The sequence below is a fragment of the Embleya sp. NPDC005971 genome (assembly GCF_040629175.1).
Classification (GTDB): Bacteria; Actinomycetota; Actinomycetes; order Streptomycetales; family Streptomycetaceae; genus Embleya.
This window is the reverse complement of the sequence record NZ_JBEXUX010000042.1, coordinates 1-57,671: the sequence shown is the minus strand read 5'-3', so window position 1 is coordinate 57,671 and position 57,671 is coordinate 1. Positions and strand designations below refer to the sequence as shown.

42 protein-coding genes (1 of these 42 running past the window's edge) are annotated in these 57,671 nt (G+C 70.5%); 21 read left to right on the top strand and 21 right to left on the bottom strand.

Features of this window, described 5'->3' with window-relative positions; genetic code table 11:
- A protein-coding gene (glyA, locus tag ABZ374_RS31060) for a serine hydroxymethyltransferase (protein ID WP_360317360.1) crosses the window boundary here: on the top strand, nucleotides 1-173 show its 3' end. The gene continues 1,096 nt to the left of window position 1, outside the view; only the last 173 of its 1,269 coding nucleotides appear in the window; the start codon falls outside the window, past its left edge; its stop codon occupies nucleotides 171-173.
- A 104-nt stretch (nucleotides 174-277) separates the two neighbouring features.
- On the opposite strand, the gene ABZ374_RS31055 is transcribed toward glyA, so the two are convergent.
- From ABZ374_RS31055 to ABZ374_RS31045, 3 genes are all read right to left on the bottom strand, one after another.
- Complete coding sequence (locus ABZ374_RS31055) at nucleotides 278-1,051, bottom strand: enoyl-CoA hydratase-related protein (protein WP_360317283.1); 774 nt, start codon at nucleotides 1,049-1,051, stop codon at nucleotides 278-280.
- Nucleotides 1,052-1,160: 109 nt separating this feature from the next.
- A complete protein-coding gene (locus tag ABZ374_RS31050) occupies nucleotides 1,161-2,438 on the bottom strand; it encodes an Ig-like domain-containing protein (protein ID WP_360317281.1) in 1,278 nt (425 codons plus the stop codon).
- Nucleotides 2,439-2,634: 196 nt separating this feature from the next.
- Nucleotides 2,635-3,099 (bottom strand): NAD(P)H-binding protein, encoded by a 465-nt coding sequence (locus tag ABZ374_RS31045; protein ID WP_360317279.1) that lies wholly within the window; start codon nucleotides 3,097-3,099, stop codon nucleotides 2,635-2,637.
- Nucleotides 3,100-3,533: 434 nt separating this feature from the next.
- On the opposite strand from ABZ374_RS31045, the gene ABZ374_RS31040 reads away from it, so the two are divergent.
- From ABZ374_RS31040 to ABZ374_RS31030, 3 genes are all read left to right on the top strand, one after another.
- Nucleotides 3,534-3,863 carry a hypothetical protein gene (locus ABZ374_RS31040; protein ID WP_360317277.1) on the top strand — a complete coding sequence of 110 codons (330 nt, stop codon included), beginning with the start codon at nucleotides 3,534-3,536 and terminating at the stop codon, nucleotides 3,861-3,863.
- Nucleotides 3,864-4,089: 226 nt separating this feature from the next.
- Nucleotides 4,090-6,273: a glycogen debranching protein GlgX gene (gene glgX / locus ABZ374_RS31035; protein WP_360317358.1), complete on the top strand. Its 2,184-nt coding sequence runs from the start codon at nucleotides 4,090-4,092 to the stop codon at nucleotides 6,271-6,273.
- 218 nt (nucleotides 6,274-6,491) lie between these two features.
- Nucleotides 6,492-7,271: a tyrosine-protein phosphatase gene (locus ABZ374_RS31030; RefSeq protein ID WP_360317275.1), complete on the top strand. Its 780-nt coding sequence runs from the start codon at nucleotides 6,492-6,494 to the stop codon at nucleotides 7,269-7,271.
- A 67-nt stretch (nucleotides 7,272-7,338) separates the two neighbouring features.
- On the opposite strand, the gene ABZ374_RS31025 is transcribed toward ABZ374_RS31030, so the two are convergent.
- The 7 genes from ABZ374_RS31025 to ABZ374_RS30995 form a co-directional block, all read right to left on the bottom strand.
- Entirely contained in the window at nucleotides 7,339-8,346 is a 1,008-nt protein-coding gene (locus tag ABZ374_RS31025; protein ID WP_360317273.1) for a hypothetical protein, read from the bottom strand.
- Between the two features lie 54 nt (nucleotides 8,347-8,400).
- Nucleotides 8,401-8,805 carry a type II toxin-antitoxin system death-on-curing family toxin gene (locus ABZ374_RS31020; RefSeq protein WP_360317271.1) on the bottom strand — a complete coding sequence of 135 codons (405 nt, stop codon included), beginning with the start codon at nucleotides 8,803-8,805 and terminating at the stop codon, nucleotides 8,401-8,403.
- Nucleotides 8,802-8,948 carry a hypothetical protein gene (locus tag ABZ374_RS31015; protein WP_360317269.1) on the bottom strand — a complete coding sequence of 49 codons (147 nt, stop codon included), beginning with the start codon at nucleotides 8,946-8,948 and terminating at the stop codon, nucleotides 8,802-8,804. The genes ABZ374_RS31020 and ABZ374_RS31015 overlap by 4 nt, the downstream gene beginning before the upstream one ends.
- Before the next feature lie 81 nt (nucleotides 8,949-9,029).
- The gene (locus tag ABZ374_RS31010) at nucleotides 9,030-9,632 is read right to left on the bottom strand and encodes a hypothetical protein (protein ID WP_360317267.1); all 603 of its coding nucleotides are present in this window, start codon (nucleotides 9,630-9,632) and stop codon (nucleotides 9,030-9,032) included.
- A gap of 93 nt (nucleotides 9,633-9,725) precedes the next feature.
- A complete protein-coding gene (locus ABZ374_RS31005; protein ID WP_360317264.1) occupies nucleotides 9,726-10,142 on the bottom strand; it encodes a hypothetical protein in 417 nt (138 codons plus the stop codon).
- A gap of 246 nt (nucleotides 10,143-10,388) precedes the next feature.
- Nucleotides 10,389-11,069, bottom strand: a complete 681-nt coding sequence (locus tag ABZ374_RS31000; RefSeq protein WP_360317262.1) for a response regulator transcription factor — start codon at nucleotides 11,067-11,069, stop codon at nucleotides 10,389-10,391.
- The gene (locus ABZ374_RS30995; RefSeq protein ID WP_360317260.1) at nucleotides 11,026-12,240 is read right to left on the bottom strand and encodes a sensor histidine kinase; all 1,215 of its coding nucleotides are present in this window, start codon (nucleotides 12,238-12,240) and stop codon (nucleotides 11,026-11,028) included. The genes ABZ374_RS31000 and ABZ374_RS30995 overlap by 44 nt, the downstream gene beginning before the upstream one ends.
- A gap of 298 nt (nucleotides 12,241-12,538) precedes the next feature.
- On the opposite strand from ABZ374_RS30995, the gene ABZ374_RS30990 reads away from it, so the two are divergent.
- Nucleotides 12,539-14,848 (top strand): MMPL family transporter, encoded by a 2,310-nt coding sequence (locus ABZ374_RS30990; protein WP_360317258.1) that lies wholly within the window; start codon nucleotides 12,539-12,541, stop codon nucleotides 14,846-14,848.
- Nucleotides 14,849-14,972: 124 nt separating this feature from the next.
- Here ABZ374_RS30990 and ABZ374_RS30985 read toward each other — a convergent pair whose 3' ends face one another.
- Nucleotides 14,973-16,172: an Ig-like domain-containing protein gene (locus tag ABZ374_RS30985; protein ID WP_360317256.1), complete on the bottom strand. Its 1,200-nt coding sequence runs from the start codon at nucleotides 16,170-16,172 to the stop codon at nucleotides 14,973-14,975.
- Between the two features lie 368 nt (nucleotides 16,173-16,540).
- Complete coding sequence (glgP, locus tag ABZ374_RS30980; RefSeq protein WP_360317253.1) at nucleotides 16,541-19,153, bottom strand: alpha-glucan family phosphorylase; 2,613 nt, start codon at nucleotides 19,151-19,153, stop codon at nucleotides 16,541-16,543.
- Between the two features lie 419 nt (nucleotides 19,154-19,572).
- On the opposite strand from glgP, the gene ABZ374_RS30975 reads away from it, so the two are divergent.
- From ABZ374_RS30975 to ABZ374_RS30930, 10 genes are all read left to right on the top strand, one after another.
- On the top strand, nucleotides 19,573-21,849 hold the full coding sequence (locus ABZ374_RS30975) for an alpha-1,4-glucan--maltose-1-phosphate maltosyltransferase (protein ID WP_360317250.1): 2,277 nt from the start codon (nucleotides 19,573-19,575) through the stop codon (nucleotides 21,847-21,849).
- Entirely contained in the window at nucleotides 21,846-23,540 is a 1,695-nt protein-coding gene (treS, locus tag ABZ374_RS30970; RefSeq protein ID WP_360317247.1) for a maltose alpha-D-glucosyltransferase, read from the top strand. Before ABZ374_RS30975 ends, treS begins: the two co-directional genes overlap by 4 nt.
- A 38-nt stretch (nucleotides 23,541-23,578) precedes the next feature.
- The gene (locus ABZ374_RS30965) at nucleotides 23,579-24,988 is read left to right on the top strand and encodes a maltokinase (RefSeq protein WP_360317244.1); all 1,410 of its coding nucleotides are present in this window, start codon (nucleotides 23,579-23,581) and stop codon (nucleotides 24,986-24,988) included.
- A 48-nt stretch (nucleotides 24,989-25,036) separates the two neighbouring features.
- Nucleotides 25,037-27,316, top strand: coding sequence for a 1,4-alpha-glucan branching protein GlgB (glgB, locus tag ABZ374_RS30960; RefSeq protein ID WP_360317241.1), 2,280 nt, complete (start codon nucleotides 25,037-25,039; stop codon nucleotides 27,314-27,316).
- 179 nt (nucleotides 27,317-27,495) lie between these two features.
- Complete coding sequence (locus ABZ374_RS30955) at nucleotides 27,496-27,822, top strand: hypothetical protein (RefSeq protein ID WP_360317238.1); 327 nt, start codon at nucleotides 27,496-27,498, stop codon at nucleotides 27,820-27,822.
- Entirely contained in the window at nucleotides 27,822-35,288 is a 7,467-nt protein-coding gene (locus ABZ374_RS30950; RefSeq protein WP_360317236.1) for a toxin glutamine deamidase domain-containing protein, read from the top strand. Before ABZ374_RS30955 ends, ABZ374_RS30950 begins: the two co-directional genes overlap by 1 nt.
- A complete protein-coding gene (locus ABZ374_RS30945) occupies nucleotides 35,285-35,773 on the top strand; it encodes an SMI1/KNR4 family protein (RefSeq protein ID WP_360317234.1) in 489 nt (162 codons plus the stop codon). Before ABZ374_RS30950 ends, ABZ374_RS30945 begins: the two co-directional genes overlap by 4 nt.
- 69 nt (nucleotides 35,774-35,842) lie before the next feature.
- Nucleotides 35,843-36,850, top strand: a complete 1,008-nt coding sequence (locus tag ABZ374_RS30940; RefSeq protein ID WP_360317231.1) for an SMI1/KNR4 family protein — start codon at nucleotides 35,843-35,845, stop codon at nucleotides 36,848-36,850.
- Nucleotides 36,851-36,882: 32 nt separating this feature from the next.
- Nucleotides 36,883-37,305, top strand: a complete 423-nt coding sequence (locus ABZ374_RS30935; RefSeq protein WP_360317228.1) for a YwqJ-related putative deaminase — start codon at nucleotides 36,883-36,885, stop codon at nucleotides 37,303-37,305.
- Nucleotides 37,302-38,045 carry an SUKH-3 domain-containing protein gene (locus tag ABZ374_RS30930; protein WP_360317226.1) on the top strand — a complete coding sequence of 248 codons (744 nt, stop codon included), beginning with the start codon at nucleotides 37,302-37,304 and terminating at the stop codon, nucleotides 38,043-38,045. Before ABZ374_RS30935 ends, ABZ374_RS30930 begins: the two co-directional genes overlap by 4 nt.
- A gap of 79 nt (nucleotides 38,046-38,124) precedes the next feature.
- Here ABZ374_RS30930 and ABZ374_RS30925 read toward each other — a convergent pair whose 3' ends face one another.
- From ABZ374_RS30925 to ABZ374_RS30915, 3 genes are all read right to left on the bottom strand, one after another.
- Entirely contained in the window at nucleotides 38,125-39,867 is a 1,743-nt protein-coding gene (locus ABZ374_RS30925) for a DUF6114 domain-containing protein (protein ID WP_360317223.1), read from the bottom strand.
- Between the two features lie 76 nt (nucleotides 39,868-39,943).
- Nucleotides 39,944-40,570: a DUF6230 family protein gene (locus ABZ374_RS30920; RefSeq protein ID WP_360317220.1), complete on the bottom strand. Its 627-nt coding sequence runs from the start codon at nucleotides 40,568-40,570 to the stop codon at nucleotides 39,944-39,946.
- 456 nt (nucleotides 40,571-41,026) lie between these two features.
- Nucleotides 41,027-41,980, bottom strand: a complete 954-nt coding sequence (locus ABZ374_RS30915) for a tetratricopeptide repeat protein (protein WP_360317218.1) — start codon at nucleotides 41,978-41,980, stop codon at nucleotides 41,027-41,029.
- A gap of 294 nt (nucleotides 41,981-42,274) precedes the next feature.
- Here ABZ374_RS30915 and ABZ374_RS30910 point away from each other — a divergent pair, with 294 nt between their 5' ends.
- Nucleotides 42,275-42,922 carry a TetR/AcrR family transcriptional regulator gene (locus tag ABZ374_RS30910; RefSeq protein WP_360317215.1) on the top strand — a complete coding sequence of 216 codons (648 nt, stop codon included), beginning with the start codon at nucleotides 42,275-42,277 and terminating at the stop codon, nucleotides 42,920-42,922.
- 152 nt (nucleotides 42,923-43,074) lie between these two features.
- On the opposite strand, the gene ABZ374_RS30905 is transcribed toward ABZ374_RS30910, so the two are convergent.
- The 4 genes from ABZ374_RS30905 to ABZ374_RS30890 all read right to left on the bottom strand — a co-directional run bounded on the left by ABZ374_RS30905 (nucleotide 43,075) and on the right by ABZ374_RS30890 (nucleotide 46,319).
- Nucleotides 43,075-44,763: a methylmalonyl-CoA mutase family protein gene (locus tag ABZ374_RS30905; protein WP_360317213.1), complete on the bottom strand. Its 1,689-nt coding sequence runs from the start codon at nucleotides 44,761-44,763 to the stop codon at nucleotides 43,075-43,077.
- Nucleotides 44,764-44,965: 202 nt separating this feature from the next.
- On the bottom strand, nucleotides 44,966-45,283 hold the full coding sequence (locus ABZ374_RS30900) for a DUF3817 domain-containing protein (protein WP_360317211.1): 318 nt from the start codon (nucleotides 45,281-45,283) through the stop codon (nucleotides 44,966-44,968).
- 54 nt (nucleotides 45,284-45,337) lie between these two features.
- Nucleotides 45,338-45,664, bottom strand: coding sequence for a DUF3817 domain-containing protein (locus ABZ374_RS30895; protein ID WP_360317208.1), 327 nt, complete (start codon nucleotides 45,662-45,664; stop codon nucleotides 45,338-45,340).
- A gap of 70 nt (nucleotides 45,665-45,734) precedes the next feature.
- Nucleotides 45,735-46,319 carry a MarR family transcriptional regulator gene (locus tag ABZ374_RS30890; protein WP_360317205.1) on the bottom strand — a complete coding sequence of 195 codons (585 nt, stop codon included), beginning with the start codon at nucleotides 46,317-46,319 and terminating at the stop codon, nucleotides 45,735-45,737.
- Nucleotides 46,320-46,490: 171 nt separating this feature from the next.
- On the opposite strand from ABZ374_RS30890, the gene ABZ374_RS30885 reads away from it, so the two are divergent.
- Complete coding sequence (locus ABZ374_RS30885; RefSeq protein WP_360317203.1) at nucleotides 46,491-47,009, top strand: MarR family transcriptional regulator; 519 nt, start codon at nucleotides 46,491-46,493, stop codon at nucleotides 47,007-47,009.
- Between the two features lie 54 nt (nucleotides 47,010-47,063).
- Here the strand turns inward: ABZ374_RS30885 and meaB are convergent, their stop codons facing one another.
- Both meaB and ABZ374_RS30875 read right to left on the bottom strand, forming a co-directional pair.
- Nucleotides 47,064-48,023: a methylmalonyl Co-A mutase-associated GTPase MeaB gene (meaB, locus tag ABZ374_RS30880; RefSeq protein WP_360317201.1), complete on the bottom strand. Its 960-nt coding sequence runs from the start codon at nucleotides 48,021-48,023 to the stop codon at nucleotides 47,064-47,066.
- Nucleotides 48,024-48,218: 195 nt separating this feature from the next.
- Nucleotides 48,219-49,406 carry an acetyl-CoA C-acetyltransferase gene (locus tag ABZ374_RS30875; protein WP_360317199.1) on the bottom strand — a complete coding sequence of 396 codons (1,188 nt, stop codon included), beginning with the start codon at nucleotides 49,404-49,406 and terminating at the stop codon, nucleotides 48,219-48,221.
- Between the two features lie 262 nt (nucleotides 49,407-49,668).
- Between ABZ374_RS30875 and mce the strand changes: the two genes are divergently transcribed.
- The 4 genes from mce to ABZ374_RS30855 all read left to right on the top strand — a co-directional run bounded on the left by mce (nucleotide 49,669) and on the right by ABZ374_RS30855 (nucleotide 57,514).
- Nucleotides 49,669-50,109, top strand: a complete 441-nt coding sequence (gene mce, locus ABZ374_RS30870) for a methylmalonyl-CoA epimerase (protein WP_360317356.1) — start codon at nucleotides 49,669-49,671, stop codon at nucleotides 50,107-50,109.
- Nucleotides 50,110-50,360: 251 nt separating this feature from the next.
- Nucleotides 50,361-51,698: a crotonyl-CoA carboxylase/reductase gene (ccrA, locus tag ABZ374_RS30865; RefSeq protein WP_360317197.1), complete on the top strand. Its 1,338-nt coding sequence runs from the start codon at nucleotides 50,361-50,363 to the stop codon at nucleotides 51,696-51,698.
- Between the two features lie 157 nt (nucleotides 51,699-51,855).
- On the top strand, nucleotides 51,856-56,463 hold the full coding sequence (locus ABZ374_RS30860) for a hypothetical protein (protein ID WP_360317195.1): 4,608 nt from the start codon (nucleotides 51,856-51,858) through the stop codon (nucleotides 56,461-56,463).
- A 109-nt stretch (nucleotides 56,464-56,572) separates the two neighbouring features.
- Entirely contained in the window at nucleotides 56,573-57,514 is a 942-nt protein-coding gene (locus ABZ374_RS30855; protein ID WP_360317193.1) for a cellulose-binding protein, read from the top strand.
- The last annotated feature ends 157 nt before the right edge of the window (nucleotides 57,515-57,671 follow it).

The following is a 57,671-nucleotide window of genomic DNA, read 5'->3' as shown; positions in this document are numbered from 1 at the left end:
GGATCGGCACGCCGGCGCTGGCCACCCGCGGCTTCGACAAGGCCGACTTCGAGGAGGTCTCCGACATCATCGCCGAGGCCCTCCTCCCCGGCTTCGACGACGCCCGCAAGGCGGCCCTGGCCACGCGCGTCACGGCTCTGGCGCAGAAGCACCCGCTGTACCCGAACATCTGATCCCATCGCGCGGATCCACGTTCACACCGACGGCCGCGGGGCCGCGGGGCACTCGCCCTGCGGCCCCGCGGCCGTTTCGCGCCGGCCGCGCCGGGCGCCCGGGATCAGCGACCGGTGAACTTCGGCTTCTCCTTGGCCACGAAGGCGCGCATGCCGGTGGAGCGGTCCTCGGTCGCGAACAGCGCGGTGAACTGCAGGCGTTCGATCTCCAGGCCGGTGTCCAGGTCGACGTCGAGGCCGCGGTCGATCGCCTCCTTGGCCGCCCGCAGTGCGTAGACCGGGCCGTTGGCGAACTGCGTGGCCCACTTCACCGCCTCGGCGTAGACCTCCTCGGCCGGCACCACCCGGTCCACCAGGCCGATCGCGAGCGCCTCGGCGGCGGCCACGAAGCGGCCGGTGAAGATCAGGTCCTTGGCCTTGGCGGGGCCGATCAGCCGGGGCAGCCGCTGGGTGCCGCCGGCGCCCGGGATGATGCCCAGGGTGATCTCCGGCTGGCCCAGCTTCGCGGTGTCGGCGCACACCCGTACGTCCGCGCACAGCGCGAGTTCGCAACCGCCGCCGAGCGCGAAGCCGGTGATCGCGGCAACGACCGGCTTGGGGATCTCGGCGACCGCGGTGAACGCGGACTGCAGCGCGGCCCCCCGGTCGACCATGTCGACGTAGGTCATGTCGGCCATCTCCTTGATGTCCGCACCCGCCGCGAACACCTTCTCACCGCCGTAGAGCACGACCGCGCGCACGTCGGCCCGCTCGCCCGCCTCGTGCGCCGCCGCCCGCAACTCCTCCTGGAGTTGCCGGTTCAGCGCGTTCATCGGCGGCCGGCTCAGCCGGATGGTGCCGACGCCGTCGGCCACTTCCAGGTTGACGAATTCGCCCATGACGCTCTCCTTTGGTCAGCCCTGATGTACCGGATCCGACCTTAGGCGCCGGCCCCCCGCGCAGCCGAGACGGGGCCGCGGTGCGTCGGCGCGTCAGGACGTCGATGCGTCAGTGCGTGGGTGTCGTGGTCGTCGGCGCGCCGCCGCCCGGCGTACCGCTCGCGATCCACTTGTCCCACGGCACGTTCCAGTCGCCGAAGCCGTTGTCCGGGTCCACGGTGCGCTCGTCGGAGCCGGAGATGTCCACGACGTCGCCCGGAATCACCCGGTCGTACAGCCACTTGGCGTTCTCCTTCGTCATCGAGACGCAGCCGTGGCTGGTGTTCTCGCTGCCGAAGACACTCGGATCGGCCCAGTAGTTGCCGTGCACGAAGGTGCCCGACGTGGTGATCCGCATCGCGAACGGCACGTCGTCGATGTCGTACTCGCTGCCCAGGCCCACGGTCTGCGAGTTCATCCGGGTCTTCTCGAACTTCTCGGTGATCGCCATCTTGCCGTTCCAGGTGCTGTACTTCGGCGACTTGCCGGCCGTGATCGGGATGGTCTTGATCAATTGGTCGTTCTCGTAGACCTTCATCGTGTGCGCCTGCACGTCCACCATGGCGATGCGCTTGGTGGCGGCCACCTTGAAGCTGTAACTCTTGAACTGGTTGGCGATCGCGCCGTCGCCGACATCGACGCCGCGCAGGTTCAGGTTGACCTTCACGTTCGTGCCGGGCGCCCAGTAGTCCCTGGGCCGGTAGTCCACCCGGGTGTTGTCGAACCAGTGCCAGGCACCCTCGACCTTGGGCTCCACCTCGACGGACAGCGCCTTCTCCACCGCGGCCCGATTGCGGACCGGGTAGTCGAAGGTCAGCGACACCGGGAAGCCGACACCGACGGTCGCGCCGTCCTCGGGGCTGAACCTCGCGGTGACCTTCTTGTCGCCGGACACGGTGCCGAACGTCGCGCGGGCGGTGGTGGGCGTGTTGTCGGCGTTGGTCGCGGTCGCGCTGACCGTGTACCTGCCGCCGAGGGTGAAGGCGACCTTGGGCTTCCAGGTCTTGCCGTCCGGGTCGAGTGCGCCGTCGACGGGTTCGTTCTGCGCGTTGACGACCTTGACCTCGCCGAGCTTTCCGCCGTTGACCGCGATGGTGATCGGCGCCTGCGGATCGATCGCGGTCGCGCCGTCCGCCGGGGTCAGCGTGATCGCGGCCGGATCGGCGCCCTTCTTCCGATCACCCTTGGCCGTGGAGGTGTTCCCTCCCTCGGCCTTCCGGCCCGAGTCCTTGCCGTCGTCGGAGCTGCAACCCGACACGAGCAGGAGCGCGCCGAGCATCAGTGCGGGCACCACACGCCATCGGGCCGGCGACCGCTTCGACGAGAGCGACTTCGATCCTGCTGACATGAACGGGTAGTCCCTTCATCCGGAGCCGAGCCGTAACCCGGCCTGGGCCGAGAACCACATCTCACATCCCATGTGACGAATCGAACATCCAACGCGGTTCCGAAGTCCCGGGTACTCGCGGGCAAATGCGGTGATCCGTGCCATCCTCTGGGACAACGGGCGTTCGTTCACCGCGAGCGCGCCGCGCATACGCGCCTCACCGGGCCCGCCGATCGGCCGCCACCAGTTCGTGGACCAGCGCCGGATCCGGGTACACCGGCCGATCGGCCCCGCCGGGGGGCAACTGACGGATGATCAATTCGTACTCCCGTTCGCCCGCTCGGGGCAGGGGAAGGGTCGGGGGCTGTGGCAGGACCGTGATGATCCGCTGGAGATCCGTACCCTCCGCGGCCTCCAGCAACCACTCCCACGTGTCACCCGGCGAACCGTCCCCGCCGGCGCCGCGATCGAGGTGCAACACGGTGTGCGCGCCTTCGAGTACCGCGCCCAGTCGTCCCGGGTCGCACAGGTCGCTCACCGCGACCCGAATGCCGGCCGCGCGCAACGCGCCGACCGCGCCGCGATCGCGGACGGTGGCCCGCACCTCCCCCGCCGAGTCCGCGAGTTCGAGCGCGACGGCACGACCGAGGGGCTGATCGGCTCCGGTGACCACGACGGGCATGACGGCAACCTAACCCAAACCCGGCCTTCGCAAAGCTCGCGTGCGGACGGAAGCAGGCGCCGTCCGACGGGGGCTCGCGAAGCGACTTGAGGCGCTTGCCCGCGCTCCGCCGGCAGGGAACACGGCCACGGTCACTCACCGTTCATCGATAAAGCCATGAAATCCGGCCACAATGGCCGAAACCATTGAGCCGGTAGGCGGAAATCCGACCTCGGCCACAACCCTGCGTATCGGCGCTCGTTGGATGTTCAGGGCTCCCATGTCACTCTCCCGGGGGAAGCCGGGCCGGACGACTGGATTTGTTGTCACTGTTTGCGACAGCTTGTTCACACGAAGTCGCCTCGGGGTCCGGATCGTTCGCCCCCCGCGGTGACCCGTGCACCTGATGGGATGCCCCGGGCCCCGCCCGGATCCGCAACACACGGAGGATCCAGATGAACCGCAAGCTCGGTACCCTCGCCGTCGCCCCCCTGGCCGCCGGCCTGCTCTTCCTGGGCGCCGGCGCCGCCTCCGCCGACGGCGGCAACGGAACCGTGGGCGACAACGGCTCGACCGCCTCGACCACGACCTCCACCACCACCAACAGTGGCAGCGGGAACGTGCTCGGCGGCGTGGACGGCAACTACAACGCCACCCAGCAGAGCGCGACCGGCGCGGGTGCCTCGAATCAGAACAACACCGCGGGCGTCAACGGCAACTCGGGCGTAGTGGTGATCGACCAGGGCAACGCCGGCGGCGCCCACCACTGGCACCCCTGGTTCTGAGCAGACCCGATCGGCCGCACCGACCCGGCCGATCGTCACTCCGCTGCGGCGGCATCCCCCGGGGGATGCCGCCGCAGCGGCGTATCGGGGCGGGGCCGGCGCGGGCGGATCCGGGCGCGGGCGTGTAGGCGTGGGGCCCCGGCGGGAACATCCTGGGGACCGGGACGGGAGGCGGGCCTTGACGCTCGAGTGGGAATCGACGGACCCCGAGGTCGACACGCGTGGCGTGCTCGGCCGATCGGCCGCGGCCAACGGCCATGTGCCGCCGCCCTGGCCGGGCCGCCGACTGCCGCTCGGTGCGCGCTTCGACGGCGCGGGCACCAACTTCGCGCTGTGGGCCGGCGACGCGGAGGCGGTCGACCTGTGCCTGTTCGAGGACGGGCCCGACGGGACGCTGCGGGAGAGCCGGTTGCCGCTGCGCGAGCAGACCTTTCGGGTCTGGCACGGCTACGTGCCGGGCGTACGACCCGGGCAGCGATACGGCTACCGCGTGCACGGGCGCTGGGATCCGGCGCGCGGTGCCCGCTGGAACCCGGCCAAGCTGCTGCTGGACCCCTACGCGCGGGCCGTGGACGGCGATTTCGTGCTGCACGACGCGGTGTTCGGGCACGTGCGCGGCCGGGACGACACGGTGCGCGACGATCGCGACTCGGCGGCGTACGTGCCCAAGTCGGTGGTCGTGGCGGACGACGCCGACTGGTCGCAGGACCGGCGGCCGAAGATCCCGTGGGCCGAGAGCGTCATCTACGAGTTGCACGTCAAGGGCTTCACCGCACGCCACCCGCGCATCCCGGACCACCTGCGCGGCACCTACGCGGGCCTGGCCCATCCGGCGGCGATCGACCATCTGGTCCGGCTCGGGGTGACCGCGGTCGAGTTGCTGCCGGTGCATCAGTTCGTGTCCGAGGAACACCTGTTGCGCGGCGCCCGGACCAACCACTGGGGCTACAACACGGTCGGCTTCTTCGCGCCGCACGCCGGCTACAGTTCGGCGGGCGGGCGCGGCGCCCAGGTGCACGAATTCCGGGACATGGTGCACACGCTGCACGCGGCCGGGCTGGAAGTGATCCTGGACGTGGTCTACAACCACACCGGCGAGGGCGGCCCGGCCGGACCGACGTTGTGCTTTCGCGGCATCGACAACGGCGGCTACTACCGCCTGGCCGACGGGGGTCGGCACTACACCGACTTCACCGGCTGCGGGAACACGCTCAACGTGGTCCAGCCGCACGTGCTCCGGTTGATCACCGACTCGCTGCGCTACTGGGTGATCGAGATGGGCGTGGACGGCTTCCGGTTCGACCTGGCGGCGGCGCTGACCCGGTCGACGCACGACGTGGACAAGCTGTCCTCGTTCCTGACCGTGATCGCGCAGGATCCGGTGTTGTCCCGGGTCAAGCTGATCGCCGAGCCGTGGGACCTGGGCGCCGACGGTTATCAGGTGGGCGCGTTCCCCCCGCTGTGGACCGAGTGGAACGACCAGTATCGGGACGCGGTCCGCGACTTCTGGCGCGGTGCCCGCCCGGACGTGCGCGGGCTGGCCTACCGGCTGTCCGGCTCGTCCGACCTGTACCAGCGCGACGGGCGCAACCCGTACGCCTCGATCAACTTCGTCACCGCGCACGACGGCTTCACCATGCGCGACCTGGTCACCTACGAGCGCAAGCGCAACGAGGCGAACGGCGAGGACAACCGGGACGGCACCGACAACAACCGGTCGTGGAACCACGGGTACGAGGGCGAGACGTCGGATTCCAACGTGGTCTCGCTGCGCAAGCGGCAGATCCGCAATCTGATGACCACCCTGCTGCTGTCCACGGGGGTCCCGATGATCACTTCGGGCGACGAGATGGGCCGCACCCAGGCGGGCAACAACAACGCCTACTGCCAGGACAACGAGCTGTCCTGGCTGGACTGGTCGGCGCTGGACTCGCCGCAGTGGCGACCGCTGCTCGATCTGACCGCCCGGCTGATCCGACTGCGGCGGGCGCATCCGGTGTTGTGCCGACGGGCGTTCTACTCGGGCCGCCCGGTGGCACCGGACGGGTTGCGCGATCTGGCCTGGTTCACACCCGGCGGGCGCGAGATGACCCGCAAGGACTGGTTCGCACCGACCGCGACGCTGGGCATGTACCTGTCCGGCCTGGACATCGACCGCCGGGGCCCGCGCGGCGAGCGCATCGTGGACGACAGCTTTCTGTTCATCCTGCACGCGTCCTCGCAGCCGATGCGCTTCACGCTGCCGGACGAGCCGTGGGCGCACAGCTACGAGGTGGTCCTGGACACGGCGCTGGAGGGCGACCCGATGGCGCGGTACAGCGAGCCGGTCGCGGGTGGCAGCGGACTGCGGCTGGCCGGGCGCTCGGCGATGTTGTTACGGGTCGAGCACGCGGTGTGGGCGCCCACCTAGCTTTTCGGCCCGGTCCCGCGGCGGTGCGCGGTCGGTGTGGGGCGCCGGGATGGCCGGGAACGAACGTCCCGATGACCGGGTGTGAACGCCGGGATCGACGCGCGCGGGCAGCGCCGACCCGGGCCGTACGCTCGCGTAGGGTGGAGGTATTCACCCCGGCAGCCGCCCGTCCGGCATCCGCTCGCCCGGCATCTCCTCGCAGCGAAGGACCGCGCACCATGACGTCCCCGACGCCGATCCTGGTCACCGCCCCGAACTTCCGTGACGCGGGTGGGCACGCCACCGCCGACGGCCGCAAGGTGCGCACCGGCCTCGTGTACCGCTCCGACGGCCTGGGCGAGGTGGATGCCGCGGACGCCGCGACGCTGCTGCGGCTGGGTATCGGCCTGGTGATCGACCTGCGTTCGGACACCGAGCGCGACCGCGAGCCGGACCGGGTGCCGGCGGGCGCCGAGCTGTTGATCGCGGACGTGATGGGGCGGCAGAACGACGAGCTGTTCGGCGAGGTGTTCGCCGACCCCGACCGGGCGGGCGAACTGCTCGGCGGCACCGCCGGGCGCGACCTGATGTGCGAGGTGTACCGGCGCTTCGTGACCACCGAGGGCGCCCGGGCCGCCTACCGCGAGGTGTTCGCGCGGATGGCGGCCGTCGAAGTGCCGACGGTTTTCCACTGTTCGCAGGGCAAGGACCGGACCGGGTGGACCTCGGCGGTGCTGCTGACCCTGCTCGGGGTGCCGCGGGCGACCATCGTCGAGGACTACCTGGCCAGCGCGAAGCACCTGGAGGGCAAGAACGGCGAGATTCTCCGGCACATCGCCGAGCGCGGCTTCGACCCGGCGCACCTCAAGCCGGTCTTCGACGTGCACGAGGACTACCTGAACACGGCGTTCGCGGCGGCGGAGGAACGGTACGGGTCGGTCGAGGGCTATGTGCGCGAGGGCCTGGGGCTGACCGACGCGGAGGTCGCACGGTTGCGGGACCGGTTGTCGACGCACTGACACGCTCGTCGCCGTGCGCCGGGGGTGGGCCGGATCGGGCCGGTGCCCCCGGCGGTGCGCGATTGCATCAGCCGCGCGGCGGGCCCCAGGGCGGCGGGGGCCGGTGGTGGCCGGACGGTGGCCGCTGCCAGGCCGGGTGTTGTTGCGGATCGGGCGCCCGGTACGGCGGAGCCGGCGCGCCGGGCAAGCCGGGCGGGAAGAATCCCTGCGGGGGCTGCGGCTGCCACGGGGCGGCCTGGTTCGGGAACAGCGGCATCGGCGGCGGGACCGGCTCCGGCCGGCGGGTCGGATGCGGTCCGCCGCGGAAGGTGACGCCGTAGCGGCTGCGCACCCGGCGGATCTCCCACAGCGACATCACGGTGATGGTGACCGGGCCGCCGAGCGTGCCGATCAGCCGTACCCCGGTCGGCAACGCGCCCTTGCCGCCGCCGTCGCCGAGGTCGACCAGCGCGCCGCACCAGGAGAGCCAGGGCGCGATCACCGCGGGCAACAACGGGTGTCCGTCCACGGCGCGGAACAGGTGCTGCGGAATCGCCCGGACCGCGAGGAACCAGAAGCGCAACACCCACACGGACACGGCCAGGCCGAGCACCGTCAGGAAGAACGAACCCACGTCGGCACCCGCGTTGATCTGTTGGGAGCCGTACGCCAGCGCGGTCAGGCCGCCGAGCGTGGCCACCGAGACGACCACGAACAGGCCGAGCGAACGCAGCGGCAACATCAGGCTCTTGCGCGTCTGGGCCCGCACGTCCGAGCGGGTCAGCCCGACGATGATCGCCACCGCGATCGGGCACGCGATGATCGCCACGAACACGGACGCGACGAAACTCGCCATCCAGCCCTGGGCGGCGTCCTCGCCGCCACCGTAGGTCACCGCGATCCAGACCAGTACGCCGAGACCCAGCCAGGACCGGATCGCGCGCACCCGCTCCAGGGTCACGTCCCGCCCGATCAGCCGATAGTCCGGCACGAAGTAACGCTCGGCGACTCGCTTCGGCAGCGGAATCCAGCCGAAGGCGAACATCGCCTTGCGTTCGACTCCGGCGGATCCGGGCGGATGGAACGACTGCGTCACAAGCACGCCTTCCTCGACGACGCGCCCCCGTACAGGCGCCGACTCGCCCCGATGCTAGGGGGTGTCGTCGTCGGCTCGGCCGCCGAGCGCGACCCGCAACGCGTCGGCGATCGGCCGGATTTCGCTCAGCGAACCATCCGCCACGGCGATGATCAGGTCGAACACCGCGTCCTCGTCGAGGAGTCCGACCTCGACGCCGTTGTATTCGAGGAACACCGCGGCGGCCACCAACCCGGTGCGCTTGTTGCCGTCCAGGAACGGGTGATTGGCCACGATCGAGTGCAACAACGCGGCGGCCTTGGCCCACGGGTCGGGATAGGCATCGACCCCGAACGCACTCGCCCCGGGCCGGGCCACCCCCGACTCGATCAACCCGACGTCACGAATCCCGGGATTCCCGGTCGTCTCCTCGGCCACGGCGATCGCATCGGCGGCAGTCAGCAAATACACGTCGCTCACGCCTCCTTCAGCCGGCGCAACAACTCCGGATGCCGCTCGGCGAACCGCCGAGCCAAGTCGCGAACCCGCGCGGCCGCCTGCGACTGCTGCTCCCGCTCACCCATGCGCGCGGCCGCCTGCGACTGCTGCTCCTGCTCACCCATGCGCGCACCCTACGACCCCACCACCCGCCGCACGAAGCCGTTTTCCGCACGCCGGGCGTGCCGGGGACGCGCCGAGGGTCCTCACTTCTTCGACCAGTTCCGCTGCGGGAGTTCGGTACGGCCCTGCGGGGTGTCGGGGTTGGCGCGGAGCAGGATCGCGATGGGGAAGACGTCCTTGGGGATGTCGAACCACAGGTCTTCGACCAGGGTGTCGGAGGCACCGAGGGTGAACTCGCGGAGTTGGCGCTTGATCTCCATCGACTCCAGGTCCATGCCCGGGCGGCTGCCGTCCGGCAGGACCAGGCGCTGCTCCAGGTTGGCGATCTGCACGGTGGCCAGCGAGCGGTTGGCGATGGAAACCTTGACCCGGCACAGGCGGCCCTGGGCGAAGTGCTCGGCGTGAGTGCCGGTGATCCACTCGATACCGCAGGTCAGGCCCTGCACGGTGAACGTCGCGGGCCCACTGAGCACGTCCGGGGCCTTGACCGGTATCTCCCACTCGCGCATGGTCATCTTCAGCGGCTTGTCCTTCTCCGGCCAGTACAGCGCCGCAGCGCCCGCGGCCAGCCCCGCGCCGATCAGCAGCCCGAGCACGAACCCGATCGCGATCCACTGCCGAATCCGCCGCCGGCACCGGAGTTGCCCGACCACCTCGCCGCGTAACTCCCCTACCTTGCGCCCCACCACACCCATCCGTCGCCCCCGTCCGCGCGTCCAGGGCCGCATCGTATGGGCGCGCTCCCACCCTTGACGAGAGATATCCGCGCCGAGCCCGATTCACTCCTTCGGGGCGCGGCCGTGCTCGATCAGGGTGGCCGCCGCGCGGATGATGGCGGTGTCGAGCGGGGCGAGCGGGGTGGGAATCGCGTTTTCGGTGGGCGGGACGAACCAGACCAGGGACCCGGTCTCACCGCGCGGCGGCGGGAAGGTGACCCACGCCCCCAGGCCGTGCCGACTGGGGCCGCGGTGGTCGCGCAGACGCGTGCGGGCAGGCGAGGTGACCGGGACCAGGAAGCCCATCTTGGCGCAGCGCCGGTCGTGGATCACCGGCCCGACCCGAACTCCCGCGGCCCGCAGGTGCTTCACCACCTCCCGCCCCAACCGCGCATCGATCTCGATCACGTCGAAGGTCTGCCCGGCTGCGACCAGGCGCGGAGCGTACGGATTGCCGGCCGAGCCGGCGGAGTCGGTCATGGCACTGCACACCTTCATCGGGTCGTGGCGGACCCCCGCGAACTCCATCCCAACCCGTCGGACCCGACCGTGGGTGCCACACTCACGAGTTGATGCACTTGCGTCACCTGTTCGGCCCATCCGAAACCGCAAGGCCCACCGAGACCCGTCGGTTCGGGTACGGCTCGCGGTAGGGATCGACCCGGTTCCGCCGACGAAGCGCACGCGGGCGACCGGGAGTCGTCGGCGGGCCGGCGATGGGCCGGGCTACGGCGTGCGGCCTGCCTGGACCAGGCCCGATTCGTAGGCGAAGACGACCGCCTGGGCCCGGTCGCGGACGCCGAGTTTGGCGAAGAGGCCGGTGGCGTGGTTCTTGACGGTCTGCACGCCGATGCTCATCGCCTGGGCGATCTCGGCGTTGTCCAGGCCCGCCGCGATCGACCGCAGCACCTCCACCTCGCGCGGGGTCAGGTCGCGCAACGCGGTCGTCGAGGGTTGCGGGGCCGAAGGGGCCTTGACGAAGGACTCGATCAGCCGGGTCAACAACCTCGGCGCGACCGCGGCCTCGCCCAGGTGCACGGTGTAGACCGCCGCGATCAGGTCCTCGGGCGAGACGTCCTTGGGCAGGAAGCCGATCGCGCCCGCACGCAGCGCGCCGATCACGTACTCGTCCATGTCGAACGTGCTCAGCGCGAGCACCCGGCACTCGGGCAGTTCCTCGGTCAGCCGCGCGGTGGCCTTGACGCCGTCCAGCACCGGCATCCGGATGTCCATCAGGATCACGTTCGGGCGCAGCCGGTGCGCCTCCTCGATCGCCTGGGCGCCGTCGCCCACCTCGCCGATCACCTCGATGCCGGGGTCGGAGCGCAGGATCAGGGCCAGCCCCCGACGTACGAGCGGTTGATCATCCGCGAGCAGCACGGTGATCGGGGATGCGTCCACGCTCATCTGGGTTCCGGTCCTCTCCTGGTTCCATCGGCAGCAGCGGCACGAGCGCGACCACGCGGTACCCGCCGCCGGGTCGCCTGCCCGCCTCCAGCGTGCCGCCATGTACGGCGACGCGCTCGCGCATACCCAGGAGACCGTACCCGCCGCCGGGCATCGTCGGCGCACCGCCGTCGCCGTCGTCGCAGATCTCCACCACGACCCGGTCCGATCCGTACTCCAGCCGCACGAAGGCGCGCGCGTCGCCCGCGTGTTTGCGCGCGTTGGTCAGCGCCTCCTGCACGATCCGGTACAACGTGAGCGCGGTGGCCGGCGGCAGCGCCCGCGGCTCGCCGAGTTCCTCGTACTCGACGGGCAGACCGGCCGCGCGCGACTCGGTGATCAACCGGTCGATCTGTTCGATGCCGGGCTGCGGCTCCGCGGGCGCCTCCTCGGCGACGTCCGTGCCGCGCAGCACGCACAACAACTGGCGCATCTCGTGCAGCGCCGTGCGGCCGGACGACTCCAGCGTGACCAGCGCACCCCGGGCGGTCTGCGGATCGTGGGCCAGGGTGGCCCGCGCGCCGCCGGAGAGCAGATACATCGTGGTGATGTGGTGCGCCACGATGTCGTGCAGTTCGCGGGCGATCCGCCGGCGCTCCTCGGTCACCGCCCGGTCCGCCAACAGTTGTCGGTTCTGCTCCACCTGGTCCCGCCACCGGCGCACGCCGATACCGGCCGCGCTCGCGACACAGATCGCGAGCAGATAGGTGAGCATCGCCGTCGGCAGCGACCAGCCGATCCGAACGCTGCCCGCCACCTGACTCGCCCACGTCGCCGCACCGGCGACGGCGACCACCCGCGGGGGTCGGTAGCGGGCCACCGAGTACAGCCCGACCGTGATCGACAGGCCGAAGTTGTACGTGGTCGGCGGGACCGTGACGACCAGCGCCAGGTACGACGCGGCCACCGCGAGCAGCACCTGCACCGGATACCGGCGGCGCCCGATCGTCGCCGCGCCGCCCGCCACGAGCAGCAGCAGCGCGAGCACGATCGCCCGCGGCCCGCGGTCGTGATCGGCCGCCAGGAACGAGGCGACGTCGGCCGCGGCGCAGCCGAGCGCGATCAGCAGGTCGTCGCGCCGCCGCGGGAAGACCCGGCGCCCGTCCGCCGCACCGCGATGGTCGACGCCCATCCGCAGACCTCCTTCGTGGTTCCGCATGGTTCGTATCGACCCATTCCATCCTCTGCGCCCCCTTTCCTGAACCTCATCGAAGACGATCCCCGGCCCCGGACCCCAGTCCTGGTTGCGCGGTACTCCCGGACCGAGGTCCCGGTCCACAGCCGTTCCCGCGGTCGATGTCCGCAGGGGGGTGCGCGTGATGACCTTGAGTCAATCCGGAGTTCCCGTATCGAGCTCCCGCGTTTCGACCCGCCGGCGGAGAAGGAAAATGATCCGTAGAACAACCGCGTTCGCCACTCGTCATCGATGGATGACCATTATCGTCTGGGCGGTATTCGGTCTCGCTCTGACCGCCGTCGGGCAACCATTGATGAACAGCGTCACCGATTCTTCGACCGGCGACTTCCTGCCGAAGAAATACGACTCGGCAGCGGCTCTCCAGATCGCCGAGAAGAAGTTCGACGAAAAGCCGGACCCGAATATGGTGACCGTGCTGGTGGCCCGTGCGGACGGCGCCAAGATCGGCCCGGCGGACCAGAAGAAGGTCGCCGACACCGCGGCGGCGCTGGCCGGGAAGAAGATCGAGGCGGAGCCGGAGCAGTTCGCCAAGGACTTCTCGCAGACCCCGCGCTACACCCCCGGGGTGGTGGCTCCGGACGGGACGTTCCAGCTCGTCTCGATGTCCTTGAGCGGCAATATGAACGACGTCGGTCTCCAGGACGTCTATCGGGATGCCCGTGATCTGGCGAAGACCGATTACGAGGCCGCCGGATTCCGGATCGGATTCACCGGTGGTCTCGCGACCACGATCGACAACATGGACGAGACGGAGGACACCGAGGCCCTCGTCGGCATGTTGACGATGGGTCTGATCATCCTGCTGAACGTGGTGGTCTTCCGCAGTGTCCTGGCCGCTCTGTTGCCGCTGCTCGCGGTGACGATGATCGGCGGTGTGGCCACCGGCGCGGTGGCCGGCAGCGCGAAGCTGTTGGACATCAAGCTGGACCCGTCCGTGCCGTCGCTGATCACCGTGGTGCTCCTGGGTATCGGCATCGACTACTTCCTGTTCCTGATGTTCCGCTTCCGCGAGCAACTGCGCGCCAACCCCGATCAGGACAAGCGCGAGGCCGCCAGGATCACCGCCGGCAAGGTGGGCAACGCGATCACCTGCGCGGCGCTGACCATCGTGGCGGCGTTCGCCACCCTGGGCATCGCCAGCTTCGGTCAGTTCAAGGTGCTCGGCCCGGCCATCGCGGTCTCGGTGCTGGTGGCCCTGCTCGGCAGCCTGACCCTGATGCCCGCGCTGCTCGCGGTCACCGGTCGTGGGATGTTCTGGCCGGCCCGGGCCTGGAAGAAGGAGCGCCCGGCGGGCTTCGCCGCCCGACTGGGTGAGCAGGTCAGCGCCCGTCCGGTGCGCTGCCTGGTCGGCAGCCTGGTCCTGCTGGGCGCGCTCGGCGCCGGTGTGGTCGGCGTCAAGATGAGCTACGACCAGGAGGGGCAGCCCACCACCAACGCGACCAGGACCGCCGACGAGATCTCCCGCTCGCTCCCGGCGGGCGTGTCCGACCCGCACACCGTCTACGTGCAGACCAAGGCCGGCGGCAAGCTCGACGCCCGCTCGCTGACCGGGCTGACCGGTGCGCTGGGCAAGGTCGAGGGTGTCGGCCAGGTCGCCAAGCCGATCCTCAACCCGGACGGTTCGGCCGCTCGGATCGATGTGTTCCTGGCCGCGAAGGCCGACTCGCAGAAGGCGCGTGACCTGATCACCGGCCCGGTCCGGGGCACCATCGCGAAGAACACCCCGACCGGCGCCGAGGCGCACATCACCGGAACGGCGGCGATCTTCGCCGACGTGTCGGCCTCGGTGAACAAGGACCTCAAGCTGGTCTTCCCGGTGGCTGCGATCCTGATCGCGCTGATCCTGTTCCTGTTGCTGCGCTCGCTGCTGGCGCCGCTCGTGCTGATGCTCGCGGTCGGATTGGGCTTCGTGGCCACCCTGGGCGCCGGCACGCTGGTCTTCCAGCACATGATCGGCCGGCCCGGTGTCTCCTTCACCCTGCCGCTGGTGTTGTTCCTGTTCGTGGTCGCGCTGGGCACCGACTACAACATCCTGATGAGCGACCGGCTCCGTGAGGAGATGGACAAGCCCATCCCGGCCCGCAAGGCGGTGGCCAAGGCGGTCGAGCACACCGCGCCCGCGATCGCCACGGCCGGACTCGTCCTGGCCGGCTCGTTCGCCAGCCTGGCGGCCAGCCCCGCGACCGCCGAGATCGGCTTCGCCACCGCGGTGGGCATCCTGCTCTCCTCGATGTTGCTCTCCGTCGTCCTGGTGCCCTCGATCGCCGCGATCCTGGGCCGGGGCCTGTGGTGGCCGCGCCGAGGCGGCAAGACCAAAGGGCACGGCGGCGGGACGGGCACGCCCGAGGCGTACGACCACCAGGACCGCACGCTGGTGACCGAGCCGCAGATGGCCGGCGGCTACGGGCCCACGCCGTACCAGGGACAGCAGAACTACCAGGCGCAGCAGCCCTACCCCGGGCAGCAGCCGTACCCGGGACAGCAGCCCTACCCCGGGCAGCCGTACCCGCAGCACTACCGCCCGGACCAGCCGCACGGCTGACCGAGCCGCGGGCTCGCCCCCGCAACGCGACACCCGACCCGAAGGGGGCGGCGCCGGTGACCCGGCACCGCCCCCTTCGGGCGTACACGTCCCGCGATGCGGGGCGAAGGAACGATCGAGCCGATCAGCTCGCCGCCGTCCAGCCCGCCCAGTCCATCGACCAACCGCTCCAGCCGTTGTCGGCGGCGATCACCTTGTCGGGCGAGTTGACCACCTCGACCACGTCGCCGATCAGGGATTCCTTGTAGAACCACGCGGCGGCCATGTTCGGGTCGCCGCCGCCCTTGACGTCCTGCAGGCTCACGCAGCCGTGGCTGGTGTTCTCCTTGCCGAACGGTGGCGGGTCACGCCAGTAGTTGCCGTGCACGTAGGTGCCGCTGACGCTCAGCCGCATGCCGTGCGGCACGTCCTTGATGTCGTACACGCCCTTGCCCAGGCCCACCGTCTGGGAGTCCATGTGCACGGTGGCTTCCTTGGACATGATGGTCATCTTGCCGTTGTACGTGGTGTTCTCCGGGTCGCCCAGGCTGGCCGGCAGCTTCTTGAGCAGCGCGCCGTCCCGGGTGACGGTCAGCGTGTGCGCGCTGTTGTCGGCGACGCTGGTCTGCGCCCGGCCGACGGTGAAGGAGACCTCCTTCTTCTGCTTGCCGTAGACGCCCGGCGAGGTCTGCTTGCCGTCCAGGTCCAGGTGCAGGGTCACCTTCGTGCCGGGCTTCCAGTACTGCTCCGGGCGGAAGTCCAGCCGCTGGTTGCCGAACCAGTGCCCCTTGACCTCGACCGCGGGCTCCGCGGTGACGGTGACGGACCGGTTCACCACCGCCTTGTCCTTGACCGGCTTGGTGAACTCCAGCGAGACGATCATGCCGACGCCGTACGTCTCGTTCGCGTCGATGTTGAACACGCCGTAGTTGGTGTTCTCCGGGGTCAACGTGGTGAACGAGGACTGCAGCGCGGAGACCAGCCCGGCGGCGTCGGTCGCGGTCGCGGACACCGCGTACTTGGTGCCGGTCTGCAGCGCCGCCGAAGGCGCCCAACTGCTCCCGTCCGGCGAGATGACGCCCTCGACCGGCTTGCCGCCCTCGGAGCCGGTCACGGTGACGGCGGTCAGCTTCCCGGCACTGGCACTCACCTTCAGCACGCCGTCGGTGGCCACCGCGGTCGCGCCGTCCTTGGGGACGATGGTCACCACGGCCTGAGAGGTCTTCGGCGCGCCGTCACCGGTGGGCGCCTTGGTCTGGGCGACCGACTCGACCTTGTCGTCCTTCTTGTCCTTCTTCGCGTCCCCGCCGCCGCACGCCCCCGCGCCCAGAAGCGCGACACACACCGCGAGCGCCGGCAGGGCCCTGCGTATCCGTCGTCGCGAGCGAGGTCTCCGTGCACCCGAACCGGATGTCGCCCCTGCTGCCGTGCTGGGCATCGATCTCCCTAAGTCGCCGCTTTACCAGAGGAGATGACGATATTTCCCACCCCCGCCGTTACGAGCCGGCGGTATGAGCTGGATCACCCTCCCCGGTGCGAAACCGTACCCGCGAATCGACCGTCCACGAGTCGACCGTCCGCGAGCCGGATCCCGACGAGCGGACTCGGCGCGCGGATGCCCCGGCCCCCGCCTCACCGCGCCCACGGCCCTGTGACGCGCCTCGGGCCCCGTCGTCCCGAAGGACGGCGGGGCCCGAGGGCGTGGTCACCGCGTCAGCGCAGCGGCATGCCCTCCGGGAAGCCCTCGCTCTCCGGCGGTGCCGCGATCAGGCCGAGTTCGGCCGGGCTCGCGAGCAGCGCGTGGGTCGGCATCACCCGGACGGTGTAGCCGAACGGGCCGGTGCGATCCAGGGCCAGGGAGCCCTCGTAGAACCAGCGGCCGTGCTCGTCCCGCCGACCCGCCTTCAGCGGCGCGACCGTCGCCTCCACGATCCGGTCCGAGTCGTCGACCCGACCGTGCACGACCTGGACCTCGACGTCGACGGGCGCGAGTTCGCCCAGCGAGACGAAGACCCGCAGGTTCAGCGTGTTGCCGACCTCGGGGGCGTCCCCTATCCCGCCCGACTCCACGTGATCGACCCGTACGCCGGCCCAGGACCGCCGCACGTGTGCCTTCCACTCGGCCAACTCCCGCGCGGCCGACCCGATGATCGCCCGGCCGGCGGACGCCGCCGGCGCGTACAGCACGTCGACGTAGTCCTTGACCATCCTGTCCGCGAGCACCTTCGGGCCGAGCGTGGACAGCGTGTGCCGGACCATTTCCAGCCATCGGGTCGGCAGGCCCTCGGGCCCCCGATCGTAGAACCGGGCCGCGACCGAGTTCTCGATCAGGTCGTACAGCGCCGCCGCCTCCAGGTCGTCCCGACGGTCGACGTCGGTGATCCCGTCGGCGGTCGGGATCGCCCACCCGTTCGAGCCGTCGTACCACTCGTCCCACCACCCGTCCAGGATGGACAGGTTCAGGCAGCCGTTCAGCGCGGCCTTCATCCCGGAGGTGCCGCACGCCTCCAGCGGACGCAGCGGGTTGTTCAGCCACACGTCGCACCCGGGGTACAGGTGCTGGGCCATCGCGATGTCGTAGTCCGGCAGGAACACGATCCGGTGCCGCACGTCCTCGCGGTCGGCGAACCGCACCAGCTCCTGGATCAGCCGTTTGCCACCCTCGTCGGCCGGATGCGCCTTGCCCGCGATCACGATCTGCACCGGCCGCTCGGGGTGCAGCAACATCCCGCGCAGTCTGGCCGGATCCCGCAACATCAGGGTGAGTCGTTTGTACGACGGCACCCGCCGGGCGAACCCGATGGTCAGCACGTCCGGATCGAGCACCTGCTCGATCCAGCCCAATTCCGCGTCGCCCGCGCCACGTTGCTTCCAGGACGCGTGCAGCCGCAGGCGGGCCTCGGTGACCAGCTTCGCGCGCAGCGCCCGGCGCAGCTCCCAGAGCGAGCCCGGCGACAACCGGTCGATCGCCGCCCAGGCCGAGGGATCCTCGGTGAGTTCGACGCCGGTTTCGCGGGCCGCCAGGTCGAGCACGTCGGCATCCACCCACGTGGGCGCGTGTACGCCGTTCGTGATCGAGGTAATCGGTACCTCGGTGGTGTCGAAGCCCGGCCACAGGCCGTCGAACATGCCCCGGCTGACCCGTCCGTGCAACTTGCTCACGCCATTGGCCCGTTGGGCGAGCCGCAGCCCCATCACGGCCATGTTGAACACGCCCGGATCGCCGTCCGGGTAGGTCTCCGCGCCCAGCGCAAGGACCCGATCCACCGGAACCCCCGGACAAGCGAGGTCGCCGCCGAAATGTCGCTGGATCTGGTCGCGTCCGAACCGGTCGATGCCGGCCGGAACGGGCGTGTGCGTGGTGAACACCGTGCCCGCCCGGACGGCTTCCAGGGCCGCGTCGAAGTCCGACCCCTCGGCCTGGGTGAACTCGCGGATCCGCTCGATGCCCAGGAAGCCGGCGTGGCCCTCGTTGGTGTGGAAGACCTCGGGTGCCGGATGACCGGTGATCTCGCAAAAAGCCCGCAAAGCCCGCACCCCGCCGATGCCCAGCAGCATCTCCTGATGCAAGCGATGTTCGCTCGTGCCGCCGTACAGCCGGTCGGTCACCTCGCGTTCGGCGGGCTCGTTCTCCTCGATGTCCGAGTCCAACAGGAGCAGTGGCACCCGACCGACCTGGGCCTTCCAGATCCGCGCGTGCAACTCACCCGTCGGGAGTCCGATGACCACCCGTGCGGGTGCACCGTCGGCACCCCGAAGGAGGGTCAGTGGCAACTCGTTGGGGTCCAGCAGGGGATAGCGCTCCTGCTGCCAACCGTCCCGGGAGAGGGACTGCCGGAAGTACCCGTGGCGGTACATCAGGCCGACACCCACGATCGGCACACCCAGGTCGCTGGCGGCCTTGAGGTGGTCTCCCGCGAGGATGCCCAAACCGCCGCTGTACTGCGGAAGTGCCGCGGTGATGCCGTACTCCGGCGAGAAGTACGCGATCGCCGCCGGCGGCGCATCCGCACTTGTACCGGGCTCCGACAGGGTTTGGTACCAACGAGGTCCGGTCAGGTATTCGTGCAGGTCTTCGGCCGCCACCCGCAGTCGGGCGAGGAAGCGGCGGTCGTCGGCGAGGGCGCCGAGTTTGTCGTTCGGCACGGTGCCGAGCAGGCGGACGGGGTCTCGGCCGACCGAGGCCCAGGTGTCCGGATCGATCGACTCGAACAGGTCGCGGGTCTCCGCGTGCCAGGACCAGCGGAGGTTCATCGCCAGTTCACCCAGTGGCTCCAGCGGAGCGGGCAGAACCGTACGCACGGTGAATCTGCGGATTGCTCTCACGCTGCGACCCTAGCCGGAAGGCGGCAGAACTTGCGACAGTGGATGCAGTGCGCTTGCAAAGCCGGCAAGATCTTGCGGATGGGTCTGGGGGCGTTTTTACACCATATGGACCGTGCCCCGAGCGACTCGATGATCGTTGAACAGCCGGGTCCTTCCGTCCCGCCGTACCGCGGACACACCAGACATCCACCGTCCACGGTCGCGGGCCGGGCCCCACCCGGTCCCCGCCTGGTGGTCGCGTCACGAGCAATGGCCGCCGCGCAGCGGTGAGAGGTGGACCCGAGCGATCCCACCGGTCGCCGCCGGGTCGGTTTTCCGCCACTCCCGGGTCCGGCAATCGGGGAATCGAGTGGGTTTCCGTACGGGTGTATCGCGCGCGATGCGCACGGGATGCCCGTCCGTGGGTACAGGAGTTCGGCATGACCAGTTCGGCTGAGAAGGACCCCGGGGGCGCCCGCGCACCCCGGGCGGGACAGGTCGCGGCCGGCAAGGCCGCGGCACGGAAGACGACCGCCGGGAAGCCGCGGGCCGCCGGGCCCGCGACCACGCCGGCCGCCACATCGGCCGCCCGAACACCGGCGGCCGGCCCGGCCACGACCGAGGCGGGCCCGGTGCGGCCGGAGCAGGCGAACCGCACCACCGCGACCACGGCCGGCACCAAGTCGGCGACCCGGGCCGGGAGATCGGCCAAACCGGTGACGCCGCGCATCGGGCGCATCCCGATCCTCGACGTCGAACCGGCCGTCGACGGCGGCACCCGACCGGCCCGGGCGGTCCCGGGCGAGACGTTCCACGTGGGCGCCACGGTCTTTCGCGAGGGGCACGACGCGGTGGCCGCGAACGTCGTCCTGCGCGACCCGCGCGGGCGGCCGGGCCCGCTCACCCCGATGCTCCCGGGCGCGCCCGGGACCGACCGGGTGCACGCGAGCGTCACGCCGACCACCGAGGGCCTGTGGTCCTACGCGGTCGAGGCGTGGGGCGACCCGATCGCCACGTGGCGACACGCGGCCGGCATCAAGATCCCGGCCGGCCTGGAGGTCGAGCTGATGCTGGAGGAGGGCGCGCAGTTGCTGGAGCGGGCCGCCGCCGGCGTGCCCAAGAAGGACGGCCTGCGGGCGATCGTGCTGGCCGCGGTGGACGCGGTCCGAGACGACACGCGCAGCCCCGCCGCGCGGTTGGCCGCGGCCCGTTCCGCCGCGCTGGACGAGGTGTTGGGCAGTCATCCGCTGCGCGAGTTGCTCACCACGTCGGCCCGCTATCCGCTGCGTGTCGAGCGCGAGCGCGCGCTGTACGGCGCGTGGTACGAGTTCTTCCCGCGCTCCGAGGGCGCGGTGGTGGACCCGACCGGCAAGCACCCGCCGCGCAGCGGCACCTTCCGGACCGCGATGGAACGCCTGCCGCAGATCGCCGCAATGGGCTTCGACGTGGTCTACCTGCCACCGATTCACCCGATCGGGGACGCGTTCCGCAAGGGGCCCAACAACACGCTCGAAGCCGGTGAGCACGATCCCGGCTCGCCGTGGGCGATCGGCTCGCCCGCGGGCGGTCACGACGCGATCCACCCCGAACTGGGCACGATCGAGGACTTCGACGCGTTCGTGGCCCGGGCGGGCGAACTGCGGATGGAGGTCGCGCTGGACTTCGCGCTCCAGGTCTCCCCCGACCACCCGTGGGTCGCCAAGCACCCGGAGTGGTTCCGGCACCGCGCCGACGGCACCATCGCCTACGCGGAGAACCCGCCCAAGAAGTACCAGGACATCTACCCGATCGACTTCGACACCGACTTCGAGGGTCTGGTCGCCGAGACGTTGCGGGTGTTGCGGCACTGGATGGCGCACGGCGTGCGGATCTTCCGGGTGGACAACCCGCACACCAAGCCGGTGGCGTTCTGGGAACAGGTGATCGCCACGATCAACGCGAGCGATCCGGACGTGCTCTTCCTGGCCGAGGCGTTCACCCGACCCGCGATGATGCGCACCCTGGCCAAGGTCGGCTTCCAGCAGTCCTACACGTACTTCACCTGGCGCAACGGCAAGGACGAACTTCAGGAGTACCTCACCGAGTTGACCACCGGCGAGGCGTCCGCCTACATGCGGCCGAACTTCTTCGTGAACACGCCCGACATCCTGCACGCCTACCTTCAGTACGGCGGGCCGGCCGCGTTTCGGATCCGGGCCCTGCTGGCCGCCACGCTGTCCCCGTCGTGGGGGGTCTATGCGGGCTTCGAGCTGTACGAGGACCTGGCGGTCAAGGCCGGCAGCGAGGAGTACCACGACTCGGAGAAGTACCAGTTGCGCCCGCGCGACTGGGCCGGCGCCGAACGCGAGGGCCGCTCGCTGGCGCCGTACCTGACCACGCTGAATCGGATGCGCCGACGCCACCCGAGTCTGCAACATCTGCGAAACCTGACTTTCCATCATGTGGACGACGATGCGGTCATGGCCTACTCCAAGCGCACCCGCGTGGGTGACGTCGACGACCTGGTCCTGGTCGTGGTGAACCTGGATCCGCACCACACGCACGAGGCGACCGTCGCGCTGGACCTGCCCGCCCTGGGGCTGGACTGGCAGGACACCTTCGCGGTGCAGGACGAGTTCACCGGAGCCGGTTATCGCTGGGGTCGGCACAACTACGTGCGGCTGGATCCCGCGCACGAGCCCGCGCATCTCTTCTCGGTCCGGAGGAACAGCCCGTGATCGTCAACGAACCCGTCCGCGACACCTTCGACGACACCCCGTCGCGGGATCGCGATCCCCTGTGGTTCAAGCGAGCCGTCTTCTACGAGGTTCTCGTGCGGTCCTTCCAGGACAGCAACGGGGACGGGGTGGGCGACCTGAAGGGCCTGACCCAGAAGCTGGACTACCTCCAGTGGCTGGGCGTCGACTGCCTGTGGTTGCCGCCGTTCTTCGCCTCGCCGCTGCGCGACGGCGGCTACGACGTGGCGGACTACACGGCGGTGCTGCCCGAGTTCGGCGACCTCGCCGACTTCGTCGAGTTCGTCGACTCGGCGCACAAGCGCGGCATGCGGGTGGTGATCGACTTCGTGATGAACCATACGAGCGATCAACACATGTGGTTCCAGGAGTCGCGGAACAACCCGGACGGGCCCTACGGCGACTACTACATGTGGGCCGACGACGACAAGGCGTACGGCGACGCCCGGATCATCTTCGTCGACACCGAGTCGTCCAACTGGACCTACGACCCGGTGCGCAAGCAGTACTTCTTCCACCGCTTCTTCGGCCACCAGCCCGATCTCAACTACGAGAACCCGCGGGTACAGGAGGAGATGCTCGCCGGGCTGCGGTTCTGGCTGGACCTGGGCATCGACGGGTTCCGGCTGGACGCGGTGCCGTACCTGTTCGCGCAGGAGGGCACCAACTGCGAGAACCTGCCCGCCACCCACGAGTTCCTCAAGCGGGTGCGCAAGGAGATCGACGACAAGTATCCGGACACCGTGCTCCTGGCCGAGGCCAACCAGTGGCCCGAGGACGTGGTGGACTACTTCGGCGACGGCGACGAATGCCACATGGCGTTCCACTTCCCGGTGATGCCGCGCATCTTCATGGCGGTGCGCCGCGAATCTCGCTACCCGGTCTCGGAGATCCTGGCCGGCACGCCGTCCATCCCGAACAACTGCCAATGGGGCATCTTCCTCCGCAACCACGACGAGCTCACCCTCGAAATGGTCACGGACGAGGAACGCGACTACATGTACAAGGAGTACGCGAAGGACCCGCGCATGCGGGCCAACGTGGGCATCCGCCGTCGGCTCGCGCCGTTGCTGGACAACGACCGCAACCAGATCGAGCTGTTCACGGCGCTGCTGCTGTCGCTGCCGGGCTCGCCCGTCCTGTACTACGGCGACGAGATCGGCATGGGGGACAACATCTGGCTCGGCGACCGGGACGGTGTGCGCACGCCGATGCAGTGGACCCCGGATCGCAACGCGGGCTTCTCCACGTGCGACCCGGGTCGGCTGTACCTGCCGAACATCATGGACCCGGTCTACGGCTACCAGGTCACCAACGTCGAGGCACAGATGTCCAACGCCTCGTCGCTGCTGCACTGGACCCGCCGGATGATCGAGGTCCGCAAGCAGAACCCGGCCTTCGGGCTCGGTGTGTACAACGAGCTGACCTCGTCCAATCCCAGCGTGCTGGCGTTCCTTCGCGAATACGAGGACGACATCGTGCTGTGTGTTCACAACTTCTCGCGCTTCGCCCAGCCCACCGAGTTGGACCTGCGGCAGTTCGAGACGTACGAACCGGTCGAGCTGCTCGGGGGGGTGACGTTCCCGGCGATCGGTGAGCTGCCGTATCTGCTCACCCTCGCGGGGCACGGTTTCTATTGGTTCCGCCTCACCCGTGGAGAAATGACGCTGTGACGGATTCCACCCGACCCCACGATCCGACTGCCTCCGCCGTGATCGCTCTGCTGCGCGACTGGCTGCCGCAGCAGAGATGGTTCGCCGGCAAGGGCCGGCCTCTTCGTGGGGCCGGCGTGGTCCACAGCCTCGAAGTGGTCTCCGGCGATCCCGCGCTGCACCACATGTTGCTGCGGGTCGACCACGGCGGCACGCCCGAGCACTACCAACTCCTGCTGGGGGTCCGCGAGACCCTGCCGGGCCGACTCACGCACGCGGTGATCGGCCGGCTGCCCAACGGCAACAGCCTCTACGACGCGGTGCACGACGCGGAACTGACCCGGTGGTTGCCGGAACGGTTCGTCGCGGCGGACACCGCAGGCCCACTGGGCTTCCACCGCCCCGGCGCGCAGGCCCCCGACCCCGAGCACGTCGGGCTGGTGATCGGCGCCGAGCAGTCGAACACGTCGATCATCTTCGGCGACGACGTGATCCTCAAGCTGTTCCGCCGCGTGGTGCCCGGGGTCAACCCGGACCTGGAGGTCTCGCTCGCGCTGGCGGGCGCGGGTTCGCGGCGGATCCCCGCGCCGATCGCGTGGTTCGACATGCCGTTCCCGGACGCGGACGCCGAGCCGACCACGCTCGGCCTGCTCCAGGAATACCTGCGCACCGGCACCGACGGATGGGAGCTGGCCAAGACCTCGGTACGCGACCTGTACGCCGGCCAGGAGGTGCGCGGCGCCGGTCCGCACGCACACGAGACCGGTGGCGACTTCGCCGGCGAGTCCTTCCGGCTCGGCGCGGCCACCGCCGAGGTGCACGCCGACCTGGCCCGCTCGCTGCCCACGGCGGTGGCGGGCGAGGCGGAGCTGGCCGCGATCGCCCGGGACATGGAGCGCCGGTTGCACGCGGCGGCCGAGGCGGTGCCGGAGCTGGCGCCGTTCACCGACCGGCTGCGCGAGGCGTACCGGGATCTGGAGACGCTGGGCCGGGACGGGCATCCGGTCCCGTTGCAGCGCATCCACGGCGACTTCCACCTCGGCCAGGTGATGCGCACCGCCACCCGGTGGGTGTTGCTCGACTTCGAGGGCGAACCGGCCCGGCCGTTGAGCGAACGGCGCTCGCTGCACTCGCCGCTGCGCGACATCGCGGCGATGTTGCGCTCGTTCGACTACGCGGCCCGGCATCTGCTGGCCGGTGGCAACGGGTTCTGGGGGCGCGGGGCGCCCGCGCCGCACCTGGTGCACCGTGCGGAGGAATGGGCCACCCGCAACCGGGAAGCCTTCTGTGCGGGGTACGCCGACGCGGGCTCGCTCGACCCCCATTCCGAGCCCGTGCTGTTGCGGGCCTTCGAGACCGACAAGGCCGTGTACGAGGTCATGTACGAGTCGGGCAACCGACCCTCGTGGCTACCGGTTCCGATGTCGGCGATCCGGCGCCTGGCCGAGCGTGCGCCGCAGCCGCACTGACGAACCGTCGATTCCCGTTCAGCACCAACGTCTCAGGAGGTCCCATCCGTGACGGCCCGTCAGGACTTCAGCGCGTCACCCGAGGGCGGCGGGGTCACCGGCCGCCCCACCCGGAGTCGGGACAAGCGCCCCCGAATCCGCCCGACCGGCACCCCCGTCGTACCGCCGACCGCCGGCGAGGAGTTGCGCCGCCTGGTGGACGGCGCTCACCACGATCCGCACGCACTGCTCGGCCCGCACCCGAACGTGCCCGGCGTCGACGGCGTGGTGGTGCGGGTGCTGCGGCCGTGGGCCCGCGAGGTGTTCGTGGTCACCGGCGAGCGCCGGGTCGAGCTGACCCACGAGGCGGAGGGCCTGTTCAGCGGCGTCGTGCCGGGTGATCAGGTGCCCGACTATCGGCTGGAGATCCGTTACGAGGGCACCGAACTGCACACGGACGACCCGTACCGGTTCCTGCCCACCCTGGGCGAGTTCGACATACACCTCATCTCCGAGGGCCGGCACGAGCGGCTGTGGGAGGTGCTCGGCGCGCACGTGCGCTCGTACGAGACCCCGAACGGGCCCGTCGCCGGCACCTCGTTCGCGGTCTGGGCCCCGAACGCGCAGGGCGTGCGGGTGGTGGGCGACTTCAACTACTGGGACGGCATCGGGCACCCGATGCGTTCGCTCGGCTCGTCCGGGGTGTGGGAGTTGTTCGTCCCCGACGTCGGCGACGGCACCAAGTACAAGTACGAGATCCTCGGTCGGGACGGGGTGTCCCGGCAAAAGGCCGACCCGCTGGCCTTCGCGACCGAACTGCCGCCCTCGACCGCGTCGGTCGTGCACACCTCGGCCTACTCGTGGTCGGACAAGGAGTGGTTGGAAAAGCGGGCCGAGGTGACCCACCACACCTCGGCGATGAGTGTGTACGAGATCCATCTCGGCTCGTGGCGGCCGGGCCTGAGTTACCTGCAACTCGCCGAGCAGTTGCCCGCCTACGTCACCGAGATGGGCTTCACGCACGTCGAACTGCTGCCGGTGGCCGAACACCCGTACGGGCCGTCCTGGGGCTACCAGGTGTCCTCGTACTACGCGCCCACGTCGCGGTTCGGCAGTCCCGACGAGTTCCGTCACCTGGTCGACGCGCTGCACCGCGCGGGCATCGGCGTGCTGGTGGACTGGGTGCCGGCGCACTTCCCCAAGGACGACTGGGCGCTGGCCCGGTTCGACGGGACGCCGCTGTACGAGCACCCTGATCCGCGTCGGGGCGAACATCCCGACTGGGGCACGCTGGTCTTCGACTACGGCCGCAACGAGGTGCGCAACTTCCTGGTCGCCAACGCGGTCTACTGGTGCGAGGAGTTCCACATCGACGGGCTGCGGGTGGACGCGGTCGCCTCGATGCTCTACCTGGACTACTCGCGCGAACACGGCCAGTGGGCGCCCAACCAACACGGCGGCCGGGAGAACCTGGACGCGGTGGCCTTCCTCCAGGAGATGAACGCGACGCTGTACCGGCGGGTGCCGGGCGTGCTCACCATCGCCGAGGAGTCCACCGCGTGGGACGGGGTGACCCGCTCCACCGACGGCGGCGGGCTCGGCTTCGGCTTCAAGTGGAACATGGGCTGGATGCACGACTCGCTGGAGTACATCCAGAAGGAGCCGATCCACCGGCAACATCACCACAACGAGATCACCTTCTCGCTGATGTACGCCTGGAGCGAGAACTACATCCTGCCGATCAGCCACGACGAGGTGGTGCACGGCAAACGCTCGCTGGTGGACAAGATGCCGGGCGACCGCTGGCAGCAGATGGCGAACGTGCGCGCCTACCTGGCCTTCATGTGGGCCCATCCGGGCAAGCAGTTGTTGTTCATGGGCTCGGAATTCGGCCACGGCGCCGAGTGGTCGGAGGCACGCGGCCTGGACTGGTGGTTGCTGGACCACGAGGAGCACCGGGGCATCCAGCGGCTGGTCCGCGACCTCAACACCACGTATCGGGGCAGGTCCGCGCTGTGGACGCAGGACACCCGCCCGGAGGGCTTCTCCTGGATCGACGGCGGGGACGCGGCGTCCAATGTGTTGTCCTTCATCCGACTCGGTGCGGCCGGTGAGCAGTTGCTCTGCGTGTGCAATTTCTCCCCGGTGGTCCGGGAGGACTTCCGGGTGGGTCTGCCGCACGCGGGTCGCTGGCGTGAGGTGCTCAACACCGATGCCGACGGCTACGGCGGCGCGAACGTGGGCAATCAAGGCGAGATCCTGGCCGTCGACGGGGAATGGCAGGGTCGACCGGCCTCCGCGACGATGACGCTGCCCCCACTGGCCACCGTCTGGTTTGTCCCCGAATAACATGTGAAGTACCTTCCGGGGGCCGACGTTCGATCCGGAACGTCGACCCCCGGAAACGTGACACTCCGGCGAATCGTGAATTAGTGTCTTGCCTTCATGCCCCCGGAAGACGTCCTGTCCGGAACCTGCCGGGGACCGTGCGACAGCCAGAGAGACACGGAACACGGGGGTGTTCTCACATGACGGCGGACGCGGGTACGGGATACAAGGCCCTTCCCTCGGACTTCAAGACGGCGGGCAAGGCTTTCACGGACGCGGGAAGGCGCGTCGGTGAGATACGGGCGACGCTCAAGACGTCCATCGAGGGTCTCGGCGAATGCTGGGGCGACGACGATCTCGGCAACGGGTTCGCGAAGGAGTACAAGCCGGCCCGGGACAAGGTGCTCGAAGCGCTCGAAGCGCTCGCCAAGGGTCTCGGCGAGATCGGCAAGGGCTTGGACACGTCCGCCGGCAACTACCAGAAGACCGAGGACCACAACCGCGAGAGCTTCGGTGGCAAGGCCTGATGGCGGTCGAAGCGGGGGAAATCGTCGAGAAGGTCCTCGAACTGCTGGTCGGTGTCGACTGGCCGGAGGGCGACGAGGACAAGTGTGAGGCGCTGGGCAACGCGTGGGAACACGCCGCCGGCGAACTCGCCAAGGTCGCGGGGGACCTGGCCGCGGCGGTCAACAAGCTCAACGCCGCCAACGAGGGCAAGGGCATGGAAGCCTTCCTTCGGATGTGGGACAAGCTGAGCAAGGGCGAGAAGGCGTTCTTCCCGGCCCTGGAAGGGGCTTCCAAGGCACTCGGCGGCGCGGCGGACGACACGAGTGACACGATCTACGCCACCAAGATCGAGTTCGTCACGATGGCGACCATCCAGGGCGCGGCCATCCTGGCCCAGATCGCGGCGGCTCCGATCACCCTGGGCATCACCGCCGGAACCGCCGCGGCCTCGACCGCCGCGCTGCGCTTCTCGTTCATGCAGGTGCTGCGCCGGATGCTGGGGCGGATCGAGGCGTCCATGGTGCGCCGACTGCTCAAGAACGTCGCCCTCGAGGCACTCTCCGAGGTGCGCGACGACATCATCTCCCAGTTCATCCACATGACCTGGGGTTCGCAGGACGGCTACTCGATCAAGCAGACCGCGCTGGCCGCGGGCGGCGGCGCGGCCGGCGGCCTGGCCGCGATCGGCGTGAACGGCCTCGGCAAGAAGGTCTTCGGCGAGGGCGCCGACGTGGGCATCAAGGGCGTCACCACCTCGCTGACCTCCAATGTGAGCGCCGAGGTCGCCGGCACGCTGGCCACCGGCGGTCCGGTGAACTGGGAGACCTTCGCCAGTGGTGGCCTGGGCGGTGCGACCGACCACGGCGCGTCCAAGCTCGGCGACCGGGTCAGCGGCGCGTTCAACACCCCCGGCCTCGACCCTTCGGGCCTCGGCGGGCCGAACCTGGGCGGCAACAACGGGCCGGTGACCGGCGGCAACAGAATCGATTCGACGCTCAACCCGGACGGCGGGGGCGGCGGGAACTCCGGGAACGGCGGCGGGGGCGGCGGGTCGAACGGCTCGGGCGGGTCCAACGGAGGCGGCGGCGGGAACGGCGGCGGGTCCAACGGCTCGTCGGGCGGATCGAACGGGGGCGGGGGCGGCAACGGCGGGTCGACCGGGAACGGTGGCCAGAACGGCGGGTCGCACCATTCGTCCGGGAACTCGGGAGACTCCGGGAACTCGGGTGGGAATTCCGGGGGGAACTCCGGGAACTCCGGGAATTCCGGGGGGAACTCGGGCGGGAACTCGGGGAACTCCGGTCAGCACGGGAACTCGGGTGGCAACTCCGGTAGCTCCGGCGGGAATCCCGGCAACTCCGGTGGCGGTGGCGGCAACACGGGCGGGGACTACCGGCCCTCGCACACCCCCGTCGCGACCCAGAACGCCTCGGCCGCGGCGCCGCCGGTGACGGACGCGCCGGCGGGAGTGACCGGCCACAGCGGCGACGCGCCGCGCGGCGTACCGGGTCACGACGGCGGCTCCTCGCAGAACAACTCGTATGTACAGGCGCCGCCGAGCGGCGGTCAGCAGCCGGGTGGCATGCCCGCCGGCGGTACGCCGGGCGGTGGCAACGCGTCGCCGATGGGCGGCTCGGCGACCGTGACCGGCTCCGCCGCCCCGAGTGGTGGTTCGCCGTCCATGGGCGGCGGGCCGACGGGCGGCGGGCCTTCCGGCGGCGGCGTGCAGACCACGACGGCGTCCACGAGCACCGCGTCCACCTCGAGCGGTTCGTCCTCGATCGGCTCGCCGTCCTCGTCCACGACGCCGTCGACGTCCGGTCCGAGCACGACGACCAACGTGTCGACGACGAGCACGACGGCTGCGACGACCGCAGCGGCGAGCACGGGTGCGGCCACGGCCACGAGTGCGGGTACCGGGACGGGTACCAACCCGGGCACCGGTGCCGGTACGACGTCCAACTCCGGTGCCAGCAACGGCACTTCGGCCACCACGAACTCCACCGGTACGCCGACCGCGACCCGACCGACGGGCGCCGCGACGCCGACCACCGGCGGCCCGACCGGCCCGACCACTCCGAACTCGGCTTCCTCGAACGGCACTTCGCCGACCACCGGGACGACACCGAGCAACACCTCGCCGGACACGAGCCGCATTCCCGGCCAACGCCAGGACGACTCGGCCGGCAACACCCCCAACCACGCGACCGACCCGAACGGAACCACGCCGGACCGGACGCCGGGATCGACGACGGACCCGAACACGGACCCGACGCCGGAAGGCCACACGGATCCGAACCGGGACGCCCGACCGGACCCGACCGCCGACCCGAAGTCCGACCCGACGCCGGAGAACCGGTCGGACCCGACGCCCGACGCGACCCCGGAGACCCGGCCGGAATCCCGGCCCGAGTCGACGCCCGACCCGACGCCGGACCCGACGACCGACCGGACCTCCGACCCGACGCCCGAGCCCACCTCGGACACCCGACAGGACCCGACCGGCGACACCACGCCGGAACACCGACAGGATGCCGAGCCGGACCCGGCCGCGGACCCGACGCCGGACACCCGCCAGGATCCGAACCATGACCCGAACCAGGATCCGAACCGGGACACCAACCTCACCGCCGAGCCGACGATCGCCGGCCCCACCACCGACCCCGCGCGGGACTCCGCGCCGCGTTCGGAGCAGGACGGCACACCGACCCGGGACGGCGGCGGTGTCGGCATCCTGAACCTGACGCCGGCCGGCAACCCGACGGGCCCCCGCCCCGGCACACCGGGCAACCCGGATCCGAGCGGTCGGGTCGACAACGCGGTGGGCGGACTCGGCGACCGGATCCGCAACCTCTTCGGCCGAGGCCCGAACACCTCGCCGACCGTCGATCCGAGCACCCGACCGGAGCCGAACACCACCTACGACTCGACTCCGTACGCGAACTCGCCGGCCACGACCGACGCGAACCCGCGGCCCGACCGGCCGGACGCACCACGGAATCCGACCAGTCCGATCGCCGGTCGTCCGCAGCTCAACGACGGCCGCCCGCTGTACGAGCCCGGCGGCCTGATGCCGCCGAGCGTGAGCGACCAGTCCGTGCTGAACGTCGCCGTGCCACGCAACGCCGACGGTACGCCGCAGGTGCACCCGGACCCGCGCGACGGCCACTGGTTCGGGCTCCAGAACGACGGCGGCACCCAGGTGCCCGGCCGCGACAACAACTGCGTCGATGCCGTACTGGCCTTCGGCAACACCTGGTTCGGCCGACCGGAGGTGGCCGCGCCGCGCATCCCCGGTGAAACGACCGGTGAGGTCGGCGCCCCGGAGCGGGCCCAGCGCGAGCTCGGCACGAACTGGACCCCGCTCGCCCGGCGCCCGGACGGCAGCACCGACACCGCCGGCGCGTACGGCGACATCGAGGCACGGCTGCGTGACGCGGGGCCGGGCGCGATGACATACATCGTCACGTCCAGGCCGACCGAGCCGAAGGTGAATCCGGACGGCACCATCGAGACCGGCCAGGTCTCGCACGCGTGGGCCGCGATCAACGTGGACGGCGAAGTCCTGTGGGTCGACCCGCAGTCGGGCGAGGTCATGCCCGAGCCGTATCCGGACCAGAATCGGGTCTGGGCGATCGCGGTGGACGCGAACGCGCAGCCGATCGACATGTCGCTGCCGCCGACCACGCAGTCCGCCGACCCGACCGCGCAACCTGCCCCGCAGTCGAACTCGCAGCAGCCGGAGACCGATTCGGCGCCGCAAACGACGCCCGACCGGGACGCCGGCACGCCCGACCCGTCGGCGCCGGACGGCACACCCGACACGACCGCCGACCCGACGACCGATCCGGCAGCCGAGCCGACCACCGACCGGGCGACCGAGCCGACCGCCGACTCGCACCGGGACCCGGCCGGGGACACCACGTCGGACGCCACTCCCGACCCGGCGTCGGACCCGGCGCCGGAGACGACACCGCGCACCGACCCGAATGCCGCCGCGGACCCGACGCCGGATCCGACCTCGGATTCCGACCTCGACCCCGCCCGGGACCCGGCTCCGGACCAGGACGCGAGCCCGACGCCGGATGGGCACACCGATGCCACGCCGGACCCGACGCACCCGGACACCACCCCCGACCAAACGGTCGACCGGACGCCGGAGCAGACCGCCGACCCGACGCCGGACGGACACATCGATCCGACCTCGGACCAGGACAGCTCCCCCAACCCCGACCCCGCCGGGCAGCCGGACCTGGCCTCGCATCCGACCCCGGACGCGACACCCACCCCGGCTCGGGACGGCAACGGCGACACCACCGTCGACCCGACCCCGCAGCCGGGCGGACCGGTCACCACGACGACGCCCGGCGCGGCGGTGCGGCCGAATCAGGCCGGCCCGTTCCGCAACACGATCCAGCGTCTCGGCGACCGGATGCGCGGCCTGGTCGGTCGCGGCCCGAACGTCCCGACCGGCCCGAACCACACCGGTCCGACGGCTCCCCCGCCGCACCAGCCCGGCCCGTACAACCAGAACCACAACGGGCCGTCCCCCTACAACGGGACGCCGTACGGCAACGCGCCGGTCGCGAACAACCCGTACGCGCAGCCGATGCCGCACCACGCCCCACCGGCCGCCCCGGCCAGTCCGATCGCGAACCGCCCACCGCTGTCCGCGGGGCGACCGTTCAACCAGCCCGGCGGCCTGCTTCCGCCCAACTGGAGCGACGCCGCAGCGCTGAACAACGCGGTGCCGCGCAACCCGGACGGCACCCCGGTCGTGCACCCGGACCCGCGCAACGGTCGCTGGTTCCGGCTGCAGAACGACGGCGGGATCCAGGTACCCGGCCGCAACATCAACTGCCTGGACGGTGTCCTGGCGTTCGGCCGCACCTGGTTCGGGCGACCGGAGGTGTCCGCGGCCCGCATGCCGGGCGAGAACACCGGTGAAACCGACGGCATGGCGCGCGCTGGGCAGGAGACGAACGCGCCGTGGAGCCGACTGGGCGTCAACCCGGACGGCTCGAACAACCCGGCCGCCGGTTTCGCCGAGTTGGAGGCGGCGTTGCGGGCCTCGGGCCCCGGCTCGATCTCCTACATCGTCACCGAGTGGCCGGACCGCAACGAGGTCCAGCCGGACGGCTCGGTCAAGGTCGTGCGGAGTTCGCATGCCTGGGCCGCGGTCAACATCGGCGGCCACGTCCTCTACGTCGACCCGCAGACGGGCCAGACCAGCGACTTCCCGCAGCCGAACGCGACCAGCGTCTACGCCATCACGCTGGACCCGAACGCCCAGCCGATCTCGATGACGGCCCCGCCGGTCACCCAGCCCGTCGCACCGCCACCTCCGCCGGCACCGCCGCTGCCGCACCATCAGCAGCAGCAACCCCCGGTCAACCCGTACAACCAGCACCCGGTGCAGCCCAACCCGTACCAGCAGCAGCCCCCGGTCCAGCCGAGCCCGTACACCCAGCAGCCCCCGGTCCAGCCGAGCCCGTACACCCAGCAGCAGCCGGGCCCGTACGCACAGCCGCACCACCAGCAGCCGGTGCAAACGAACCCGTACAACCAGCAGCCGGTGCAGCCGACCCCGTACACCCAGCACCAGCAGCAACAACCGGGGCCGTACAACCAGCAACCGCCGCACCAGCCCGCTCCCCACCAGCAGACCCCGGTACAGCCGAACCCGTACACCCAGCAGCAACAACCGGGCCCGTACGCACAACCGCACCACCAGCAGCCGGTCCAAACAAACCCGTACAACCAGCAGCCGGTGCAGCCGACTCCGTACAACCAGCCGCACCAGCCCGCTCCCCACCAGCAGGCCCCGGTACAGCCGAACCCGTACACCCAGCAGCAACAACCGGGCCCGTACAACCAGCAACCGCACCAGCCCGCCCCCCACCAGCAGGCCCCGGTGCAGCCGAACCCGTACAACCAGCCGCCCCAGCAACCGGGGCCCGACAACCAACCCGGCCCGCACCAGCAGCAGCCGGTCCAGAACAACCCGTACAACCAGCAACCGGTCCACCCGGCCCCGCACAACCCACCACCGGTGCAGCCCGCGCCGCACCAGCAACAACCGTTCCAGACCGGCCCGGTCCACCCGGCCCCGCACAACCCACCGCCGGTCCAGCCCGCGCCGCACCAGCAACAACCGTTCCAAACCGGCCCGGTCCACCCCGCGCCCGGCGATCTGCCGACGAACGTCACGGGGCCGATGCCGGGTTCGCTGCCGAACCCGACCGGGCCCGGCAACAACCCGAATCCGGCGACGAACCCGGCCGCGACGCCGGCCACCCCGCCGCCGCCGAGGCACGCCCAGAACAACCCGCCGGCTCCGATCGACACCACGCCACCGCTGGTGTCGCCGATGCGCCCCAACCCGAGGCCGCTCGGCGAGCCCGCGACCACGGCGAGCCCGACCGGCGACCGGCCGACCACGCACGACGGTCGGCGCGACGACATCGAGCGCGAGGTCGCGGCCTTCATGGCGACCCGGCCGGCGGCGGAGAGCTTCGACCCCAACGCCGCGGCGAACCCCAACCCCACACCGGCTCCGAGCAACGGCACGCCCCCGAGTAATCCGAACCCGCCGAAGCCCGACGACGTCCGCGGCGGCCAGTCGCCGTACGACCTCGCCGCCCCGCGCGATCCGTCCTTCATGGCGGACCGCGCGGACCTGACCTGGGACACCCATCGTGGTGACGCCGAGTTCGAGATGCCGCAGAGCGTGCGCTCGGACAACCCGCACCCGGACACCGGCGCACCGCCGCGGACCAACCTCAACCGGGCCAAGCTCCTGCGCATGTTCGACGGCAACGGCATCGACGCGTTGGTCAACCACCCGACGCCCGAGGACCTCACCAGTGCCGAGCGGCAGGCCCGGGACGAGTTCGACCGACTGTTGCGCGGAGACAATGGGGAGCTGCTGACCGGAGCCGACCTGGACGCGCGCCGTGCCGAGTTGGCGACGCGTGGCCGGGTCATGACCGGCGCACCTCGCTACCCGATCAACTCGGGGTACGCGGGCCAGATCGTGCACTTCGCAAGCCCGACGCTGGCCAACCACTTCCCCGACGGCGTCTATATCAATCTCCAGGGTTATCCGGACTTCACCCCCTACGCGGTGCGCACGATCAATCTTCCGCACACCGTCGTCACTCCGCCCGAGCGCAGCAGTTTCCCGCCCGGCCCGGACGGCACCAAGAAATTCAAGGAAGCCCGCGCGGAAGCGAACGACGAACAGCGCAAGCTGGATATTCGCCAGGGCAATGCGGAGTTCCGGAACGATCCGATGTGGAACGGCGTGCGATCCGGCCGCACCGCGCCGGGTTACGTCTGGCACCACGTCGAGGGCACACGAACCATGATGCTCATACCGTTCGCAGTACACTACGCGGTGAAACATCACGGCGGGATCGCCAGTGCCATGGCCCCCACCCCCTCGACCAATACCTCGACCGGCAACCCTGGAGCACAACCGTGACCGTCGAATTGACGCCGCGAGGAACACTCTCGGAAGAAGCCCTGCGCGAACTCGAAGCAAAACTCGGGTTCGCCCTGCCGGCCGAGTATCGGGCCTGGCTGGCCGCGACCAACGGCGCCGATTTCCCGGTCGCCGCCCAGCTCATGCCGCGCGGCCTGGACCCCGAGGACGATCTCTACGGCTATCGGACCGGCGGTGACCCGCACACCGAGTTGCTCTACGCGCACGGCTATTGCCGGGACGTACTCACCCTGGATTATCTGCCGGTCACCCGACTCACCACCGGAATGGTGGCGATCAAGGTCACCGAGCCGGAATCCGGCTCCCTCTGGTATTGGAGCGAATCGACGCTCGACACCGACGAGGAATACACCCCGGAATACATCTCGGCCAACAATCTGCGCAAGGTGGCCGATACGTTCGCCCAATTCCTGGAGCTGTGGGAGATCGATCCGACCTCCCCGTTCCTGGATCCCGAATTCTGAGGTGGGAGCGATGACACCCGACCCCGCCTCGACGGAATACCGGACGGACACGAAGGAGAGGACCGCGGCATGACCGACACCGGCACCGAGCACGGCGGCTCTCCGGCCGCCGAATTCGCGGGTTCGATCGTCGATTTCGGCCGCACGTCGCGCAGCCGGGTATACCCGGACGGTATCTTCGTCGACCTGTACGGATTCCCGGACTTCCTGCCGTACGCGCGAGCGGTGATCGAGACCGGCCCGGTACCGCCGGGCCTGGGCATCGACGAGGCCCGGGTCACCGACGTGATCGCCGCCAATCTCGCGACGGCCGGCGCCGGCGACCCGCTGTACGCCGACCTGGTCGAGACCGCGACCCCGCGCGGGTGGACCTGGCACCACGCGCCGCACGCACGCCGGCTCCACCTGGTCCCGGTCGACGTCGCGAACGCGATCCTGCACCACGGCGGCGTGGCCACGATGACCGTGGACCGGGAACGCACCGGCCTGTGGAGCCCGGTCGAGCAGGCCCAGGTGCCGGCCCGCCTCCAGGTGGGTCGGCCGCTCACCGACGGCGACCTGAGCCACCTGGAGCACAAGTACCTCAAGTACCGACTCCCCGATGCCTACCGGGCGTTGCTGATCGACAACGGCGGCGGCCCGCCGGCGCGGCCGGCCGTGCACCTGCGCCACGGGTTCGTGCTGGACCAGCAGTTCCTCAACCTCTACGGCGAATACGACCCCTACGACCTGCTCGACGTCGCGGCCCGATTCACCGATCGGCTGACCGCCGATTTCCTGGCCGTCGCGTGGGTCCAGGGCGGTGCCTTGGTACTCAAGACGCAAGGGGAGGACGCCGGTTCGGTCTGGTACTGGGACAACGACGACCGGTACGCCCGGCAGGGCGACACCCCGGAGGCGACCGTCGCCCTGATGTCCCGACTGGCCGGCGACCTCACCACGCTGCTGGCCGACGAACTGGTGCAAGTGCCCGACGAACTCGACGAGATCGCCCGCACGGCGGTCGCGGGCGGGCACTACCGACCGGTCGTCGACAACCGAGCGGGCACGGGTCTGCCCGCCGACCTGCGTCCCTGACGCGGCATCACGAAGGGAACGGACGAAGACCGATGTTCGACAATCTGCTGCCTCCCGGCGTCGGTGCGGCGTTGCAACGCCCCGGCCTGGAACCGATGACGGCGGTGAGCGCACACACCACGATCGTGGACCTGCACCCGGCCGTGGCCGCGCTGCTCGACCGCACCGAACCCGCGATGCGCTCGGTGTTCCACGGGCGTTGCCCCGACGCCCTGTTGTTGTCCCAGGTCGCGGTCGAGGCGGAAGCCTCGTTGGCCGCCGAGGGCAGCCACGATCCCGATCACGAGGTCGTGCTCGACCGGATGCGCCGGCTGCTCGACGGCGCGGCGCTGGCCGCGATCCTGCTGCGCGAGCCGAACGACCCCGCGCACGAACGGCCGATCCCGCCCTGCTCGTCCTGCGCACCGGCGCTGGCGGACCTGGGGGTCACCATCCTGGAGGTGCCCGCGTCATGAGCGATCGTTTCCCCGAGGCCGTGGTCCAAGCCCTCACGGCCACCGGTTGGCAACCCGGCATCCACATCCCGGAAGAGGAACTGCTGCGCTGGTACCGCGCGTTGGGCACGGCCGGGATCGACGTCCCGCCGAGCGCGATCAAGGCGCTGTGGGAGTTCGGCGGGATGACGGTGCATCAGTACGGCCCCGGCGTGGACATGTCCCGAATGCCGTTCCGGATCGACCCGCTGGTCGGGCTGTACGCGGGCGACCTGCTCGCCGCGTACGGCGCGGCGCTGGGCCGCCCGCTCACCCCGGTCGGCGAATACGACCTGGGTCGCGGTCGGTTGGCGATGGATCCGCGCGGCGCGGTGTACCTGTGGTGGGGCGATCTGTGGCACGTCGCCGACACCTTCGACGGCGCGCTGATCGCGTTGATCGAGGGCCGCCGGCCGACCCGGCTGAACCTGACACCGGCCGACGCACCGCTGCCGCCGCGGCCGATCGACGAGCGCGAGGCCCGGGACAAGGCCCGCCGGCACGTGGTCGGCGGCGGTCCGAACGCGCCGAGTGACTTCGTGATGACCGAGTTCGAGTACGGCTGGCTGGTCCAGGCGATCTACCCGAACCCGGACCCGATGGCCAACGTCGGCGCCGGCCAGTGGATCGTGGACCGCCGCAACGGCCGCGTGACCCTGTGGCCGAGCCTGCCGACCGCCAACGTGCTGGCCATGTTCCGCGAACGCTACGTGGACGCGTAGCGCCGCCCGAACGGGCCACCGAACGTGAACGCGCCCCGGAACCGCGTGGGTTCCGGGGCGCATCGGCCCGACGGGTCGGCTACTTCACGTTGGTCTTGTTGATCCCGTAGCCGGGGATGTGCAACTTGCCGCCCAATTGAGCGTACATCGCGCTCTCGACGTTCGTGAAGAACACGATCGGAACGTTGATCGGCGGCGGACTCTCGGGCGTGAACGTGATCGGGATGATCCCGAAGATGTTGCCCTTGAGGTACTTCACGTACATCGTCGTCGGAATGTCCGCGTCCATCCAGGACTTGCTGCCCTCGTCGGACGAGATGACGACGTCCTTGCCGCCCGCCTCCTTCACCGTCATCGACATGTTCCAGATGTCGATGCCCTTGGACACGGTGAACTTGAGCGCGTTCTCCTCACCGCCCGCGAGGGTCTCGACCTTCACCACGCCCTCGTAGTTCAGGCCGGCCATCGCCAACAGGCTGGACTTCAGCACCAACGGGTCGACCGCGACCGGCGGGAGTCCCCCGCCGCTCTTGGCGTTCACGGGTCCCTGCACCGGGCACGGAAAGGGTGTCCTGCCGTCCTTCGGCACCGCCGAGGACGACGTGGCCGACGGTTTGGCCGACGTCGTCGAGGGCTTCGCCGACGGTTTGCCGGATGTCGTCGCGGGAGGCGTCGACGCCGGCGCCGAGGGGGTGCGACCGGCCGCGGCCGCCGGCGGTGCCGCCGATGCCGGGGCCGCCGGCGGTGCCGACGCCGGAACGGGCGGCGCCGTCGAGGGCCGGTCGGCCCCCGGCAGTCCGAGCCCGGGCAGGCCGGGCAACTTCAGTTCCGGCAGCTTGAGTTCCGGCAGCTTCAGCTCGGGCAGCCGAAACTCGGGCGCCTTGCTCGTCGGCGCCGTAGTCTGCGCCGCCGTGCCCTGTGGTGCCTTCGGCGCCACCACCCGACCGTCGGCCGCCGCAGTCGGGTCCGTCGAGGGTCGGCTGCCCGCCTTGCCGGCGGGGGTCGAACCCGCCGACTTGGTGGCCGTCGTGCTCGGCGCCGCGCTCGACGTGCTCGGCGCGGCCGAGGCGCTCGACGAGGTCGTGGGACTCGCCGAGACGCAGGGGCCGTCCGAGTACGGGTTGTCGGGCAACGGATCGCTGGGCGACGCGTGCGCGATCCCGACGACGCCCACCACCCCGACCATCGCCGTCGCGATCACCGTGAGCGCCGTCCGCGGCGAGACGCTCCCTCGGGCACTGTCACCGGGTCGGTTCGTCACCGACCCGGTCGGTGCTTCCCCCGAGGCATCGGCGTCCTTCCCGTTCATCGCCTGGACCAGGAAACCGTCCTCCACGAGCGTGTCGTCCGGCGCACCCCGATCCCCGTCGCCGCCCTCGCCGCCCTCGCCGCCCTCGTCGTCGTCGACGTGCTCGTCGTCCGGCGCGTCCGGTGGCAGATAGACCCAGGAGACCGCGAGCGTGCCGCCGATCAGGCCGAACAACATGCCGACGCCGAATCCGCCGAACGTGGCGACGATGAACGACACGAGCGACACCAGGATCACGAAGACCCCGAGGTAGACCCGGGCTTGCGGGTTGAACCAGATCGCGATGCCGCACATGATCAGGATGGCGCCGATGAACAGCGCCGAGACCCCGCCGAACTGCTGGAGTTGCACGGTCACGTCACCGGCGTTGAGTGCCGCGTAGGGCGCGTACAGAATCGGCCCGGCGGCCAGGATGCTGAATACTCCGGCCCAGAACGGACGGGCTCGCCGCCAGGTCCGAAACGCCTGCCACCCGCGCCCGATCGCGTTCGGGTGCGGCTGTTCTTCGGTCACGAATTACTCCCTGGAGTGGTGCTCCGCGTTGGCCGAACGGCCGCGGGCGGGAAGCCCGCCTGCGGCCGACGACAGGTCAGAAGCACTCCTTGCTGCCGCCCCCGACCGTGAGGTGCAGGTCCTTCAGGTAGAACTGACCGGCCTGGACCAGCCACGCGGTCTGCTTGACCTTGGTGAACTTCGCGTGGTCGGCCTGCTGGCCGAACATCGTCGGTGCGCCGTTGCCGCCCACCTTGGGGCCCTTGGCCCAGTCGGACGAACCCTGGGCCATCGTCGAGGCGTCGACACCGATGTCGATGTTGGTGAACTCGGCGTCACCGTCGAGTCCGTCCATCGACAGCCGCATGTCCTTCGCCGTGGCGGGCGTACCGTTGCCGCCGGCCTCGATGCGCAGCACGACGCCGAACGCGTTCACCGACTGACACAGCTTGGTGATCTTGGCGTCGCCGATCGCCGCGGTGGCCACCGGCACGATCCTGCCGTTCTTGGTCTCGTAGTGCCCGCCGTACTGGGAGAACTGGTTGGCGTCCAGTTCGTCGGCGGAGACCTTGAAGCTGCCGCCGGAGACGGTGATGTTGACCGGGACGGCACCGCTGGCGACGCCCGCGAACATGCCGACGGTGAGCGCCGCGACCGGGATGAGGGTGATACCGAACCGCTTCCAGCGGGTCTTGCCGCTACCCGCCTGAACCTTCTTGTCCATGGTCCTCCTCGGGACAGAGTCCCCGCCTCATGCGGACCAGGGCCGCACGTGGCGGGGCATGGAGGGAGGGCCTGCCTGTCCGGGACGGACCGGCACGGCCTGGATGGGGAGGTCCGCGTCCGAGCCACCGACCGGCTGCCGGAGCTGAGGGGACACGGATCGAGCGGCCCGATCATCTTTCACGACCGGGTCGGCACACAAGAGGTTCGTTACCGGCGAGTAACGCCGCCCTTCGGACGGCACCCGCCACCGCATCACAGCGCGACGTCGACGCCCCCGCCAAGTGCTCCGTTTTTCCCGGATATGTCCGTTAAAGAATCACTCGGAGGTCACCAAATGCCACACAGGGCCAGGGAAATGGCCCTTGGTCAAAGATGCGTAAAGACGAAGCCCCGCCCGCTCTCGGAAACGAGAACGACCGGGGCTTCGTCGACAGGATCAGCGCCTGACGCAGGATCAGAAGAGCACGCCCGCAAGCGCCATCCGCGCCTTGGGCACCCTCGGGTCGTCCGCGCCGACGATCTCGAACAGGTCGAGCAGGTGCAGTCGCGCGGTGTTCCGGTCCTCGCCCGAGGTGCGCCGCACGGTCTCCACAAGTCGAGCGAACGCCTCGTCCGCCCGGCCGTCCAGGATGTCCAGGTCGGCCGCGAGCGTCTGCGCCGCGACGTCGTCCGCCCGCTCGGCGGCATCCGCGCGCGCCTTGTCCGCGTCCACGCCCTGCGTGCGCAGCAGGAGTTCGGTGTTGATCAGGCCCAGCTTGGCCTCGGCGTGTGCCGGGTGGTCGGAGAGCACGTTGCGGAACGCCTGGGCCGCACCGTCCAAATCGCCGGTCTCCAGCGCCTCGTCGGCGGCCGCGAGCAGCGGGTCGCCGGCGGGCTCCTCGTCCTCGTCCTCGACCGGGGCGGCCGGTTCGCCGTCGACCACGACGCCGGTCAGACCGAAGCGCTCCTCGCCGAGCTGGACGAGCTGGTCCAGCACCTGCCGAGCCTGCTGCTCGGGCACCACGCCCTGGAACAGCGGCGCGAGTTGACCGCCCAGGACGGCCATCACGGCGGGGATGCCCTGGATGCCGAACTCCTGGGCGAGACGCGGGTTGGCGTCGACATCGATCTTGGCGAGCACGAACCGGCCGGCGTATTCCTCGGCCAGGCGCTCCAGCAGCGGGCTGAGCTGTTTGCACGGCTGGCACCACTCGGCCCAGAAGTCGATCACGACGGGGGCCTGTTGGGAAAGCGCGAGTACTTCGGTCTCGAAGGTGGCCTCGGTGACGTCGATGACGACCCGTTGGCCACCGGACGCGGCGGCGGGCTTCCCGGCCGGCGCGGCCGCACGTTTGGCGGCGTTGTCGGCGGCGGCCTTGACCGCACCGAGGTCGACTACTCCGCGCATGGACATGTTCCGTGGCTGCATGTAGACATCTTCCCCCGAGAGCAAGCCGAACGATGCACGGGGCGAACCACCGGCGCACGTTCTCGAAGCCTCGTCGCGTCCCGGTCCCCGCAGGATGCGGGCCCCGGGACGGACGACGACCCTTGACGGGCCGTCAGTCGCGATCGTGTGCTCGAATCCCCATCCAGGCACCGCGATTCGCTACGGCTCGTAGCGTAAGGGGCCCGCCCGGGGGAATGCGACCGCAGGATCCGCAATGACGGATGTGAGTTGCACCACCGCCGGGCACCATACCTGCCGGTAACATGACCGCCCGTGTACGACGAATCGGCGGAAGACGGTGCGGACGGCCCACCCATACAGCGCAAGGGACGCCCGCGCAGCGCCACCGCGGACGACGCGATCCTGGACGCGGCCCGCTCGTTGCTGGCCGACGGCGGATGGGCCGGGCTGACCATGGGCGACGTCGCCGCGCGGGCGGGCGTGGCCAAGACCACGCTCTACCGCCGGTGGCACTCCAAGCACGACCTGGCCATCGCCGCGGTCGCCGAGATGCTCGGCACGCTCCGACTGTCCGATCGGGGCCCGGATCTACGCGCGGACATCGAAGACGTGGTCCGCCGCTTCGCCGCACTCCTGGGCCGCCCGGAGATGCGCACGGCCCTGATGGGCCTGGTCGCCGACTCCACCAGCGACCCGGCCCTACGCCGACGCATCCGCGAAGAGGTCGTCGACCCGCAAAAACGCCTCGTCGTCGAAGGCCGCGCCCGAGCCCACGCCCGCGGCGAAATCACCACCCCGGCCGCCCTCGACGTCGACCTGATCTTCGACATCATCGCCGGCACGGTCGTCCACCACATCCTGCTGACCGCCGAACCCGCCACGGACACCTGGGTCCAACACTTCACCACCTTCGTCGTAACCGGCCTACTCCCCCACCCGCCCACCCCCACAGGCACCTGAGACAAATCAGCCCCGCCGGCGCATGAGGCCAAATCAGCCCCACCGACACATGAGGCAAATCAGCCCCACCGGCGCTTGAGGCGAACCCAGCCCCGCCGGCGCATGAGGCGAATCAGCCCCGCCGGCGTTTGAGGCGAACCCAGCGCAGGACCTCAGAACCGCGCCGGCTCCGTGTACGTACCCCACTCTTCCCGAAGGACATCGCAGATCTCCCCGAGCGTCGCCTCCACCCGAGCCGCCGCCAACATCGGCGGCACCAGATTCACCGCCCCCCGCGCAGCAACCCGCATCTCCGCCAACGCCGCGGCAACGGCCGCCCCGTCCCGCCCCTCCCGCCGCCCCGCAAGCACCTTCACCTGGTCCCGCTCGACCTCGTGGCTGACCCGCATGATCTCCAGATCGCCCGTCACCGAGCCCTCGTGGCAGTTGACCCCCACCACCCGCTTGTCGCCCTTCTCCACCGCCCGCTGATAGCGGAACGCCGACTCGGCGATCTCCCCGGTGAACCACCCGTCCTCGATGCCGCGCAGGATGCCCGACGTCATCGGCCCGATCGGGTGCGGCGACGTCTCGCCCAGCTCGCGGATCCGCGCGAACGTGGCCTCCGCCTCGGCCTCCAGCCGATCCGTGAGCGCCTCGACGTACCAGGACCCGCCCAGCGGGTCGGCCACCGCCGCGACCCCGGTCTCCTCCATCAGCACCTGCTGGGTGCGCAGCGCGATCTCCGCCGCCTGCGCACTGGGCAGCGCCAACGTCTCGTCCAGCGCGTTCGTGTGCAGCGAGTTGGTCCCGCCGAGCACCGCCGCGAGCGCCTCGACCGCCGTGCGCACCACGTTGTTGTACGGCTGCTGCGCGGTCAGCGAGACGCCGGCCGTCTGGGTGTGGAAGCGCAACCACTGCGCCTTCGCGGTCTTGGCGCCGTACACGTCGCGCATCCACCGCGCCCAGATCCGCCGCGCCGCGCGGAACTTGGCGATCTCCTCGAAGAAGTCCACGTGCGCGTCGAAGAAGAACGACAACCCCGGCGCGAACACGTCCACGTCCATGCCGCGCGACAGCCCCAGCTCGACGTACCCGAAGCCGTTGGCCAGCGTGTAGGCCAGCTCCTGCGCGGCCGTCGACCCGGCCTCGCGGATGTGGTAGCCGGAGACCGAGAGCGGCTTGTACGCCGGGATTTCCGCGGCGCAGTACTCCATCAGGTCGCCGATCAGCCGCAGATGCGGCTCGGGAGCGAACAGCCACTCCTTCTGGGCGATGTACTCCTTGAAGATGTCGGTCTGCAGCGTGCCGTTGAGCGTGCCGATGTCCACGCCCTGCCGCTCGGCCGCGACCAGGTACATGCAGAACGCCGGCACCGCCGGGCCCGAGATGGTCATCGACGTGGTCACGTCGCCGAGCGGGATGTCGCGGAAGAGCACGTCCATGTCGGCCGCCGAGTCCACCGCGACGCCGCAGTGCCCGACCTCGCCGAGCGAGCGTTCGTCGTCGCTGTCGCGGCCCATCAGCGTCGGCATGTCGAACGCGACCGACAGGCCGCCGCCGCCGTTGGCCAGGATCATCCGGTAGCGCTCGTTGGTCTGCTCGGCGTTGCCGAACCCGGCGAACTGCCGGATGGTCCAGGCCCGGCCGCGATAGCCGGTCGGGTACAGCCCGCGGGTGTAGGGAAATTCGCCCGGCCAGCCGATCCGCTCGAAGCCCTCGTAGGGCTGATCGGCGGGCGGCCCGTAGACCGGCTCCACCTCGAGTTCGGACAGGGTGGTGCGTCGCATGCCCTCGTTGCGGACCTTGTCGTACCGGTCCTGCCAGCGTTGCCGACCCGCTTCGATGTCCTCGGTGTTCACGTGGCTCCTGTCCGCTGCCGTCGTCGTAGGACCCATTCCCGCGCGGCACAAGAAAATTACTAGGACGTCCTAGTAAATGTCCACGATCGCTCCCCCGACACCGACCGGGAACAGGTCCGGAAAACGCCGAAGCCCCCGACCACACGTCGGAGGCTTCGCAAACACGAACGACCGGGACACCGGGCCCGGCGGCGCAAACCGCTCAGGCGGCGGCCGGCGCGGCGGTCGGCTCGACCAGCTTGTGCTTCATCTTGTAGTCGAAGACGAACGGGCCGAACGGCGGAATCGCCGCGACGAAGGCGAGCAGCGTGGTCTTGTTGTCCCACGACAGCTTGGTGCGCACGTCCAGCATGGCCAGCAGGTACAGGATGAACATGACCGCGTGCAGCAGGCCCAGCGGCATGACCAGGTTGATGTCCGAGATCCGGCTCAGCAGCGAGCCGAAGACGAGCAGCAGCAGGAACGAACAGCCCTCGGCGATCGAGATCACCTTGAAGCGGCCGACAGCGGTGGAAAGCATGGGGGGATCCTCGGGGGAAGCGGAGAGGGAACGGGCGGACTGCGAGCCGATGACTCAGGCGGTGGCGGCGGCCGTTTCCAGACCGCGCTCGCGGACCGCCTCGACGGCCTTGCGCTCGGCGAAGAACGACGCGAGCGGGATCGTGCCGGCGACCATCATCAGCAGCATGCGCTCGAACTTCCACTTCATCTTGCTGCTGAGGTCGAAGGTGACGACCAGGTAGATCATGAAGAACAGGCCGTGTGCCTGGCTGACGTAGAGCGTCGCCTTCTCGCCGGTGTCGAACCCGTACTTGAGGACCATGCACAGGGACAGGACCAGGAGCATGCACCCGGTGATCCAGGCCATCACCCGGTAACGGGTCAATACGACAGGCTTCACGGCGGCACCTTCGGTAACGGCGGCTTCTTCGACGACCTCGTCGACCGCTTTTCACAATGGCGCATGCAGCTTACGTCGCCACCACCGGGGTCCCCGAATCCACCCCCTCGTCACCGTTATGTGCCGGCGCCGGCACCGCCGCCTCCTCCTCGATCCGGAAGTCGCCCGCGTCCACCCGCAGCACCCGCAGCAGGTCGAACAGTTGCGCGCACTGCTCCGGGGTGTACGCGCCGAGCCCGAACTCGCGCGCGGTCAGATCCCGGGTGGCCCGCTCGGTGACGTCGCGGCCCTTGTCGGTGATCACCGCGAGCACCCCCCGCCCGTCGCGCGGGTTCGGCCGGCGGGCGACCAGCTCGGCCTGCTCCAGCCGGTCGATCGTGTTGGTCACACTCGTCGGGTGGACCATCAGCCGCTCGCCGATCCGGGACAGCGGCAACGAGCCGGTCCGGCTGAAGGTGAGCAGTACCAGTGCCTCGTAGCGGGCGAAGGTCAGCCCGTACGGCTTGAGCACCGCGTCGGCGCCCGCGAGCAGGATCTGCTGGGCGCGCATGATCGAGGTGATGGCGACCATCGGCGGGCACTCCCCCCAGTGCTCTCGCCAGTGCTCGTCGGCACGCGTGATCGGATCGAAGGGGAGATTCAGTGGCTTCGGCACGGGCCGAGCGTAGTGGAGGTTACCGAGCGGTCACGTGGCCGTCTCACTCCTCGCGCATACCCCCGCACGTATGCCGGACGGCCGCCGCGACGGAGGGCGCCGGGCGCGCCGGCGGCCCGACATGACCAATAGGTCATTCAAGCTTCAACTATTTTCGGTATTCTGTGGTACATGACGGAAGCCGAGCCCAGGTGGCTGAGTGATGAAGACCAGTGCGTCTGGCGCCAGATCATCGCCGTGATCAACATGCTGCCGCCCCGACTGGAGCGCGAACTCCAGCGCGCGCACGGGTTGTCCCTGCACGACTACCAGATCCTGGTCCAGCTCTCCGAGCATCCGGATCGGGAGGTACGGCTGAGCGATCTGGCCGAGGCGACCCAGCAGTCCAAGAGCCGACTCTCGCACCAAATGACCCGGATGGAGAACGCCGGTCTGGTGGCCCGCCGCAACTGTCCCACCGATCGGCGCGGTGCCTACGCGGTGCTTACCGAGGAGGGTTGGCGAGTGCTGGAGGCCGCGGCGCCCACGCATGTGGAAAGCGTGCGCGAGCACCTGATGGACGTGATGACGCCGGCCCAGAAGCAGGTCGTCGGCGCGGCCTTCGGCGCGGTGGCCGACAAACTCCGCCCGGCCGCCCGCAGCACGGTCTGCCCCTCCCTGAAACAGCCCGTCGACCCGTCCGGCGTCTGACGACGAACCGAAGTCGGCCCACCCACGACCGGGCAGGCCGACTCGGGCCGACTCCTAGGCCCCCGAGGCCCCGAGCCCGGCGATCAGCTCGTCCGCGGCAGTGTACGGATCCAGATCGCCCGTGAGCACCCGCTCGGCCAGCGCGTCGAGCCGCCGGCCGCCGCGCAGGTCGCCGATCCGGGCACGCAGCGCGGTGACCGCGATCGCCTCGACCTCGTCGGCCACCCGGCGCCGGCGTCGCCGGGTCAGCTCGCCGCCGGCCTCCATCCAGGCCCGGTGCTTCTCCAGCGCCTCGACCACCTCGTCGACACCCTCGCCGCGCGAGGCCACCGTCTTGACGATCGGCGGACGCCAGTCCCCCGGCCCGCGCGCCTCGCCCAGCGAGAGCATGTGCCCCAGCTCGCGCGCGGTGGTCGCCGCGCCGTCCCGGTCCGCCTTGTTGACCACGTACAGGTCGCCGATCTCCAGGATCCCGGCCTTGGCCGCCTGGATCCCGTCGCCCATCCCGGGCGCGAGCAGCACCACCGTGCTGTCCGCCATCGAGGCGATCTCCACCTCGGACTGACCCACCCCGACCGTCTCCACGATCACCACGTCGCAGCCCGCCGCGTCCAACACCCGCAACGCCTGCGGAGTGGACCAGGACAGCCCGCCCAGATGCCCGCGCGAGGCCATCGAGCGGATGTACACCCCGGGGTCGGTCGCGTGGTCCTGCATCCGCACCCGGTCACCGAGCAGCGCGCCGCCGGAGAACGGCGAGGACGGGTCCACCGCGAGCACGCCCACCCGTCGGCCCAGCCTGCGATAGGCGCTCACCAGCGCGGTGGTGGACGTCGACTTGCCCACGCCGGGCGATCCGGTCAGCCCGATCACGTACGCGTTGCCGGCCAACGGCGCGAGCGCGGCCATCACCTCGCGCAACTTCGGCGACGCGTCCTCGACCAGTGAGATCAACCGGGCGACCGCCCGGGGCCGACCCTCCCGGGCCTGGGCCACCAACGTCGCGACATCCATCCCCGACCTCATGCGCCACCGCTTCCCTGCTCGGATATGCCGAAACGACCCCGGAGCCGGCGCGGCCGCACACCGCTGTGTGTGCCGCGCGACTCCGAGATCGTTTCAGGTGGGTGTATCACCCGGGAACCGCCCGGTCGGCGACGCCCGCCGGGCCCGTGCCCGAGCCCGTGCGCGTCGCGGCGACCGGTCGGCTCAGTTGCCCGGGACGGTGATGATCAGCGCGTCGCCCTGGCCACCGCCGCCGCACAGCGCCGCCGCGCCGGTGCCGCCGCCGCGCCGCTTGAGTTCGAGCGCCAGGTGCAGCACCACGCGGGCGCCGGACATCCCGATCGGGTGACCCAGCGCGATCGCGCCGCCGTTGACGTTGACCTTGTCGGTGCCCACTCCCAGGTCGCGCATCGACTGCACGGCCACGGCGGCGAACGCCTCGTTGATCTCGATCAGGTCCAGGTCCTCGACGCCCAGGCCCTGCTTGCCCAGCGCGTGCTTGATCGCGTTCGAGGGCTGCGACTGGAGCGAGTTGTCCGGGCCCGCGACGTTGCCGTGCGCACCGATCTCGGCCAGCCACTCCAGGCCCAGCTCCTGCGCCTTGGCCTTGCTCATCACCACGACGGCGGCGGCGCCGTCGGAGATCTGCGAGGCCGACCCCGCGGTGATCGTGCCGTCCTTGGTGAACGCCGGGCGCAACTTGCCCAGCGACTCCGCGGTGGTGTCCGCACGCACGCCCTCGTCGGTCGCGAACACGACCGGCTCGCCGCGTCGCTGCGGAATCTGCACCGGCACGATCTCGGCGTCGAAGACACCGTTCTTCGCCGCGGCGGCGGCCCGCTGGTGGGACAGCGCCGCCACCTCGTCCTGCTCCGCGCGCGAGATGTTCAGCTTGCCGTTGTGGTGCTCGGTCGACTCGCCCATCGGGATGTTCTCGAACGCGTCGGTCAGACCGTCGTAGGCCATCGCGTCGAGCATCTCCACCGCGCCGTATTTGAAGCCCTCACGGGACTTCGGCAGCAGGTGCGGGGCGTTGGTCATGGACTCCATGCCGCCCGCGACCACGATGTCGAACTCGCCCGCGCGGATCAGTTGGTCGGCCAGCGCGATCGCGTCCAGGCCGGAGAGACAGACCTTGTTGATGGTCAGCGAGGGCACGTTCATCGGGATGCCGGCCTTGACCGACGCCTGACGCGCGGGCATCTGCCCGGCGCCGGCCTGGAGCACCTGGCCCATGATCACGTACTGGACCTGGTCCCCGGTGATGCCCGCGCGCTCCAGCGCGGACTTGATCGCGATGGCGCCCAGGTCGGTGCCGGAGAAGCCCTTGAGGGATCCGAGCAGCCGACCCATGGGCGTACGGGCCCCGGCGACGATGACAGAACCGGCCATGAGGGTGGCCTCCACAACTTGAGGGTCGGGGTGCCATCGCCAGGCGGCCCGGGCGACGTGCGGCATCCCCGCGACGGACGTGAAGTTGTTCCGGAACCTACCCGGAAGGGCCGCGACCGTGGCAGGGGGCTCCGATGTGACGGAACCCACCATCTCGGGCCACCCCTACCGAGTGTGCTCTCACCCATAGTCTCGTTTCGACGGACCGGGTATCTACTCGCAGGTAACCCGGGTACTCCCCAGAGGCCCTTTGGAGGCCATGGTGCTCACGCGGATCGACCACATCGGCATCGCCTGCCACGACCTCGACGCGACGGTGGCGTTCTACACGACGACCTACGGCTTCGAGGTATTCCACACCGAGGTCAACGAGGAGCAGGGCGTCCGCGAGGCGATGCTCAAGATCAACGAGACCTCGGACGGCGGCGCCTCCTACCTCCAGCTCCTGGAGCCCATCCGGGAGGACTCCACCGTCGCGAAGTGGCTGGCCAAGAACGGCGAGGGCGTGCACCACATCGCGTTCGGCACCGCCGACGTCGATGCGGACTCGGCCGCGATCAAGGACAAGGGCGTGCGGGTGCTCTACGAGGAGCCGCGTCGTGGTTCCATGGGCTCGCGCATCACTTTCCTGCACCCCAAGGACTGTCACGGTGTGCTCACCGAGCTGGTGACCTCGGCCGCGAACCCCGACGCGGAGCACTGAGCCGAGCGCTCGGCTCGCGCCGACGCCCGGCATCTCCGGCGACCGCCCGCGACATCTCGCGGCGCGGCGCCGGCTTCGATCGCGCCTCGCGCACCCGACAACCCGTCAAGCGAGCGGCGCAGTTCCTGCGACTCCGCCTCTTGTCGGGTTTGTGCCGACCGCCTAGCGTTACCAGCGGGTAAGTTCAACGCGAAGTTCGCAAACCCTCATTGCTCTCCCATGCTTCAACCGCCGACCCATGGAGGCCGACGATGAAGGAGATCCTCGACGCCATCCTCGCGGGGGACACCCCCAAGGAGGCGTACGCAGCGCTCCCGCTTCCCGACTCGTACCGCGCCGTCACCGTCCACAAGGACGAGGAGACGATGTTCGAGGGCATGGAATCGCGGGACAAGGATCCGCGTCAGTCGCTGCACGTCGAAGACGTGCCGCTGCCCGAACTCGGCCCCGGCGAAGCCCTCGTCGCCGTGATGGCCAGTGCGATCAACTACAACACCGTGTGGACCTCGCTCTTCGAGCCGGTCTCCACCTTCCGTTTCCTGGAGAAGTACGGCCGCAACTCGGAACTGACCAAGCGGCACGACCTGCCCTACCACGTGGTCGGCTCCGACCTCGCGGGCGTCGTCCTGCGCACCGGTGCGGGCGTGAACGCCTGGAAGCCCGGCGACGAGGTGGTCGCGCACTGCCTCTCCGTCGAGTTGGAGAGCGCGGACGGACACTCGGACACGATGCTCGACCCCGAGCAGCGCATCTGGGGCTTCGAGACCAACTTCGGCGGTCTCGCGCACATCGCCCTGGTCAAGAGCAACCAGCTCATGCCCAAGCCGGCACACCTGTCGTGGGAAGAGGCCGCCTCGCCGGGCCTGGTCAACTCGACGGCGTACCGCCAACTCGTCTCGCGCAACGGCGCCGGCATGAAGCAGGGCGACAACGTGCTGATCTGGGGCGCCTCCGGCGGCCTGGGCTCGTACGCGACGCAGTTCGCCCTCGCGGGCGGCGCCACGCCGATCTGCGTGGTGTCCTCCGAGGACAAGGCGCAACTGTGCCGGGACATGGGCGCCGAGCTGGTGATCGACCGGCGGGCCGAGGACTTCCGCTTCTGGAAGGACGAGCACACCCAGGACCCGCGCGAGTGGAACCGGTTCGGCCGGCGCATCCGCGAACTCACCGGCGGCGAGGACGTGGACATCGTCTTCGAGCACCCGGGCCGGGAGACCTTCGGCGCGTCGGTGTACGTCACCCGCAAGGGCGGCACCATCGTGACCTGTGCGTCGACTTCGGGTTACATGCACGAGTACGACAACCGTTATCTGTGGATGAGCCTGAAGCGCATCGTCGGTTCGCACTTCGCCAACTACCGCGAGGCGTGGGAGGCGAATCGTCTGGTGGCGAAGGGTAGGATTCACCCGACGTTGTCGCGCACCTACGCTCTGGAAGAGACCGGCCAGGCGGCCCGGGACGTCCACCGGAACCTGCACCAGGGCAAGGTGGGCGTACTGTGTCTCGCACCGGAGGAGGGCCTGGGGGTTCGGGACGCCGAGATGCGAGCGCGGCATATCGACGCCATCAACCGCTTTCGTAACGTCTGACGGCGGTCCCTGGATCTGAGACCATTCTCCCTGGTAGTCAATGCGGTACGGGCGGTTCCGGATGTACAAACGGGAACGCATCGTCACCAACCGGCCGGAAACGGCCGACTTGCAGTACTGAAACGTACGCGGCCAGGGGATGGAGTGGGACCCCACAGTGCGGGGCTACGACCGCTACCAAGTTGACGAGCACCTCGAACTGCTCGACGACGAGATAAAGCGGCTGAAGACGGAGCGCGACGACACCGTCGCACACGCGGAGGACCTCGGCTATCAGGTCGAGGTTCTCCGCGCGAAGCTGCATGATCTTCGCCGCCAACTCGCCACACCCCGATTCGACAGCATCGGCGGCCAGGCCGAGCAGATGTTGCGCAACGCCCAGTTGCAGGCCGATCAGGTCCGCGCGGACGCCGAGCGCGAGTTGCAGGAGTCGCGCGCGACCACGCAGCGCCTGCTCCAGGAGGCCGCCGCGCGGTCCGCCCGGCTGGAGGCCGACTGGCAGGCCGAGGTGATGGAGCGCCGCCGTCGCCTGGACGAGGAACTGGCCCAGGCCCGCCAGGCCACCGAGACCCGCGTCAACGAGAACGTCACGTGGGCCGAGCAGTTGCGTGCCCAGGCCGAGGAACGTTCGCGCCAGCTCCTGGACAACGCCCGCGCCGAGGCCGAGCGGATCGCCGCCGCCGCGCGCGAGCAGGCCGTCGGCACCAGCGAGAGCACCCGCGCCGAGGTCGAGTCGCTGCTCTCGCGCGCCCAGGGCGACGCGGACCGGGTGATCGCCGAGGCCAAGGCCCGGGCGAGCGTGGCCGTGGACCAGTCCGAGCAGTTGCGCACCGAGACCCGCACCCGGGCGGAGAGCCTGGTCGGCGACGCCCGGGTCGAGGCCGCCCGGATCATCGGCGAGGCACGATCCGAGGCCGAGCGGGTCACCGGCGAGGCCGGCGCCCGCGCCCAGGGCGCTTCGGAGAACACCGCCAAACTGCTCGAATCCGCCCAATTGGAGATCGAGCGGCTGCGCGCCGAGGCGGCCGGCGAGGCGGACCGCCGCCAGGCCGAGGCCCAGCGCCTGCTCCAGGGCGCCGAGGTCGAGGCGAGCGAGACGCTCGGCAAGGCCGCCGGCGACGCCGAGGCGTATCTGGCCAAGGCCCGCGCGGAGGCGGACAAGCTCACCTCCGAGGCCCGCGCCGCGGCCGAGCGGCTGCGCGCCGAGGCGCTCGGCGAGGCCGACCGACTGCGCGACGAGGCCCGCACCGAGGCCGAGGCGCTGCGTACGGACACCCGCGCCGAGTTGGACACCGCCCGCGAGGAAACCCTGGCCCGGGTCGACGAGTTGGAGGCCGGGGCCCGCGCGGAGATCGAGCGTCGTCGGCAGGAGGTCGACCGACTGCGCGCCGAGGCTCAGCAGTTGCTCACCAACGCCGAGGCCGGCGCCGCCGACCGCCTGGAGACCGCCGCCCGGGCCGCGGACGACCTGATGGCCAAGTCCCGCTCCGAGGCGGAACGGGTGCAAAGCGAAGCGCGCACCGAGGCGGACGAGTTGCGTGCCCGGGCACAGGCCGACGCCGAGGCGGTCGAGACGCGCACCCGCGAGTCGAGCGACCACCTGGCGAACGAGGCCCGCGAGTACGCGGACCAGGTGCGTGCCAAGGCCGCCGAGAGCGCCGAGGAACTGCTGGAGACGGCCCGGGCCGAGACCGGCAAGCTGCGCGAGAAGGCGGTCGCCGACACGCACCGGCTGCGCGAGCTCACGCAGCGCCAACAGGCGGAGGCCGTCGAGGAGTTGCAGCGCGCCCGGGACGAGGCGCAGCGCCTGGGCAAGGAGGCCGCCCAGGCCGCCGAGCAACTGCGCGAGGAGTCGGCCGCACAGGCCGCCGAGCGGGTCGAGGCGGCTCGGGCCGAGGCGGAGCGGGTACGCACCGAAGCGGCCGAGAACGCCGGCCGTTCGCACGCCGAGGCCGAGACGCTGGTGGCCGAGGCCCGGACCGAGGCACACAAGGCCGCGACCGACGCGTCGCGGGCGGCGGAGGAGTTGGTCCGCTCCGCCGAGCAGGCCGCGAACGAACTGCGCGAGCAGGCGGTGGCGCAGGCCGAGGCGGTCCGCACGCAGGCCGAGCGGCAGGCGGCCGAGCTGCGTACCCGGGCCGAGGAACTGCGCGCCCGGGCCGAGCAGTCCGCCGGCGAGGCCGAGGACGCGCTGGACCGGGCCCGGGCGGACGCCCAGGCCACCATGGAGCAGGCCCGCGCCGACGCCGGCGCGCGCACCCAGTCGGCCGCGGTCAAGGCGGACGAGCTGATCGGCAAGGCCCGCGAGGAGGCCGAGAAGGTCCTCACCGACTCCCGTGCGGAGGCGGACGGCATGCGCTCGGCCGCCCGCCGGGACGCCGCCTCGATGCGCGAGGAGGCGGAGACCGAGGCGCGCACGTTGCGCGAGGAGACCGAGAGCACCGCGCGGGCGGTGCGCGAGGCCGCCGAGAGTACGGCGCTGACGCTGCGCGAGGAGAGCACCGAGCAGGCCCGCACACTGCTGGCGGGGGCGGACGCGGACGCGACCCGGATGCGGACCGAGGCCGAGAGCGCCGCGCAGGCGCTGCGCGAGAAGACCACGGACACGGCCCGTTCGGTGCTGGAGCAGGCCGACGCGGAGGCCGAGCGCATGCGCACGCAGGCCGAGACGGCCGCCCGCACACTGCGCGAGGAGACCACCGAGACCGCGCGTTCGGTGCTGGAACAGGCCCACGCCGAGGCCGAGCGCATGCGGACCGAAGCCGAGGACGCCGCCCGCACGCTGCGTACCGAGACGGCGGCGACCGTGCGTGCCGCGCTGGACAAGGCCGAATCGGACGCCGCGCGAGTGCGCGCGGAGGGCGAGGAGACCGCGCTCGGCATCCTGGAGCAGGCCGACGGCGAGGCCCGTGCGCTGCGCCAGGAGGCGACCGCGGCACTGGCCGCGGCCAAGGCGGACGCGGACGCGGCACGGACGCAGGGCGAGACGGACGCGGATCGGGCCAGGTCCGAGGCGCAAAGCGCGGCCCGGGCGCTGCTGGAGCGGGCCGAACGCGACGCCGAGCAGGTGCGCACCGACGCCGAGACCGCGGCCCGCACCCTGCGGCAGGAGGCCGCCGCCGCTTTGGAGGCCGCGCGCACCGAGGCCGAGCGGCTGCACGCCGAGGCGACCGCGACGCGGGCCGCGGCCGACCACGACGCGAGCACCCTGCGCGAGGAGGCCGCCGCGGCGCTCGACGAGGCGACGGCGGAGTCGGAACGGCTGCGCGGCGAGGCCGAGACGGCCGCGCTGACCCAGTTGGAGCAGGCCGACACCGACTCCGCCCGGATGCGCGAGGAGGCCGAGGCCGAGGCGATCCGGCTGCGTACCCAGGGTGCGCAGGCGCTGGAGGAGGCCCGCGACGAGGCGGCCGAGCTGCGCGACCGCACCAAGGCGCGGGCCCGCGAGTTGCTGGAGAAGGCCGAGGCACGCGGTACCGACCTGTTGGAGAGTGCGACCACCCAGGCCCGGTCGGCCAAGGAGGACGCGGCGCGCGCGGTGGCCGAGGCACAGGCCGAGGCCGAGGCCGTACGTGCCGCGGTGGTGGGTATCGAGGACGCCGCCCGCGAGGAGTCGGACCGGCTCACCGCGCTCGCCGAACGCGACCTGACCAAGGCCCGCGACGACGCCGAGACCACGCTGGTCCGGGCCCGCGCGGAGGCGGACGCCACGGTCACCGCGGCCCGCAAGCACGCCGAGCGGATGAAGTCCGATTCCGACCGGGAGGCCGAGAAGACCCGAACGGCCGGACGGGAAGCGGCGAACAAGGAACTGCGCGAAGCCGAGGAGGCCGCGACCACGCTGCGCGATCAGGCCCGGGCGGAGCTGGAGCAGGCCGCCAACGAGGCCGAGGATCTGTTGATTCGCGCGAAGGGTCGGGCCACCGAGATCGTCGGCACCGCCGAGCGCAAGGCCGAACAACACGTGCACGAGGCGAACGAGGCGGCGAACCGACTGATCGCCGAGGCCGAGGCGGAGGACGAACGACTGCGCACCGAGGCAACGGCGGTGATAGAGAAGGCGCGCAAGGACTCGGACGCGATGATCAGCGAGACGCGCCGGGACACCACCGCCACCCGCGAGCGTTCCGACAAGGAGGCCGAGCAGGCCGTCGAACGTGCCCGCCGGCAGGCCGCGGAGGGCCTGAAGCAGGCCGGCAAGCGGGTGGACGACCTGGTCGCCGCCGCCGAGGAACAGGTGAGCGAGGCCCGCGTGGACGCCGAGAAGATGAAGGTGACCGCGGCGGAGGAAGCCGAGCGAATTCGTGACAAGGCCGGTTCCGAGGCGGATAGGGTACGGATTGCCGCGGTGAAGAAGGCCGAGGCGTTGCTCTCGGAAGCGGAACAGCGCCTCGCCGACGCCCAGAAGGGCGCGGACGACCTGCGGGCGAAGGTGGCCGAACAAGTGGCCGCCGCCCAGCGGGAGGCGCAGGCGGTCCGTCGCAAGACCGCCGCGGACGCCGAGAAGGTTCTCGACGAGGCGCGGAAGGAGGCGGAGCGACTGCGCACCGAGGCGCGCAAGGACGCGGACCGTCATCGTGCCGACGGACAGCGCAAACTCGACGAGTTGAACCGCAGACGCAAGGACATCACCGCCGAGATGTCGCGCGTGCAGGGTGTCCTGGACGCGCTCGCCGCTCCTGCGGGTCTGGGCGCCGGCAAGGGCAACTCCTCGTCGGGCAAGGGCCCCGGGGCGAAGGGTGCCGGTTCGTCGTCATCCGATTGAGCGATGCCGGCCGGTTCTTATCCCCCGGTCAGGTCGATGCTCCGCCCGATTCGTGCCAGGATTCCACCCGTCACCTCATTCACCGCACCCGTCATACGACAGGAACCCCATGAGCGACACTAACTCTCCGCACGGCTTCGACATCGTCCGCCGTGGGTACGAGCGTTCGCAGGTCGACGACCGCATCACGAAGCTCGTGTCGGACCGTGACAGCGCGCTCGCGAGGATCTCGGCGCTGGAGAAGCGAATCGAGGAACTTCACCTCGAAAGCCAGAACGCGCAGGCCCAACTCGCCGACGCCGAACCGTCCTACGCGGGTCTCGGCGCTCGGGTGGAGAAGATCCTCCGCCTCGCCGAGGAAGAGGCCAAGGACCTGCGCGAGGAGGCTCGCCGCGCCGCCGATCAGCACCGCGAGTTGGCCGAGGCGGCCGCCCAGCAGGTGCGTTCCGATGCCGAGCAGTACGGCAAGGAGCGCAAGGCCAAGGCCGAGGACGAGGGTTCGCGGATCCTCGACAAGGCGAAGAGCGACGCCACGCAGCTTCGTGGCGAGGCGGCCAAGGACGCGTCGGCCAAGCGCGAGGAGGCCGAGGCCCTCTTCGAGGAGACCCGGGCCAAGGCCGCCCAGGCCGCCGCCGACTTCGAGACCAACCTGGCCAAGCGCCGCGAGCAGTCCGAGCGCGACCTGGCGGCCCGTCAGGCCAAGGCCGAAAAGCGCCTGTCCGAGGTCGAGCACCGGGCCGAACAACTGCGCCTGGAGGCCGAGAAGCTCCGCACCGACGCCGAGCGTCGCTCGCGTCAGACGATCGAGACGGCACAGCGCCAGGCCGACGACATCGTCGCCGACGCACGGGCCAAGGCCGACCGGATCCGCTCGGAGTCCGAGCGCGAGCTGGCCGCGCTGACCCACCGTCGGGACAGCATCAACGCGCAGCTCACCAACGTGCGCGAGATGCTGGCGACGCTCACCGGCGCGGCCGTCGCCGCCGCGGGTGTGAGCATCGATGACGACGACGACAAGATGCCGGGTGTGCCGGCGCAGCAGAGCCGCTGACACTCCCGCGCGGAGTCTCGACCCGGATTCCGGTGCCGTACGCGGCACCGGTGGCCGGTTTCGGCGGCCGCCCAGATCAGGACCAGGACGGTCGTCGCCGCAGCGATGGCGGCGGGGATCGGACGGCTGCGGACCTCCGCCGCGCCGGCCAGGCTCG

What these genes read in the sequence shown, in the direction of transcription:
- ABZ374_RS31055 (WP_360317283.1), bottom strand. Translation starts at nt 1,051, where the DNA reads ATGGGCGAATTCGTCAACCTGGAAGTGGCCGACGGCGTCGGCACCATC.
- ABZ374_RS31050 (WP_360317281.1), bottom strand. Translation starts at nt 2,438, where the DNA reads ATGTCAGCAGGATCGAAGTCGCTCTCGTCGAAGCGGTCGCCGGCCCGA.
- ABZ374_RS31045 (WP_360317279.1), bottom strand. Translation starts at nt 3,099, where the DNA reads ATGCCCGTCGTGGTCACCGGAGCCGATCAGCCCCTCGGTCGTGCCGTC.
- ABZ374_RS31040 (WP_360317277.1), top strand. Translation starts at nt 3,534, where the DNA reads ATGAACCGCAAGCTCGGTACCCTCGCCGTCGCCCCCCTGGCCGCCGGC.
- ABZ374_RS31030 (WP_360317275.1), top strand. Translation starts at nt 6,492, where the DNA reads ATGACGTCCCCGACGCCGATCCTGGTCACCGCCCCGAACTTCCGTGAC.
- ABZ374_RS31015 (WP_360317269.1), bottom strand. Translation starts at nt 8,948, where the DNA reads ATGGGTGAGCAGGAGCAGCAGTCGCAGGCGGCCGCGCGCATGGGTGAG.
- ABZ374_RS31005 (WP_360317264.1), bottom strand. Translation starts at nt 10,142, where the DNA reads ATGACCGACTCCGCCGGCTCGGCCGGCAATCCGTACGCTCCGCGCCTG.
- ABZ374_RS31000 (WP_360317262.1), bottom strand. Translation starts at nt 11,069, where the DNA reads ATGAGCGTGGACGCATCCCCGATCACCGTGCTGCTCGCGGATGATCAA.
- ABZ374_RS30995 (WP_360317260.1), bottom strand. Translation starts at nt 12,240, where the DNA reads ATGGGCGTCGACCATCGCGGTGCGGCGGACGGGCGCCGGGTCTTCCCG.
- ABZ374_RS30990 (WP_360317258.1), top strand. Translation starts at nt 12,539, where the DNA reads ATGACCATTATCGTCTGGGCGGTATTCGGTCTCGCTCTGACCGCCGTC.
- ABZ374_RS30975 (WP_360317250.1), top strand. Translation starts at nt 19,573, where the DNA reads ATGACCAGTTCGGCTGAGAAGGACCCCGGGGGCGCCCGCGCACCCCGG.
- ABZ374_RS30955 (WP_360317238.1), top strand. Translation starts at nt 27,496, where the DNA reads ATGACGGCGGACGCGGGTACGGGATACAAGGCCCTTCCCTCGGACTTC.
- ABZ374_RS30950 (WP_360317236.1), top strand. Translation starts at nt 27,822, where the DNA reads ATGGCGGTCGAAGCGGGGGAAATCGTCGAGAAGGTCCTCGAACTGCTG.
- ABZ374_RS30940 (WP_360317231.1), top strand. Translation starts at nt 35,843, where the DNA reads ATGACCGACACCGGCACCGAGCACGGCGGCTCTCCGGCCGCCGAATTC.
- ABZ374_RS30935 (WP_360317228.1), top strand. Translation starts at nt 36,883, where the DNA reads ATGTTCGACAATCTGCTGCCTCCCGGCGTCGGTGCGGCGTTGCAACGC.
- ABZ374_RS30930 (WP_360317226.1), top strand. Translation starts at nt 37,302, where the DNA reads ATGAGCGATCGTTTCCCCGAGGCCGTGGTCCAAGCCCTCACGGCCACC.
- ABZ374_RS30920 (WP_360317220.1), bottom strand. Translation starts at nt 40,570, where the DNA reads ATGGACAAGAAGGTTCAGGCGGGTAGCGGCAAGACCCGCTGGAAGCGG.
- ABZ374_RS30915 (WP_360317218.1), bottom strand. Translation starts at nt 41,980, where the DNA reads ATGCAGCCACGGAACATGTCCATGCGCGGAGTAGTCGACCTCGGTGCG.
- ABZ374_RS30900 (WP_360317211.1), bottom strand. Translation starts at nt 45,283, where the DNA reads ATGCTTTCCACCGCTGTCGGCCGCTTCAAGGTGATCTCGATCGCCGAG.
- ABZ374_RS30885 (WP_360317203.1), top strand. Translation starts at nt 46,491, where the DNA reads ATGACGGAAGCCGAGCCCAGGTGGCTGAGTGATGAAGACCAGTGCGTC.
- meaB (WP_360317201.1), bottom strand. Translation starts at nt 48,023, where the DNA reads ATGGATGTCGCGACGTTGGTGGCCCAGGCCCGGGAGGGTCGGCCCCGG.
- ABZ374_RS30875 (WP_360317199.1), bottom strand. Translation starts at nt 49,406, where the DNA reads ATGGCCGGTTCTGTCATCGTCGCCGGGGCCCGTACGCCCATGGGTCGG.
- ccrA (WP_360317197.1), top strand. Translation starts at nt 50,361, where the DNA reads ATGAAGGAGATCCTCGACGCCATCCTCGCGGGGGACACCCCCAAGGAG.
- ABZ374_RS30855 (WP_360317193.1), top strand. Translation starts at nt 56,573, where the DNA reads ATGAGCGACACTAACTCTCCGCACGGCTTCGACATCGTCCGCCGTGGG.